The following is a 57671-nucleotide window of genomic DNA, read 5'->3' as shown; positions in this document are numbered from 1 at the left end:
TCCTAGTGCGGGTGCGATTGCTGTGATCAAGGTCCCAATTCCCATCAAGGTTCCCCGCTGCTGATCAGGGGTCCAATCTAAAATAATATTAAACATCAACGGTAAAGCAATCCCCGTCCCCAAACCTTGGACCAGCCGCCCAAGGACTAACATCGTAAAATTAGTGGCACTAGCATCAATCACTAACCCAGCTATAAACAGCAAGTTAGCCGTCACAAATAACGTCCGCGTTCGAAAGCGCCGTTTTAAAAAGGACGAAATCGGGACGATCATTGAGACCACCAGTAAGTAAGCCGTGGTCATCCACTGCACCGTGGCCGTATTAATGTTAAATTGCCGCATTAAGACCGGAAAGGTGATGTTCATCGCCGTTTCGACAATCACCCCACAAAATGAAAGTAGCCCAGTCGCGACTACTGCTAAAATTAATTTTAAGTCAACTTTTTTAGTCATCAATTCAACTCCTAACAGTTAATAGTTCTAACGCGAACTAGTTAACCAGTATAGCACACTCCCACAAAATTAAAAGGGCTATTTTGCGTTGACTTACCAGTCTAGTTTGCCTATAATGCACATTAGTTAAATAACGAACTATTAAGGAGATGTGGCTTATGCAGCATTCTATCGGTATCGCAATCAAAAAGGCCAATAATGCTTTGTCTCGTGATTCGGATCATTTTGCGAAGCAATTGGGATTGACTGGCATGCAGATCAGCACGATCAACTTCATTGCCAACCATGAAGCAACTCAAGATATCTTTCAACGTGATTTAGAACATGAATTCAATATCCGTAAAGCGACCGCTTCCAGCTTAGTCACAACCATGGTCGCCAAGGACCTCTTAATTCGCGTCCCGGCGACAAACGACGCCCGTTACAAACGGTTACTGCTGACACCTAGTGCTCGCCAATTAGCCACCAAGATTGAGGCCTTTTTTGAATCTAGTGAACAACGCATCCAGACTTTACTCGGTCCCACTTTTGACACCATTTACACGCAACTAACGCAGATCAGCACTGACTTTACTGCGAAAGCAACCGATCAATCAAAAAAAGACTAACCAACTTGGTTAGTCTTTTTTTGATTAAGCTAAGGTATTTTCACCAGTTGCAAATAACACCGCGTGACCACCCATCAAGACACGATCCCCACGCCATTCACAATCTAATAAACCGACCCGAGCGGAAGCCTGTTGCGCACTCAGCTGATTTTTACCTAAGCGTTGGGCCCAGTATGGAATCAAGTTCGAGTGGGCTGACCCTGTCACGGGATCTTCATCTACTTGCAGTTTCGGGTAAAATGCCCGTGAGACGAAATCAAACGTGGTATCGGGCGCAGTAACAATGACACCTAATCCCTGCGTCAACGCTTTGACTTTCGCCAAATCTGGTTGCATCTCCCGCACTGTCGCTGCCTCATCATAAACTAAGAACAAGTCCCGCGCTAAATAGGCTTTCGTTGGCGCACTGCCCATTGCCGCCGCAAAGGCCGGATCATTTTCAATTGGCTTGGGCATCAAACTCGGAAAGTCCAAATAGTAAGTATCACCTGAACGTGTCGCAAATAACGGGCCTTTTTGCGTTTGGAAGCTCAGCTTTTCGGCTTCCGGTTCATAATATGTAAATAAGACGTAAGCCGTGGCTAATGAAGCGTGCCCACACAAGTCAATCTCTTGTTCCGGGGTGAACCAGCGTAAATCATAGTGATCCCCATTCTTAACCGTAAAAGCGGTCTCTGATAAATGATGTTCCAACGCTAACTGCTGCATCACCGTATCAGCTGGCCATTGATCTAAGACATAGACCGCCGCTGGATTGCCTTTAAAGACTGTATCATTGAACGCATCGACTAAATAAAACTTCATCTTTGCCACTTCCTCTAACTAGACTTGCCAAAACTGACATGCAATTATTCTAATCTAATTCCAATCATTTGACAACCGTTTTATCATAAATTGTAACTTGGTTATGTGCCTATCTCGTCTACAAGACTGGCTAAAAAAGATAGGGGTTCAGTAATCATTTGATGATTGCTGAACCCCTATCTTAAGTTTTATCATAGACTTCACTTAAGTAACTAGCTTATTTGATAGCGTATTTCAAATACCATGTCAGTCAGCCACCTATAGCTTAGTCCAATGATCGGCCTGATCAGCAAAACGTAAGTGCTGGGTTGTCACCAATCCGTGCTTTTGCTGTCCCACTGCATCGGTCAACGTTAACGTTCGTTGACCAGATAATTGCCAATAACCATCAGTCCGATGTTCCCCCATCGTCAACCGATAACTGCCATCAGCTCGTAACTTCAAACGCTGATTGGCTAATTGCCACGTCCCGACTACCGTCGTTGGTTGCACCGCTTGCGCCGTCCCCGGATCTAACTTTTGAACGGTTAATGCTGATTTGGTTACCGTGGGTACGACTGGTGTTGCCAGTTGATTGGCACTGACCGTGGTGACCCCTAATAACCCGACCACAAGACAACCCCAAAGAAATTTTTGCATCCTGCCACTTCCTTTTTAGGCACAAAAGGCGCTGGACTAGCCAGCGCCTGAAGCTGTAACACTTTAGTTATGTTGCGCATCCGCCGCAATCTTTAGCGCGGTATTGGCTTGTTGACCTTTAACTTGGTAGACCTGATCAGACTTTTGCCATTTAACAGTATTCGCTTGACCAGATTGGGCTTGGTCATAGACTGTCACGGAACCATGCGTGACCTTGGTCGTCGTTAAGGCTTGCTTTTCAAGTTGGTTGTTCACTTGTTGGGCAAACTTAGCCGGATTCTTTTGCACATCGGCCGTATTGGCAATCGCCGTTACCGACCAATTATTAGTATTCCAATGGACGTACACGCGACCCATCGTTCCTTGCAACTTGGCGGTTGTTCCGTTGCTTAAGGTCACGGTATCACCCTTGACGTTGCTAATGTAATCAACCTTGTCAGTGGCGGTACTCTTGGTATTATAAGCCGTCTTTTGGTAAGTAGCGGTTTTACTGCTCGTCCCCGACTTCACATAGCTGACCCGATAATTCGACTTCGTCCCACTGGCATTAGTCGCTTTGACCGTTTGATCTGTAGCCTTAACTGTCGTTGGTGCGGCCGTTTGACTAACGGTCGTCACATTATTAGAAGCCGCATGCAACACATGATTGACCGATGGTGCGGCGACTAGCCCAAGCACTAAAGCGCCCGTAGCCGTTGCGATTCCTAATTGAATTTTTCGTTTAAATTGCATTAAAAATGACCTCCTAATTCGTCACGTAGCTCTTGTTAGCTGTTATATATTGGCCATTAGCCGTCACAAAGTAACGTGACCCCGTTGAACGTTTGCCAACTTTTTGAACGGTTAACTTCGTTCCAGCGGCCACCCCATTTTGTCGATAAGCCTTCTTCAATGATGACTTCGAATAGGCATAAACCTTCCTAGTCGTCGTAATCGTCTTACTGCTTGGCACCGACTCGAGGTAGGCGGGGGTAGAATACTTCACGTTAGCACTGACATAGCCTTGACTCGTCTTCAACCGGCGAACTTTACCGTTTTTGATCATCTTGGCTTTTAATTGGGTCCCCTTCTTATACTTGGCACCGACTTTATGTTTCAAAGCGGCATCCGAATACAAGTTTAAATTACTGGTCAAATTATATGAGCCATGTTGACCATACCAGTAGGCATCAACATCTTGTGATAAGACCCATTGATTCAAGCCGCTCAGGTACACCGCTTGGGCCGAATTACCGCTATTAACGGCTTTCACGGCTGTAATCTTATAGAATTTCTGTTTAGCACTACTTGGAATGGCAGTACTCGTCCCATAATAAGTTGATGCGGCCTTATGCACATAAGCATGTTGGCCCACTTTATATTTACTGTATGCCGTTGGTTTGGCTGGCGTCGTCGTGGTATTGCTACCAGTATTGTTGTTCGTATCGGTGGTGACATTATTCGTCACCCCACCAGCTGCGGTCCACCAGCTAATCGGATGCACACTGAGCGTTGCGCGACTATTATCAATATACTTGTTCAACGCTGACATGTAATAAGCGTCCGTATATTGCCACAATGCAAATGGAATCGTTGGCGTATAAGAATAGTTGGCAATCCATTGCGCATCAAAATTTTGCCGCGCCGTATTAGCATACGTCGTTGCAAATGATTGATAAGAATAGAAAATCAACTTTTTATTCGTCAAGGACCGCATCTCATCATACCAAGCCTTAACTGCGGCATTGGTCGTCCCAGATTTAACGGTGTTGACTTCAAAATCTAAGACGTAAAACGCCGCGTTTTTATTGGAACGATTATAGAAATCCTTCGCCTCTTGTTTGGCATCACTCGCACTCACGAATTGCGAGTAGGCATATTCGCCAAATGGCACGCCGTACTTAACGTACAAGTTCGTATTATTAGCCGCATATTTATCAATATAATCTGACCCATATTGACGTCGGTTGATGACAAACGACACATTCGGCTTCATATTTTGAACTTGAGTGGCCGTCAATTTCCCTTGCCATTCAGAAATATCTGGAATTGCGGCGGTCGTTGCCGCATTGGCCGTAACCGCTTGGGCGACACCCAGACTAACGACCGTAAATGCAGCAACGGCTAACCCCTTAGCCGCAGTTTTTAATTGTTGTCCATTCAATGTTTTACCTCTCTCTGTTGTTTAACAACGTTTACTCACTGACTCAAACCCTGATTAACCTATTGCCATCCCCTTTAAGTTTATGCCGGAAAATACCTAATTCGTTAAACCTTTTGCCATCCCTTAATCATTTATGTACAAAAAATTCAATATTTTCCAATTACTTTAATAATAATCTAGTTTTCTTTAGATTCGACAACATTAACGTTGCAATTAAGTTACACAACCTTACAAAAGTTTGAAGAAAATGTAATAATTGAAAAAATTCATACTGTATTTTATTTCAGTTGCGTTGGATTTTAGTGACTTACGACCTGCTGTTATGGGATTTGATATATGAGATTGGGATGACAGGCGCTTGCGGTTGGGGTGAAACAGTTTTGTTTGTTAGGTTAGTTACACTTGGTGCTAGTTGAAATTGCCGCCCGCCGATTGGTTCCTAAACCGCTGAAACGCCATGGGCCATTTTAGCAACCAGCGGCTCGGCTAAATGACCAAACTGAAAATAATCAATCGTTAATTTTTTAATAGCCGTTAGTTAACGGCGGGCGGACCAGAATTGGCTCAGTGGTGTCGTTTATCTTGGTCGGTGATTTTCCGACTTAGATAAAGCCCGGCTTTCGAGACCGCCCTTTGGCTCGAAAACGTGGCCACCACGTTCCAGCCGATTCTGGTCCAACCAGAGTGGCAATTCAAACCAACTAGCACCAAGCGTAGATTAGTTAGCTTTAAATTGCCGAAACGTGCTCGCTTGACCTGCCCATTCCGCTTGCTACGCCAAATGACCATCCGGAAAGCCCGCCGGATACCCACTTGGCTAGGCAATGCTCATGGGCAACCCGGTCGCACTCACACTCTTTTTGAAACGTGCTCGTTCAGGCTGAGGATTCCGCTTGCTACGCTAAATGACCATCCGGAAAGCCCGCCGGATACTCATTTGGCTAGGCAATGCTCACCCTCAAACCGCCTTCATTCACACTCTAAATAAAAAAAGCTCACGAAATTCGCGAACTCTCCTTTTACAAACACTTATTCATTTTACTGACAATAACTGAACCTCACCGGTAGTCTGCCGATGCTCCTCCAAAGATTTTCATCCAGTTAATTACGAAAAAAATACTGTGTTGGCACGCCAAAATCGTCATGCAACTGTTGGACTTCTGCCGTATTCCAATGCGACCGCCCATGGAGTTTATTCCACACCGTGTTCACACTACGACCGATTGAGTCTGCTAAGTCCTGCTGCGTAATCCGATTCTGCTTAAAGTAGGCCAATAACAATACATCATTATTAGGTTCCATTTGACCACCCCCTTCTCTTGTTCCCCATAAGGGAATCTTACACCAATTAAGCGTTATCATCAACATTTAATTATAGCTTTTAACAAAATTATGGGTAAAATAGGGAATGAGGTGGCAGTGGATGTTAGCAGATGAACTAAAGCGTACCCGGCGGTCAGAAAATTTAACCTTGGCTGCGGTTTCGCAACAAATTACAGCTCAATACCATGTTCGGATCTCACCTTCCATGTTATCACGTTACGAAAATGGCTACTCAATCTCGATTAATCATCTCTTTGCCTTAGCCGCTTTCTTTAACATTAATTTAGATCCGCTCGTGCAAGAATTTGCGCGGACTGGTAATCGTTATCAGACTCGATAACTAAAAAAATCCCGCTTAGTCAACTTGACCAAGTGGGATTTTTTTAATGATTTAAAGTTAGCACGATTGCCTGTTGCCCCATCTGCTTATAGGCCGCGGCAAAGTCAGTCCAGTTAACTGCTTGCTGTTTATGGCCATACGGATTATTGATGTATATCACCTTTTTAGCACGGTTGAATCCAACAATCACGACACTGTGCATATCGTACGTCACTTTGACGTTGCCAGTCGGCGTTTGCCAAGTCTGTAAGTTGCTGACCGGGGCAAACGTCAACGTCGTTATCGTCCAGACTGGGCGGCCCTTCTCCAACTGTTTAATCACGGCTGAAAAGTCCGACCCGGTCAAATCTTTGACCTGACTCGTTTGGGTCTTGGCTAACCGATAGATTGGGCCGTGATAGACCCCTAGCCCCGGTTGATCGCCGGTAATATCACCAACAAAGCCGGTATTTGGATTACCACGTTCCCCATTGTCATAAGTTAAAGGGACGCTTGGCAATTTAGCTGCTAACGCATTCTTTGATATATCAAGATGATTATAATTTAGCACCATCGCCAATGACGTCACTTCACAACCATTGTAAAGTCGCGGTGCCGCCATTTGATTAATCAATGGCACATCTAACTTAACCTGATTAGTGACCCTAGACTTAGACGCAGTGGTTTGTTTCGCAGTAAAGGCGGCATCGATCCAATCTGAGACTTGGGCCACGGTAACACCGGCCACTGCTAAAACAACCCCGACAATCATGATTAATGGCCACCGGCGCTGGCGTTGCTGCATATGTTTTGGCATTCTATCACACCTAATTTCGATTATAGTTAATTAAGTTTCCTAATAATATAATTCATACTATCCTTGATGATAATAACATTAAATATATTATAAAAACACCAAACTAACTTCAAGTTCCATTTAGGCAGCTAGCGGCCAACTGACACCAACGGTTAAATAGTCAAGTAAGCTCAAAGCCCGACGTGTCGGCATTGCGGTTAACCAATCCTGTTGCATGGCTTGCGTATAGATAGCCGTGGTCGCGGCCTCAGTCCCCTCAATCAACGTAAAATCAAGTCCGCTATGCCGTAATTGCTGTTCCATCACTCGAATAGCCGCCAATTGTTGTCGTTGCCGCCGCTGGTGATACCACTTCACTTGGTTTTGGGTTAACGATAAAATGCTATCTGGACTAGCCAGCATCAGGCGCGTGCTTGGTTGGGTATTCAAGACGGTAATTAAGGATTGTGTTTGGGCAACCAGCGCCTTAGAATCTAGTTGAACTAGGATAATATCTTGGTCAATCACTGCCGCAGTTAATCCGCCTAGATCATTTAAGTCACCAGTTAAGACGGTGACATCGGCGGGCCAGTCCGAACGATAGGCCGCTGGGGTGTAGACGGTTAAAGTGACTGCCAGCATTTGATCAATGGTCTGTAAAAGTTGTTGAATGCGTTGTTGCGGGATAACCCCCGCGATTAAGATATTTTGCATCCTAATTAGCCCCTTTCAGTTCTGCTTATTTTGATAATTTATAAGGTACTAGCTTCTAGTTAGTCGAAGGCAAGCAAAAAGTTTCCTTTTTTTGCAATTTTTACGTGGCAACGATTACCAATTGATTTATGATTAGTAATATCAACTTACAAACTGTTTCTAGACTAAATTTTTTAACAAATGAGGTGTTATATCTATGGAAGCGCTCCTGTATGCTCTCTCACTAACCTCGGGCGGTTATGAAATGATGATTTTTATGCTAGCCTTCCGAGAGTATTTAACTTGGAAATTAAGTGCAGTTTGGATCAGCCTAGTCATCTTCTTCGGGATTTTCGGCCAACTAGCCACAGTTTGGTTTCCTCAAGTCCCACTCGTCTTCTTCTGGGTCGTTCCAATCACAGTCGTCAACACGATTATGAGTGCCCGCCTGCTGTATACCAAGTGGATCTTAATGTTGCCGTTATCGATCTTTTTGAATGCCGTCAAACGATTAATCGGCGGCCTGGCTGGGGTATTTTTAAAATGGATAATGTCTTCCGATGCTCCCATGCGCTTACGTCAATCGATTCACATGCATGATTGGGCAGCCAATCTGAACTTATTTGGCGCCGTTGTCATCTGTTTACCAATTATTATCATCATCGGGCTGCTCGCCCATCGGTGGGTAGTTAACGTCTCAGCCGCCGACTTTTTCCAACACGCCAAGATCGACCATAGTGACTATTGGCTGGTCCTATTATTCTATGGTTTATATATCCTGGGATACGCTTACGTTCTAGAACTAAACGTTGTTTTACAAATGTACGTGGCCATTGCCGCTTGCATTATTTTCGGAATTATTGGCTTTTATTTGGTCAACAGTAAAAACAGCCGTCTTACCGATGCCCAATTGCTCCGGCAAATGTCCAGTTATAATGAGCTGCTCAGCCACCGAAATCAGGAGCTCCACTTATTCAAGCACGACTACCAAAATATCTTACTCAGTATGTCGCAATATATTCAGAACCAGGATGTCCATGGCTTGCAGCACTACTTCGAAAATGAAGTCCTCCCCGCTGGCAATAATTTAAAGTCTAGTGCGGGACCTGAACAACTACACAACTTACAGGCACCCGAAATCAGTGGCCTCATTTATTCTAAATATGAAGCGGCCGCCAGTCGCCAAGTTAAACTGCAACTGGCCATTTTACAACCCATCAAGTTACAGCCGAATGCCCATATTAAAATCGTTCGTATCTTGGGTAATCTGTTGGATAACGCGATTGATGCGGCCAGTCAAGTCGATCAGTTAGTCAACTTACTGATCACGTTGGATCAACAAACGAACGCCGTCCAATTTGTGATTCAAAATAAAATTCCAGCCAACGATACGATTAATTTAAATCGAATTAAAAAGAGTCGCTTTACGACTAAACCAGGTCATTTAGGGTACGGCTTAAGTAGTATTGAACAACTGGCTACTAAGGAAGTTAATGTGGCTTATCAGATTGCCGAACAAACCTTTACAGCCACGTTAACTATCGAAAATCCAGCACCTACTGAGCAGCTTTAGAAAATCTTAATTTGCTAAAATCGTGAACTTATTTACAATTAAGGTAACGACTTTGAGTGGAAACGGTTACATCTACCGATCAGGCCACTCTTTGGAAAGGACTTGAAACCATGTCACAATCCGAAGATCAGATGGACAAACATCTACAAACTGCCATCTTTGGTGCGCCGGTCTTGCATCCCGACGAACAACATCGCAACTTAGGCACATTTCACGAACGTTTAGACTTAGGGATCACCTTTACCCAAGCACTCTTACGCGACTACTCGCCTGAGTTACGAACTGAAATGCTCGCTCATCCAGACTATCAATTGTTACTGCATGGACTGCTGGACCAGGACATTATCGACCGTTACATTTGTTTAGCAACTAAGAATCAGATTCGCTTTGCGATTCGCAATGACTTGATGTACCAACATCAGCCCGATAGCTTAGCGATTGCTTTAGCTGCTCCAATGGCGATTCATCCACCGACAATCGATATCGATGAACGGTTTCCATTGACACCATTGACGCCCACTTCCCCAGTGCGCCGGCAATTACTGATTGACCGGATTCACCAGCATTTGGATAAGAATCGGGCTGCATTTCGACAACGACATCATTTGGAGTAGTGAGGACTAGCTTTGCCGCCTACCGTAAAAAACAATCATTCAGTTATAGATGGTTGCCACGCTTGTAGTTGGTTTAAATTGTCACTCTGGTTGGGCCAGAATCGGCTGGAACGTGGTGGCCGCGTTTGGAAGCCAAAGAGCGGTCTTCCAAGCCGGGCTTTATCTAAGTCGGAAAATCACCGACTAAGATAAACGACACCACTGAGCCAATTCTGGCCCGCCCGGCGTTAGTTAACGAGAATTAATGATTATTTATTGTCGACCACAAATTTAGCCGAGCCGTTGGTTCCTAAAATGTTCAGCCGTGTCGTTGGCCTAAGTGCAAGTGATCTGCTCGGACTTAGGCCAACGACAGTTTTGAAAATCGGGTCTCGGCTTCAAAATGGCCCATGGCGCTCCAGCATTTTAGGAACCAACTGATAAGCGGCAATAGCAACTAGCACCAAGCATAGTTGCTATTAATGCCGATTCTGACCCAACAAAATTTTAATTCGATAACTATCTGTCTAAAGCTTATATACAAGAAAGCCGTCCTGATGAATACCCCAGGACGGCTTTTCTACTAGAATAAATTTAAAATTGCAATCGCAATTGGCGGCACCAATAACGCTGGCAGTAAATTCAACGTATTGATCTTTTTAATATTTAGCAACCCTAAACCGGAAGCTAAGATTAAGATACCGCCAACAATCGTAATTTCATTAATCAATGTGGTGCTTAGTGCCGAGCGCAAGACTAACGCTAAGACGTAAATCGACCCTTGCCAGAGAAATAACACTCCCGCAGCAATCGCGATGCCAAAGCCAAACGTTGACGCTAGCACAATCGAGGTAATTCCATCTAACATCCCGTTAGTAAATAAGAACGTATAGTCATGCTTCAACGCCGCTTCAATCGGACCCAAAATCGATAACGAGCCGATGCAATACAATAAGATCGCTGTCGCCAGCCCCTCCGCTAAGTTGCCGCCAGAAAACCGGCCGACTAGCTTATCAAAGTGACCTTGCAGATCTAGCGCCTGTCCAATAATGCCGCCTAACGCCAAACTGACAATGAACAAGACCGGATATTTACTTTGCGGCATTCGCTGAACGACCGCGTTAATTCCAATGACGGTGGCCGCTAAGCCTAGTGCCTGCATTAGAATCTCATGGTAAGCCGGCTTAATGCCGTGCTTAAAAACACTCCCTAGCGTACAGCCAATTAAAATCATACTGACGTTAAAAATCGTGCCAATCATGCTGGCTCACTCCTATTTATTAGTTTCTTTATTATAAAGTCTCTAGTTACTAGAGCGTCAAGTCGTAATTGGCAACTGAATCCGCGTCACAGATTGACTGACATCATCGGTAATCCCATAATCAATTAGTGCCGTCTCCAAAGCGGCCGCACGGAGTCGCCAATGATGGTCACGACATACGGTTAATAATTGTTCATAATATGGGCCGGCCTGCTGATGCGTTCCCGCAAACGTGAGTTGCAGCGCCGATCCGCCTGGCAGTAGTTGCTGACCAGTTCTCGGCTGATCACCTGGTTCAAAGGCCAACAAGATCCCACTATACTGATCAAAGTGGCCAACCGTTAGCTCGGCTACGGACAACGACAACGTAATCTTGCCTAAGAAGACATCTTGTGCCAAATCATAGCGCTCCCGCAATTTAGCAATCACTAATTCAATATCATCCTGTGCAGTATAGGCTTGTCGTAAATACAAGACCGGTTGTGGCGCTAACGTCACCAGCTGGGGGACGCCTAACTGTGCTTGCTCCGCTTGTTCAATCTGCGTTAGCCGTGCCGTGACTCGTTGATCGATCACTTGGAGCGTTGCCAGTTGCTCGGCGACCGTCGCTTGTTGCTGATGTAAGAGTTGTTTAAGCTTCGGCAAATCGCGCGCAGCAAAGAAATCAGCGATTGCCGGTAAGCTCACGCCGAGTGCTCGAAAATACTTAATCGTACTCAAACGCTCAAATTGCGCCGTTGAATAATAGCGATAATGACTAGTTGCGTCGACTTTAGCTGGCGTCAATAGGCCAATCTCGTCATAGTAGCGCAACGTTGGAATCTTCACATCAAACAGCGCAGCCAACTGACCAATCGTAAAATAGGTTTGCATTCAGTTTCCCTCCTCATGGCAAACAAAAAGGGCTGCATCACAGTCCCTTCGTTCAGTACAATTTTATTTAGTTCCGGCTGCGGTCGTCTTGCCCGCGCGAATCTCAGCTAAGTAGTGCTCACTTTGATCAGCATCAAATTCATGTTCCGACTTTCCAATAATCACGGCGGCCAGTGAATTACCAACCACGTTAACCACGGTCCGGCCCATATCAACTAGCCGGTCAATTCCGGCAATAAAAGCTAGCCCTTGAACGGGCACCCCAATTGACGAAATCGTTGCTAGTAATACCACAAACGAGGCGCCAGGCACCCCAGCAATGCCTTTGGACGTAATCATCAAGACAATCAACAACGTAATCTGCTGACTCAATGACAAATGAATCCCATAGGCTTGCGCTAAAAATAACGCCGCTAATGATTGATAAATCGCCGATCCATCCAAGTTAAACGTATACCCAGTTGGAATCACAAACGACACGATACCTTGACTGACACCATACTTACCCATCTTATCAATAATCTTCGGCAAAGCCGCTTCCGAACTAGCCGTTGAAAAGCCGAGCACCATTTCATCACGAATCACCCGTAATAAATGCCAGATATTCAAACCGAACGCTCGCGCCACTAAGCCCATTACGACCACAATAAAGACGGCCATCGTCACATAGGCCAAGATAATAAAGTAACCTAGTGGCGCCAAGGCTTTCAGCCCCATCTGAGCAACGGTCACGCCAATTAAAGCACAGACCCCAATTGGGGCAGTGTGCATGACCCAATTCGTTACTTTAAACATCGCTTCAGCCACGGCGTTCATAAAGTCTAAGATGACTTTTCCTTGATCACCAATCGCCGCAGTCCCTAAACCGAAGAAGACGGCAAAAAAGATTACCGGAATCATATCACCATCTGACAATGATTTAAAAACATTGGTTGGAATGATTCCCATGACCGTCGACCAGATGCCATTATGTGAAACCGTCTTAGCGGTAGCCACATATTGACTAATATTACTACTGTGGAGCTGATGAATGTTGATGTAGTCGCCAGGGTGAAAGACGTTACCAACTAATAACCCTAGTGCAATCGCCACCGTCGTCATTAGTTCAAAATAAATAATCGTCTTGCCACCAATCCGGCCAAGTTTTTTCAGATCACCCATATTGGCAATCCCAGTAATTAAACAAGCCACCACAATCGGCAATACAATCATCTGAATCAGGCTGATAAACATCGTCCCGATATTTTGCATCGCTGTAATTGCGGTCTGATTCCCATAAAAGACCACGCCTAAGACAATCCCAACGACTAACCCAACCAAAATCTGCCAACCTAAGCTCAATCGAAAATGGTGATACCGTTTCATTTGTGTCCCCTGTTTCACATCGCTCGCTCCGTTCCCATTTCTAGGTATTTTGGCTAAAAAAGCCAAACAATATTAACAGTTTAGCACAAATTATTAAGAAATGAGAAACTAATGTGAAAGTAACCGTTTTACTTAGTGTTTTTTCGTTAAGCGATCATAAATCGCGGCACTGACCCAATCGGCCGTCCACATCCATAAGACGTGCCCGATTGCTTCTGAAACATGTTCTTCAGTCGGCTGCTTTTTGGCACTAGGAATCGTCCCAAGGGCTGGTAAGATACCATGATGAAACGCCGTCCAGATACCTAAACCAAAGAGCGCACTACTGCCGGCTTGGGCCTTAGGATGTTGGCGGGCCCATAAACTATAGGCCACTGCAAAGGTCGTCGAAAAACCGAAGTGCATCATATAGCTGACCGCAGGCAATTGTTGACCAGAATACGTATAGGTGGCATGGGTGACGCTAGCTGGTACCCCGACCTGTTGCAATAATTGCTGTGGTGGATTCGTTTGATCCCGATCAGCCGTCCGTGGTGGCAAGATATTCTCCCAGCCAAGCTTCACTAACCCTGAAATCACCCCACCAGTAATCCCCGCGATCATCGCGGCTTTTTGATTAAACTGCTTTTTAGTCATTTTCTGTTAACCTGCCTTTCACATCATTAACTTTATGATACCAGTCGTTTACTTACAATCGAAATATTTAATCTTTGCGCTTGGTGCTAATTGAAGTTGCCGCCTGCCAGTTGGTTCCTAAAACGCTGGAACGCCATGGGCCATTTTGAAGCCAAACCCGGTCTTCAAAACTGTCGTTGATTGTCCGACTTAGATAACCCCTGGCTGGGAAGACCATACTTTGACTTCCAAACATGACCAGCATTGACCGGCGTTGATTACCGACATGCTTTGAATTAACAATTATTTTAACTAATTGGCCTACCAGTTTCTAAAACGCATCGCTAGTCCTTAGTACACCGGCATTTCTCAGGCTTTGTTCAGTAAGCTTAATTAATACCAATTTGAACTTTACAGTTCATTTCTTGTCAACCTACTTGTCAAAGATAACAAATGCTGGTATGCTTTAGCTATTCATTTATTACCTGATAAACAAAAGGAGACTTAAAAATGTATTTAGGATTAAAGGAAATGCGCCATGAAAAACTGCGCTACACATTACTCAGCGGCGTCTTATTGCTGATTGCGCTCGTCGTCTTCATGTTGGCAGGCCTGGCAAACGGGCTTAGTAATGGGAATCGGCAAGCTGTCGATGCTTGGCAAGCGCGCACCGTTTACTTAAATAAAAATGCCAATCAAACCATGTCGGCGTCACAACTCAAGCTCGCTGATCAAAAAAAGCTGAGCGGTAAGCAGATCGCCCCACTCGCAAGTCTGTCAGGAACCTTGCGGACGACTAATAACCATTTAAAGACCACCGCCAGTGCTTTTGGCACGAGCCGGACTAGTTTCTTAATGCCCAAGCTGGTAAGCGGGCATCAGATTAATGGCAAAAATCAAGTTCTGATTTCCGCTGATTTAAAAGCGGCTGGCTACAAACTCGGGCAAAAAGTTCGCATTGGCACGACTAAACAAACGGTTAAAATCGTCGGCACTTATGGCAAGAGCACCTATATGATTGCGCCAACCCTATATACCGACATCGCCACCATGAATCGACTCAAAGGTGCGCCCATTACTAGTGGCGATCAACAGACCGTTAATGGCTTTGTCACTAAAGAATCCAGCTTCAAAAACGCTAAACACGGTGATTTAGAAAAATTAAGTATCGCTACTTTTATTAATAAGCTTCCCGGCTATAGCGCTGAACAATTGACGTTAAATACGATGATCTACTTCTTATTCGTCATTGCCTTAGCCATCATCGGGATTTTTATGTTCGTCTTGACCTTGCAAAAACAACCGTTATTCGGCGTCTTAAAAGTCCAAGGTATTGGCACCGGCCATATTCTAGCCGCGTTATTGACACAAAGTATTGCCATGGCAGTGATTGGGATTGTCCTCGGCTTAGGTATTACAGTTGGACTAGCACAAATCATGCCCGCTGGCTTGCCATTTGTCGTTAACTGGGCCCAGTTTGGAGGATATAGTCTCGCACTACTGGCCGCTTCAGTTGTTGGCGCATTACTCTCATGGCGGACCGTAGCTAAAATCGATCCCGCGGTCGCAATTGGATAAGGAGGATTCTCAAAATGACACAAGCAGTCTTAGCATTACAACATATCGACAAGCAATTCGGCCACGGCCATACCGCGGTCACCGCATTAACCGACGCCAACTTCGAAGTCAGTGCCGGGCAATTCGTGGCCATCATTGGCCCATCCGGTTCCGGAAAAAGTACCTTTCTGACCATTGCTGCTGGTTTACAAACACCTACCAAGGGGCAAGTCTTATTGAACGGCACGGAATTAGCCGCTCAATCCGAAAAAGCCCGGCTGGCCTATCGCTTTAATGAAATCGGCTTTATCTTGCAAAGTTCGAACCTCATTCCTTTTTTGAATGTGACTGAACAATTGAAACTCGTCGACAAAATGGCCAAACGCCCCTTCCAAAAAGATCGCGCCGCCCAACTGTTAAAAGAACTCGCCTTAAGCGATGTCGCAACCGCCTATCCAAGCGAACTGTCTGGTGGTGAACGGCAACGCGTCGCAATTGTGCGGGCACTCTATAATGATCCGAGCGTGATTCTCGCTGACGAACCCACAGCCAGCTTGGATACCCCACGATCAATCGATGTCGTCGAACGCCTAGCCAACGAAGCCCATCAACACCAAAAGGCCATCGTTATGGTCACCCATGATCAACGACTCATTGGCAATTGCGATGTGGTTTATCAGATTGAAGATGGCGTGATGACACGGCAAAAAGGCTAATTAAACTGCTGCTCTGGTTGGTCCAGCACCGGCTGTAACGTGCTGGTCACCGCTAATCACCATGTACTGGTAACTGAACGGTTATTTTTCACTGGTAGGTGCCAACTTTCACTAGCACCAAGGGCTTATGAGTAGCAAAAAATGACCGTCAGGCAAAATTTTGTCTGGCGGTCATTTTTATTTACCTTTGTGCGACTAAAAATTCAGAAACCTAATCCTGAGCATACCGATCAATAATGGCACATAAAACGGCGCTCGCGCCTTGTCCAGCACGCTCATTATAATAAGCTTGGAACCGCTCATCAGCTTGATACATTAACGCTAAGTTGCGATGCATGGCAGCCGTATATTTAGGCCAAGTGTAACTCAGCCATTTTTTGTGATTACGATATACGCGTTGAGCAGTGACTGTCGTAACATCCCCACTCGCTAAAACCACCTTTAAATCAGCAATCAATTGCTGTTCCGTGGCTTGCATTGCGGCATAATCTGCCGTACTCAACTTCGCAAATTGATCATTGGCTTGCGTTAAGGTCTGTTCCTCATACTTACCGCGTAACTCGTCACCATAATTAGCTTCATTTTCAGCTAACTTAGCCTGTTTAAAGGCCGTAAACTTGTCTTTATCCGTCATTGCGACGCCTCCTCGTTGAGTCTTAATCGTCGTTTGAACGAGTGCCAATAGGGTATCCAATTGCTGGCGTTGGGCCAATAACTTTTGATATTGCTGTTCCAACGCCATCACCACGGTCGCAGTTGGCTGATCCAATAAGGCTGGAATATCTGCTAACGGCACTTGCAAGCGACGATACAAGCAAATCTGCTGCAAACGGTCAACTTGCGCCGTTTCATAATACCGGTAACCATTGTCACCAAGATAAGCTGGCGGTAACAACCCAATTTCATCATAATAGCGCAAGGTGCGCACACTCACGCCAGCCAGCTGTGCCAACTGTTTAATTTGATAAGCCATTGTCTCTCATTCCTTTCAACACCCTTAGTCTAAGGGCTGACGTCACGTCAGGGTCAAGCCAAATTTAAAAAAAAGACGTACATTTTGACATGTACGTCCCCATTCATTAATTTGCTTGTGGTAATTTATAACGCAAGACCCGATAAACCAAGGCAACCACATAGACGGTTAAGAACCGATCAAGATAGTCGGTGCCGGCTTGGATCAGAAATACTGCCAACGCTTTATTCATCCCAGTACCTAGTAGGACTTGTACCAGCATACTTGACCCGGATGACGTAATTCCATGGAATAACAGCACCGTAATCAGCGTACTCAGTAGCGTGCCTGGTAATGAAATCACTAAGGCCAACCACCAATTTTGCCGAAAACTTGCGGGCTTAATCCGTCGATACATCAAACCAGCCACTAGCCCAATCACGAGCTGAATCGGCATGAAGAATAGCGAGTAGAGATCAGTCGTCGCCACTAGCAGACTAGTGGCACCCCCAACGAGTATCCCACTTAACGGGCCAAAAACGGCCGCTGCTAACACGGTCCCAATCGAATCCAAATAAATCGGTAGCTTTAACATTAAGGCAATATTACTGCCAACAAAGTTTAGCGCAATGCATAGCGCTAACAGGGTCAGTGTGCGCGTTTTGAATTTTTTCATGCGCCCACCAATAATTGGTTCAAGACAGTCGTCAAATCAGGATCCGTTGCCCCAGCGACTCGGGTCAAAAACAACCGCCAAAAAGCGATGACATCGACTTGCGTCATCACTTGACTATTCTTCGGCCGGTGCCAGAAGTCATGATCATCGACCATTGATTGCCCGCGCGCCACATCATCGGTTGCAACGACGGTCGTATACACATCGAATCCCGATAAAATCGCCGGATTAATCACTGCCGCTACGGCCAACGGATCATTGATCACACAACCGATAACGCGTTCATATTCCCAATGAAAATCAAAATAGAACCGCGTGATTTTTTCAATAAAGCCACCCATCTCAGGGTTAATCGCTTTAATATATTCAAGCAAACTCGGTGTTAAGACGATCTTGCGCGTCACATCTAAGCCGACCATCTTAATCGGGACCGGCATTAAGTCAAAAACAACTTTTGCCGCATCCGGATCACACCAAAAGTTATATTCGGCGACCGGTGAACAATTACCATGACTCTTATAATTGCCACCCATTAAGACAAATTGATCGACTTGATCAAATAACGCCGCATCGCGTTGTAACACTTGGGCGATGTTAGTCAACGGGCCAAGGGCAATCACCGTCACCGTTGGATCTTCACTTAGTGTGCGCTCAATAAACGCCACCGCATCTTTAGCGGCATGCACGTTGGTAACGGCTGGTAAATGACTATTACCAAGACCATCATTTCCGTGCGTGTCTTGTGCGCTAGTATAAGCAACTTCCAGTGGCCGATTAGCCCCGGTATAAACCGGAATATCCAATCGATCCGCCAACGCCAACACTTTTAACGCATTTTCAGCGCCAATATGGGTGGGCACATTCCCACAGACCGTGGTAATGCCAATCACATTTAACTCTGGGGACTTCAGCGCTAATAGCAGCGCCAAACTATCATCGATGCCGGGATCACAGTCGATAATCACATTACGACTTGCATTCATTTCTCCTACCTCCGATTAACATGAAGTTCTTGGTTTTTTATCCTGGGAAGTTTACGAACCAGGCAGTCAGTGGACCAATCCTACTGACTAATGTTATAAATGCAAGTTTAAGTATAACGTAAAACGGTGTACAAAACAGCGCTTATTTATTGACGAAATTATCTGCAAAAGTCACGCCGATTGTATCAGGATTTCTAGTCATGACGCAGGGCGCTAGTTAAGAAATGTCGCCTGCCGGTTGCTTCCTAAAATGCCGGAACGCTATGGGCCATTTTTGAAGCCAAGCCGTCAGCTAAATTTGTGAGTTAAATGATCACTATCCGGTAATCAAACGATTCCCCAAAAAACAGCCGTCTTGCCTCCCCAAGCACCATGTCGTAAATAATTAATTAACGCCCTTTTAATCGCCCCCACAAAACAACCGCCAGTACGCTAATTGGCGGTTGTTTTGCTGTTTGCAATCACCAAAATAAAGATAGTAATTTAACGTTAAAAAGACTATTCTATGTCTGTACCGAACAATGTCCAACTCATCAATAAAGTGAGTACTCACTGCTTAGCACAGTTTGAATCTAGGGGTGATTTAGGATGGATAAATCAAGACTAACAACTGACGCGTTGGCGCAACTACCAACGGATCAATTCTACCAACGACTGCAGACGAGCCAACATGGTCTCAGCAGTCAACAAGCGGCCGACTTACTAACAAAAGTCGGCCCGAACACGATCCAACAAACCAAGTCACGCTCACAATTGAAAGCGTTTCTCAAAAATTTCACGAGCTTGATGGCCCTGCTACTATGGGTCAGCGGCTTCATTGCAATGTTTACCGGCATGATCGAACTGGGGATTGCTATTTGGGCGGTTAACCTGATTAATGGCTGTTTCAGTTTCTGGCAAGAACACGCCGCCCAAAAAGCGACCGACTCTTTAAAGGAAATGCTACCGACTTACACCCACGTTATTCGTGACGGGACGACTAAGCAGATCAATGCGACCGACTTAGTGCCCGGCGATGTTTTCACGATTCAAGCTGGCAATAGCATTTCGGCTGACGCCCGGATCATGCAAGCCACCGCCTTACAAGTCGACGAATCCGCGCTTACTGGAGAATCACTGGCCGTTGATAAACGCGCAGCCTACGCTAAGGGTGACGGTAAATTTGCGGAAAGTAATGTCGTCTACGCCGGGACGGTAGCTGTCAATGGGACGGCCACCGCTGTTGCCTTACAGACTGGGATGCAAACCGAATTCGGTCAAATTGCAACCTTAACCCAACATCAAAAAAACACCGTCTCCCCATTAACAGCTGAACTCGATCGATTAACACGGCAAATCTCAATGATTGCCATTTTAATTGGGGTCATCTTCTTTGTTGCCGCCATTTTCTTCGTCCACTACCCAGTCGCCAAGTCCTTTGTCTTCGCACTAGGGATGATTGTGGCCTTTATTCCAGAAGGCTTACTACCAACCGTAACGCTATCTTTGGCGCAAGGCGTCACCCGGATGTCGAAGAAACACGCCTTAGTAAAGGAATTAAGTAGTGTCGAAACATTAGGCGAAACAACTGTGATCTGTTCTGATAAGACTGGGACGTTAACTCAGAACCAAATGACGATCAACCACGTCTGGTTGCCCGATCAGATCTATAAAGTCAGTGGCCAAGGCTATGTCAACAACGGTCAACTGCTCTATCAGCAACAGCCCATTGACTTAGACGCGGCACCTGACTTAGCGTTACTACTGCGCGTCGCTGCCCTTGACAATGATACCGAGATTCAACCTGGCAAAACGCCACAAGCTAAGCCTAAAATCATGGGCACCCCGACCGAAGCGGCGCACCTGATTTTGGCACAAAAGTCCGGCATGGATTTGAAACAACTAGCTGACCGTTATCCTCGCGTTCAAGAACTACCGTTTGACTCCGATCGTAAACGGATGACCACTATTCATACGCAACCAGACGGACAACCCGTTATTTATGTCAAAGGCGCTCTCGATGGTATCTTAGCCATTAGTGACACTATCTTAGATCATGGCCAACGTCGACCACTAACGGACGCTGACATCAAGCGCATCGACGCGGCTAACCAACACTACGCCGGTGAAGGTCTCCGTTCGATGGCGATTGCAACCCGGGCATTTGATGGACAAGCGGGCCTACCAACTGACCCGGCTGACTGTACGATTGACAATACCGAACAACACTTAACGTTTGTTGGCTTAACCGTCATGGCTGATCCGCCCCGGCCTGAGATTTATGATGCGGTTGCCAAGTGTCATCGGGCCAATATTCGCATTATTATGGTCACCGGTGACAGTCCGTTAACGGCCAAAAGTGTCGCGACTAAGATTGGCATTACTAGCGACCAAGTTCGCGTCATTACCGGTGACGAACTCGCCGCGATGAGCGATGCCGACTTGCAAGCCGCCGTTAAAGGGGAAGTTATCTTTGCCCGCGTGGCCCCTGAACAAAAGTATCGGATCGTCCAAGCCAACCAGCACAATGGTGAAATCGTCGCCTCGACTGGTGATGGCGTTAATGATGCGCCGGCCTTGAAGCAAGCCGATATTGGGATTGCCATGGGCGTCACTGGGACCGATGTGGCGAAAGACGCCGCTGATATGATTCTCACCGATGACAACTTCGCTTCAATCGTGGCCGCGATTGAAGAAGGCCGGACCGTTTATAGCAACTTACAAAAGTTCCTGCTCTATATCTTGAACAGTAACGTCCCCGAAGCCGTGCCATCCGTCCTCTTCTTATTCTCACGTGGACTGATTCCATTGCCATTAACCGTGATGCAAATTCTAACAGTTGATCTTGGGACAGATATGTTACCCGCATTAGGTTTAGGTGCCGAAAAAAGTGAACCCGGCGTAATGGACCAGCCACCACGGGCTCGCAATGCCCACCTGCTGAATAAGACGATTATTTGGAAGGCCTTTGGTTGGTACGGCTTGATTGCGTCAATTCTCTCAACCGTCGCCTACTTCTTCGTCAACTGGCTGCATGGTTGGCCAAACGTAGCATTAGCCGGTAGTGGTGACACCTACATCATGGCCACCACCATGACACTAGCGGCCATCGTCTTCTGCCAAATTGCAGCGGCTATCAACTGTCGGACAACCGTCAACTCAGTCTTTAGCGTTGGGCTCTTCAGTAACCATCATGTTTGGTGGGGAATTATTTTTGAAGTCGTCCTACTAGCAGCTTTGATGTATATTCCCGTCCTGCAAGGCTTGTTCAACACCGCAGCCATCATGGGACGCGATTGGTTGCTACTCTTGAGCATTCCGATTCCGTTAGTTCTGATTGAGGAAGGTCGTAAGGCAATCGTCCGTCAACTAAATCATTGATTAACAAAAAGATGCTGATCACAACGATCGGCATCTTTTTTGACAATCAATGACCACTCATTAAGAATGACACTATAAATCCACGCTTGGTACTAGTTGGATTTAGTGTGAGTGTTCTTCTCAGACTTAGTTCAATATCGATTCCGGCATTGCCAACATTTTAGAAGCCAACCGATAAGCGGCAATTTTAACCAACACTAAGCGCTATTGATCTATATTTTTGGAAGTATAGGTCCATTTTCTCTGAATTTCTCCATTTTTGGAAGTATACTTCAATTTTGGTGCCCAATTTCCCTCAGAATTTTCTCAGCGTCGGCCACGGCAAACATGTTACAATAAGATTACAAAATTTAAAGTAGGTGCCCAATTTATGCGCAAAGTTCAATTTTACGGTGCAATGTCGATCGATGGCTATTTGGCCACCAAAGATAATCGCCTTGATTGGTTGTTTCAAACTGGCGGTGCGGACCAAGCGCCCACCGCTGAGTTTATGCAACAAGTCGATACCGCCATTATGGGGCGGCACACATATGAATATACGATGGAACAAACGACGGATCAGCTCATTAACCCGTACAATCCACTCACTAAAAATATCGTAATGACCTCACAGCCTGAAGCCGGAACGGAACACACGACGTTTACTAACGTCGAAGTCTCCACCCTGGTGGCCCAATTAAAAAATGAACCTGGGCAAAACATTTGGATTGTCGGCGGTGCCGGCGTCTTAATGCCTCTATTGACCGCAGATTTAATCGATGATTTATATATCCAAATCGCCCCAGTTTTATTGGGCGATGGGATTTCCCTCTTCACAGCGGTCGACTATAGTCGCCGCTTCGAATTGGTCGCCAATAACCATTATGGCCAATTAGCGGAAGTTCATTATCAACGCTAAACCCCAAATAACCAGCTCACTAGTTGAACCCTAGCGAACTGGTTATTTTTAATGACCACTACTATCAGCCAATTTACTTTGATGTTGAATCGATTGTCGTAATAATAACGGTGCAATCAAGGTCGTTAAGATGATCGCCGTAATGACGGCGGAATATCGATCAGCGGATAGCAACTTCCCTTGATACCCAATTTGGGCAATAATCAAGGCCATTTCACCACGCGAGACCATCCCCGCGCCAATCTCGTAACCACTCGTCCAACTGAAGCCGGCTAGTTTCGCACCAATGCCGGCACCTAACAGCTTCGTTACAATCGCTGCCACCGTGATAACCACGATAAACCAGAAATCATTTAAGAAACCGTTAAATGACATATTCAAGCCAATACTAACGAAGAAGACCGGAATAAACACGGCATTACCAATCGGCTGAATATGCTCATCGATCACTTGATGATAATCGGTCTGACCAACCGCAATCCCAGCAAAGAATGCCCCAATAACAGCGCTCAAGCCGATAAAGTCAGCGAAATAAGCTAAGCCAAAACAAATCACTAACGACATTAACGTCACTGACGTTGGAATCAGCAACGCATCCCCAATCTTCATTAACCGTGGCACAATCCATTTCACCACCGGGAATAGGGCAACGAAGAATGCGACTTGAATTGCTAACGAAAGGCCCAGATTAGTCGATTGGCTGGGCCCGCCGACTTCACTACCGAACAAGCTCACCATCAAGCTAAGGATTAGCACGGCCAACACATCATCCACGACCGCGGCACCCAGAATCGTGGTCCCTTCCTTACCATCGATGGCATTTAATTCCTTCAACACCGCCACTGAGATTGAGACCGAAGTCGCCGCAAACGTGACTCCTAAAAACAAACTTTCAATGTTATTTAAGTGGAAAAGCTGGCTACACCAATCAATCACGCCAACTGGTAAAATCACTCCTAAGACCGCGACAAATAAGCTTGGCCGCCAATACTTCTTTAATAGTTTTAAATCACTTTCTAGCCCGGCCATGAACATCAAAATAATCACACCGAGTTCCGCAAAGTCCCCGATAAAATCGGTCGCATGTACCCAACCGAGTAAGGCCGGCCCAAGCACGATGCCGCTCAAGAGCTGCCCAATCACCGCTGGGAGTCCCATCCGCACACTTAAATGGCCGGCCACGGCCGTCACAATCAAAATTAAACTTAAAGTTCCGATATAGCCCAAAATTTCCTCCTAAAAAAGGACACCGCAAAAATTCGACTGCCCAACCCAAAAGCAGTCCGAATTCTTGAAGTGTCCTTCAACCGAATGTTCATAATCTGTGTAACTAGTATAGCATATTTTCATAGCCACCGGCAGCACTGACCCTTGCTTCGCTTGCCTAGCGACCGAACCGCGCTTAACTGAGCCTGAAAATATGGTCATTACTTTCACCAATAACCATAACCAAGGTTTATCCGGATTCAACTTAAGCCTATAATAGCCTTATTCACCTCAATACGCTTAGTACCAGTTGGTTTAAATTGTCACTCTAGTTGGTCCAGAATCGGCTGGAACGTGGTGGCCGCGTTTGGAAGCCGAAGTTCGGTCTTCCAAGCCGGGCTTTATCTAAGTCGGAAAGTCACCGACCAAGATAAACGACACCACTGAGCCAATTCTGGCCCGCCCGGCGTTAACTAACGGGAATTGAAAAATTAACGATTGATTATTTTCAGTTCAGTTATTTAGCCGAGAGGTTGGTTCCTAAAATGCTCAGCCGTGTCGTTGGCCTTAGTGCGAGTGATCTGCTCGGACTTAGGCCAAGGTCAGTTTTGAAGACCGAGCTTTGGCTTCAAAATGGCCCATGGCGTTCCAGCATTTTAGGAACCAACCAGCAGGCGGCAATTTTAACTAGCACCAAGCGTAACTCAATTTACGAAAGGACGATGACTGTGACACACCTAGTTGATTTTCGCCAACGTTTTTGGTTTTTAGTTTTCTCGATTTTACTTAACTCAGCCGGTAATGCCCTGACGATTGCAACTAATCTCGGCAGCGCCGTCTGGACCGGGTCCAGTGTCAATCTGGCTAACTGGATTCACATTCCACTGGGAACCACACTATTACTGTATGGCATCGTCGTGACCGTCCTTAATCAGCTAATGCTCGGTCACTTTGACCGGCGCCGGTTTATTTCTAACTTACTCTATATTCTACCGTTCAGTTACTTAGTCGAATTTATCGGCTACTTCTGGAGCTGGGTCGGTATCCCCAACTTACCGTTAGTGGTTCGGCTGATCATTAATTTATTGGGCTTACTATCCGTTGCTGCCGCCGTTTCTATCTATCAACGGTGTAACTTGATCCAACATCCAAATGATGATTTGTCCTATATTTTACGCTTCCGGTTTCTACACGGTTCGGCCATTATCGCTCAATGGACTAGTTACCTACCGCCAGTAATCATCACTATCTTGGCCTTCATCGCTACTGGGCAGCTGCATGCCATCGGGATTGGAACCCTATTTGCCTTACTAGCTCAGGGCGCCATTATGGGCTGGTCCGATACCCATGTCTTTCCGAGCTTGAAGCATCATGTTGACGTCCCTAAAGTCAGCAGCCATCATGCCAGTTAGCTTAATTTCGACTGTAAAGCGGTTACATTAAAAACAACCATTGACAGAGCGCTAACGCAGCTCTGATAATGAACATAATGCTAAACGATGGGATCGATGCTGATGAACCTTGCACAACTAACAAGTCAAATTATCTTGATGTTTATCCTGATGCTGGTCGGTTTAATGATTAACAAGCTCGGCTTTATGCACGGACAAACCTCAACTGATTTGACAAACATTTTACTATACGTCGTCTCACCTTGTCTGATTATCAAGGCATTCGAACAGACTTTCTCTGCCAATCGACTCCAAATGCTCGGCCGAGTAAGTTTAGGGATCGTCATTATTTATCTACTGATGATCGTCATTACCCAGTTGGCTTTTAAACGTGTCAAAGATGCCAATTTACGACGCATCATGCGTTACGGTTCCGTTTATTCCAACGCCGGCTTTATGGGGATTCCACTAACTAGTGCCTTATTTGGCGCCACTGGTGTCTTCTTTGCAGTTGCCTCACTGGCCGCGTTTAACATTTTCAGCTGGACGCACGGCATCACCCTCTTTACGGGTAGTCAAGGTAGTCGCCGTGAAAACATGCGACAGATCGCCCTAAATCCCAATATTATTGCCATTATTGCAGGCCTCATTATCTTTATGACGTCGCTACACTTACCAACGATTGCCAATAGTGCGATCACTTATGTCAGTTCGATTAACACGCCATTATCAATGATTGTGATTGGGAATAGCTTGGCTGATGTCAAATTCAACCGGGACACATTCGATCTGCGTCTTTGGTGGGTCTTATTATTGCGCAACGTCTTATTCCCTTATCTAGCCATTGTCGTCCTAGAATTCATAGGTATCACTGGGATTCCGTTATATACCACGGTATTAATGGCCGCTTGTCCGGTCGCCGGGATCGTCGTACTCTTCACCTTAAAAGTCCATGGTCAACCCGCGCCAGCCGTGGCGTTGATGAGTATTTCAACAATTCTGAGTGTGGTAACGATTCCGCTAGTCTTTGCACTGGTTAATCTACATTAAAAAATGATGGTCAGCTGTTCGCAGCGTTGACCATCATTTTTTGTTTGTATTCAATTAAATGATACCCTTTTAGTCACCCTTCAACCGCAATAACTCCAACGCGTCTCCATACTGATCAACCGCCGCTTGCACGGCCCGCATAAACTCTGGCGACACTGCATGATCTTGCAACGTCAGCGTGTTCGTCTCATCAAAGTCAACCTGCAGACTCTGCCCCGCCTGCAACCCATATTGCTTCACTAATGCTGATGGTAACTTAATCCCCAAACACCCATTCACCGTGGTAATCTCAACCGTACTCGCCATATGAACCCCTCCCATTAGTGGCTTTAGCATAGCATTCCCGTACTAAAAAAGCAGGTCATTCCACCTACGAATGACCTGCTGGTTCACTGAACACGTTAACGTTAGTTTAGGTCAACCGACAATCGCGGTTGCACTAGCCAAATCTGGCACCATCGCGGTTGGCTTGGCGGTGCCAGCCGCCGTCTCCTGCTGACGATTGATCCAGATCATTGGCCATTGTCGTTGTGCCGCTGGGACCACATCTGAACGGTAACCTTGTGCAAGATGCCAGTGATTAGTCGCCGTTAAGCCCAATTGCTGTTCAACGGCCTTGAAGAATGTCAGTTCAGGCTTGTAGGCTTGCACATCTTCTGCCGTAATCACCGCATCAAATGGCACTTGTAAGGCCGCCAAGTTCGCTGGCATCATATCCCATGACGAATTCGACATGATGACCAACTGATAGCCTTGTTGATGCCAAGCCTGTAACGTTGGGATGACATCCGCAAATGGTAACAACTGCCGATGCAAATTCAAGAAATCCACATAATGCCGCTCGAACCAATGGTGCTGGTCAAACATCCCATCTAAATGTTTCAAGTTTTCCCGAACTAGTGTAGCGTAATCCACGTACGGCGCCACGCTGACCGGATCATCTTCATAGCGTTCATAAGCCACCCTAACTGCCGCACTATCTAGCCCAATCGCGGCTGCTAAATCCACTAACCGCCGATACAATGGCTCAGTATTAATCAAAGTCCCATAACAATCAAACGTTAAAATTTTAGTCATCTCATCAACCCCCAATTACCTTCCAGTTTAACATAATCGACCGAGCCTACACCGCTACCTAATCGCTTGTTCAGTGGTATACTTATTAGTTGCGTGATTTATAAAAAATTTAATATCGAAAGGACTGTTTTATCAATGCCGACTAACAATTCGACTTTACCATTAGATGCCGATGGTAAGCCGTATCATCGGACTTGGCTAGTGCTAACCTTGCTGGTAGGGACTTTTTCGACCTTTATTACCCAGACCTTACTGACAACGGCCTTCCCAACTTTGATGAATTACTTCCACATTTCGGCAACCGCGGTCCAATGGTTGACCACTGGGTTCATGCTCATTATGGGGATTATGATTCCGATTAGCGCTTGGATGCTGACGCGAATCAACTCGAAGTATCTTTACCTTGCCGCGATGGTGATTTTTGGACTAGGTACAATTCTGGCCTACCTCTCCGTTAACTTTCCAATGTTACTGATTGCCCGGATGATTCAGGCCATGGGCGTCGGAATTTCAGCGCCAGTCTTCCAAACGATTATGTCTTCCGTCTATCCCCCAGAAAAACGGGGCTCCGCGATGGGGACAGCCGGAATCGTTATCGGATTAGCGCCTGCAATTGGCCCAACATTGTCCGGTTGGATTATCGATAATTATAACTGGCGAGCACTGTTCCTATTCATCATGCCATTTAATTTACTGGTGATTATCGTTTCCTTATTCACCCTTCGTAAAGTCTTGCCAACATCGAAACAACCGATTGATTGGTGGTCGGTCTTAATTTCCACAATTGGTTTCGGGAGCATGCTGTACGGCTTCTCCTCAGTTGGGGAATCCGGCTGGTGTGATCCAATCGTTTTAACAACGCTGGTTGTCGGGCTTATCTTCATTGGGCTCTTCGTTTATCGGCAATTGCACATGGATCAGCCATTATTGGAACTCCGAGTCTTCAAGATTCCGGCGTTCACGTTATCCAGTATCTTAACCGCCCTCGCTTATATGTCGATGATGGGGGTTGAAATGCTCTTACCACTATATATTCAAACCGTCTTAGGGCGTTCCGCGATGGATTCTGGACTAATTCTGTTGCCTGGGGCGATTATGATGGGGATTATGAGTCCAATTACCGGTCGGATTTTCGACCACATTGGCGCCCGACGCTTAGCGATGACTGGGATGCTCTTATTAACATTAGGAACGGCTTTCTTCTTGTCAATTAGTGCGACAACCCCCATTATTTGGATCGTCGTCGTTTACGCGATTCGGATGTTTGGTTTAACCATGGTCACAATGCCGGTTACCACGACGGGGATCAATGCCTTACCATTTAATCTCATTTCACACGGAACGGCCGCTAACAACACGTTACGTCAAGTTGCCGCTTCGATGGGTACGGCCGTCTTAATCAGTGTGTACTCGAGTGTGGCTAAGTGGCAGATGCCCGGTCATGCGTTGTTAGCTAAAGCGCCATTACAATATAAGGACGCCGCGGTTACCGCCACACTGACGGGTTATCATATGGCGTTCATTGTCTCTCTAATCTTTTGTGCCTTTGGTTTCGGTCTAACTTTTTTCTTAAAAGCGCACCACTCCATCAGCGTACCAAAGGAGGACGATAACTAATGATTTTAATCCTACTTATTATCTTCGTCTTCGTCTTTTCCTGGAGTATGATCTTCTTGCCGCATGGTGTGCAACGAACCAGCTGGAATAGCTTAAGTTTTGTCATTATTGCCGGTGCCTTGATTATGATTGTGTTAAATGACAATTATCATTGGGGCATGCACCAAGTCACCACTACTCAATCGACTGAACTTTTACCGTTAAAATCACCTAAAGCAGCACTCGGAGTTAAACAACTAGGAACTGGCTCAGAACAAGTCATCGTTTATCGAACGGCGACGGTTCCAAAGAAAGTTCAACACACTTCAGCAACAACGACGACCACCACGCAACTGAAGACTGGCATTCAGGCTAATGTAAAAATTGAATCCACGCGTTGGCGCTATAAAGATCAACTCGCTAAGACGTTCTTTAGCTTAGGTCAACCTGATGGGGCTTTGGTTAAACGCCATTATACGTTTACGAGGCCTCGTACTTGGCGAACAGTTTTAATCACTACTAAAGCTAAGTAATCACTCGTTTTAGATAAACTTAAACCGGCATCAAACACTACTCCATTAGGGATCGGTGTTTGATGCCGGTTTATTTGTGTCGTAAATATGACTGTCATCACTTACAAGACAATTTATTTTCATACTATTCAAACAAGTTTTTCAAAACTAATAACGAGTTTATTAATACTTACCCGGTATGATATTAATGAATTGGTTTCTCATAGGATCATTCATCAACAGCCATTGACAAAGAGCCATATTAATAGCGAATCATAATAGGTGCAACGTTAAAAAACGGTACAAAAAAAGCGCCGAACCGAAGTCCGACACTTTTTCAAAACCATTTAACTAAATACTAGTCAACGTAGTTAGTATTACCAGTGTTAGTGGTAGTTGATAAATCGCCTTCAACGAAAGTTGTAGTATAAGGTACGTTGTAAGTAGTACCAAATGCTACATCGCCAAAGTTAGCAGTAGTGTCAAGTTTGTATACATAGTAACCCTTAACAGGCTTGCCATTTACAGTCTTTACAACTTGCTTAGTACCCTTCAATTCTGAAAGATGAGCAGCAGCAAAGGTCTTAACAGTAGTACCAGTTAATTTATCAGTAGTACGACCAGTTAATACTGCATAGTCTTCATCCTTAAGAGTAGGGAAGTTGACGTTTTCAGCAGTTAACTTAGTATATGATACAGAAGTACCAGGAACTGATGAGCCAGCACCAATAGTGTTTGATGATGATTCAGGAGCAGCATATAAAGCTAACTTAGAAGATGCAGTAGCATAAACGTACGCAGTAACAGTGTCGCCAGTCTTAACTGAAGTCAAAACATTGTTATTGTCTTTTGAGCTGTATGCATAGTTATCTGGCTTACCGTTACCAATAGCGGTGTATAAAGCATCGTTGATAGCAACGTTAGTGCCAGTAGCAGTACTCTTATCGGCAACCTTGACAAAGCCAGACTTAACAATCTTGCTAGTAGCAGCATCGATGTAGTTAACCTTAACATCGGTCTTGTCGTTGTAAGTTACAGCCTTAGTAGTTGATAATGCCTTAGCATAAACCCAGCCACTCAATGAAGGTGTATCTTTGTCATTTACATAAACGTAACGTGAACCTTCACGGGTCTTAGTTACAGCTTTAGTAATTTGTAAGTTGTCACCACCAAAGTCGGCAGTTGATTTTACCATCTTTGAAGCCTTGTATTGAGTGTATTGTGGGTTATTCCACGTAACATTCTTTGAACCAGGATTTGCAAAGAAGTAAGTCTTAGTTTGTTCATCAGCAGTTAAGTTTGATGCAGTAGTTGTTGAAGCAGCCTTTAAGCCACCAGCAAATGCTGAAGTACTCTTACCACCATAGATGTAACCGCGAACGGCGCCATCAAATGAAACAACCTTGTAGTATACTGAACCTTTGCTGGTAGTCAATACACGGTAAGCACGGAAATAATCCTTTGAACTCTTTGAAGAAGCTAACTTAGCAACAGTTGCTTTTGAGGCAACAGTACGAGCAGACTTCTTAACAGTCTTTGGATATGAGTAAATGGCATTTGAGCCAGTTGGAACCACGTTACGAGTTGTTGCGTCTGTAGTTAACGTAACGTTTGATTTAGTAGTTGCTGACTTAGTAGCAGCGTTTGCGTTCAATTGAGCAACTGAAGCAAATGACAATGCGGCTAATCCAACAAAAACTGATTTAGCTAAAGTAGATTGCATAATCTAAACCCCTCCATAAAATATATGTGTGACACTAACGCCAGACTATTTCGTTTGACGATATAACCTCAACGTGCTTTCAGTATATAGCATATTTCCGAGAGTGTAAACCTTTAATGCTCAAAAAATTTAAGATTCCCTAATTATTGAAATGCCCGTCCCACTTGAATTTCATCCCTTTAAACGAAATGGAACCAGTCTTTCCCATGTATAATCCGGTGAAGTTTGAAAGCCAATTTTGAACCGTTTTCATATTATACCGACCCTTTTAGGAGGTTCGACTGTCGAGTAGCAATTTTTTAAAGATCACTCACAATAATTTTGCATTTATCCCATTTGCGAATGCAATCAACAGGCTCAATCAATTTGATTGATTGCTCACATTACTAACGGTTTAACAAAATACTTATTAAAATCAAGGCACTGGTCACTTGTAACGTTCCCACGCCTAGCCCGTACAAGGCGAGTTTTTTACCAGCCTTTAAGAAGTTTGCGAGATTCAAACGCAAGCCAATCGCGGCCAAGGCGATAATTTCAAACCAACTACTGGTTACATGGGCAACTGTCCCAATAATAGCGGGCAAGCTCACCAGACTATTGATCGCACAGAGAATCAAAAAGCCAGCGACATACCATGGCAACCAATGACCACTACCATTACCACTAATTTGTGCTTCTTCAGCGACTTCATTTTCTAAATGCCGTTGGTGTAAGCGACCAAAAATCAAAACGACCACGACCAACATCATAATCCGCATAATTTTAAAAATCGTGGCAAATTGGACCGTTGCTTGGCTGACCATGCTAGCCGCGGCCACTACTTGACCCACGGACTGCAAGGTACCACCAATTAGAGCCCCTTTAAGAATAGTATTCCCACCGAATAAACCAATCCCAAGCCATGGCAACGTCAGCATTAAGACCGTTCCCATCAGATTGACCAAGGTAATGATCATGCCTTTATCGTCGTCATCCGCCTCAATAACTGGCGCAATCGACGCAATCGCTGATGACCCACAGACCGCGTTCCCACCAGCCATTAATAACCGTTTGGATTCCCCAAAGCCTAACTTTTGGCCTAACCATAAGGCCCCCACGATGGTGATCGACATTTGCAGTAAGATAAAGCCCACACCCCAAACACCAATCTTACCAATCGTTTGAATCGTCATGGTGGCACCTAATAGCATGACGGAGTACTCCAATAATTTACTTTCTGAGAACTTAGTCCCAGCCCCTAAACTCGGTTGTTTTAAAACCGTATTGCCGGCCAAAATACCAATTAAAATGGCAATCGTGGCCGCTCCTAAAGTTGGTATGATTTTGGCAACGAATTGACTAATAATTGCAATCACTAGACTGACGATTAAGCCAGGTAAAATCTGTCGTACTTTTTGCATTCCTACGCCTCTTTCCTTCGATTAGCCATAGTATACCGAGATTATTTACATTTGAGAAATAAATCTTTATGATAGTAACTATTAATAAATCTAATAGAAAGCTAACTCAATCATGCTAAAACACTTACAGACCTTTAAGGCCGTTTATGAAACGCGCAATTTCTCGCATGCCGCTGAACAACTCTTTATTTCACAACCCACTGTTTCAACACAAATTAAACAGTTAGAAGCTGATTTGCAAACAACCTTGTTTACCCGCAATGGTCGCCAAGAAATCTTACCAACTGCGAATGGGACACTATTGTATCAACACGCTCAGAAGCTACTCGAACAGTGGGATGCCACCAAGTTCGCCATGCAAGCTGACAACCAATCAGCCCGCCCCCTTTGCCGGATTGGTGCCTCGCATACGACAGCCAGCGTCGTTCTACCCACATTACTGCGACACTTAGCACCGCTCAGTGGTCAATTCAACTTTCAAATTACGTGGGCTAATTCGGCGGTCATTTTAACCCAAATGACGCAGCACAAACTAGACTTCGGCCTAATCGAAAAGCCGCTCGTGACCGACCATTTAGACCGACTCGCCTTTGGTCAAGATGAACTTGTCCTCGCTGGTGACTTTCAAAGTCCTTTGTGGCTGATTCGAGAACCTAACTCCGGCGTCCGTCATTATACTGATGCTTATCTAAAAGCCAATAATATTACCCCGACAGAAACCATGATTATTCATAGTAACCAAATTATCGCCGACCTCTTGGCACAAGGTATTGGACAAAGCATTATCTCCGAACATGTCTTAGCGCCCACGGTTCCTACTAAAGCGTTACCGGATAACTATCATCGCCAATTTTATTTATTGACCAAAACTAGTCCAACGCCGCAATTGCAACCAGTTCAAGATTTGATTGTGGCACAACTCCAACATTGGCGTTAACTAAAAAAGCGGTCACCACTCGAATTTTTCCAAGTGATGACCGTTTTTTTAGTTAACGATGGCTTGCCACTGTTGCCAAACCGCCGCTTCTTGATATTGTTGACTGCTTCGATAAGCACCGTCAATGAGATGCTGATGGTGCTTGGGCTTCGCTAGCATTTTCGTCAGACTAGCTGCCAATTGATTAATCGCTCCATCGGTCACCAGATAACCATTCACGCCTGATTGAATCACATCACGTGGGCCATAATTAATATCATAGGCTACGGCCGGTACGCCATGACTTAACGCTTCAATCAACGACAACGGTTGCGCATCGCTCTCGCCAGTATACACATAGGCGCCCGCTTGATCATAGACCGTTGTTAAGTCCGGTTGATAACCAGCAAAGCGAACGGCATCACCGAGTTTTAACTGCTTAACTTGGGTCTTAAGTTCTTCTAACGCGGCCCCATACCCGTAGATCACCAAAGTAGCATCGGCAATCGTCTGCCGAACTTGTTGAAAGGCCGTTATTAGTTGATCGACGCGCCGGCCATGGTCAACCCGTCCCGTATAAATGATCTGGTGTGCCTGCCGTTGCGCTAGCCGAATTGACGGTCGCTGGGCTTGGGCAGTTAAGACGACCGCTTGCGAGATGGCATAGATAGGTCTTGGTGATTGACCACCTAACCACTGTGCTAAGTCTTGCCGCTGTTGGTCCGTACTTGTAATCAAGCCATCAAGCTGGTCTAAATGTTCATGAATGCCATAGACATAGGCATTATTTAAATTCGAATAGACCTGGTCTTGCGGATCAACCGCATGCGGTGTTGGTAACCATAAATACTTCCGCGCTGGCGTCTGCATATTGATCACTGGCCATTGGGTTGCGAGTGGTCGGTCTGCGATAAAGGTATTATTCAACCCATTTTGCCGATTGAGTTCATCTAGGAAGAACCGATACCACTCATTTTCTCCATTAAAGTAGTCGTCCTGACCCTGGTAATTAATCAGCTTACATAAGGAAACGTAATTCCCGCCATGATCATTATGCGCATAATATTGTTCCGCTAGCCGACTGCCATCTGGCCGATAAAAAATATCCGTTATGGGATCACCAGTCGGCGCAAAAAATTCATCCCGGGCCTTAAAACCGCGTTCATCATAATCCGTTCGCTGAACCAGATTACCAAACCTATCAAAGTTTTCAATAAAGTACACATGGCCCACCGTACTTGGCACAAAGTGAACTTTAGCAACTAAGCGGTCGCCGTCACTGATTTCGCTCACATTAGGATTCGGCTTAATGGTGTAATCCCGCGGTATATTCAGGTCCTCAATTTTAACGACTTGACTGGCAAACGTCTCAGTCCCACGAAAGAAGTCGAATAGATTGACTAGCTGCGTGTCCGCAATATTAAACCGGCGCATATTTTGATGCAGTAACGCATCAAAGTGGCGCGTCACCAGTTTGGCGGGAGCCTGTTGGTCGGTAAATAACTGGAGACGCTTAAATTCCGCGTGTTCAACGCCAGAATTTAATGCCATCACATATTGATTCACAAAATAATACATTAACGTTCCTCCCCAGCATAAAAACGATCCGCGGCCGCTATCAACGGTTGCCAGGCTTGCCAAACCGCGTCACTGCTATAACGCTTCGCATCGGCATAGGCATTCGTGCTATACGTTTGTAATTTATCCGCATCGCTAAGCAAGGCCACCATTGCCTGTGCTAAGGCGTCCACATCATTAACCGGCACTAACTCACCATCGCGACCTGCCTGAATAATCGCGCGTGGCCCGTACTTCACATCATAAGCAATCTGTGGCACCCCATGTGACTGACCTTCTAGTAGCGCCAGAGCAAAGCCTTCTGCCCGCGACGTCAGCATGGCCAGTTGGGCATCATCATAAACGGGCGCTAAGTCTTGCGTATAATCATTGAAAGTCACTGCCGCCGTTAGCTTTAAATCGGCCACTAACTGGCGGAGTTTTTTACCCGTATCGCCATTCGCATAACCCCAAAAGTCCAGACTCGTTTGGGGTAATTGCGCATGAACCTTTTGAAAGGCTTTAATGACTTGATCCTGTTGTTTTTCTTCCGATAATCGCGCCACAAAGATAATCTTCCCCGGCGTTCGTCGATCCCAAGGCTGGTGGGGCGCCGCCAAAGTCGCATCTGACACGACTCCCACTGGAATTGTATAAACTGGCGGTCGATTACCATACCGATCCTGAAAGTCTTGGACTTGCTGTGGTGTGGCCGCAGCGACCCCCTGCCAGTCTGACAAATTATTTAACGCGTAAGCGTAATTATAATTCAACGTGGCTGACTTAGGATGAGCGGGGTCATTAACATGATTGCTATGCAAATACATGACTTTAAATGCCTTGGTCCGCATCCGCAACGCAGAATAAGCCAACTCATAGGTTCGATCAACGATAAAGACCGATTTTGGTTGCTGGTAATTCAATTCATCTAAGAAGAACCGGGTCATCGCTTGTTCACCCACAAATGACCAGTTTTGACCGTGATAGTTAATGAAGCGATAGAGTGAATTTTGCGTCGTATTTTGGCGGTTGGGCATATGGAAAGTCTGATAGACCACCTCACCAATCGGGTTAAAGACTTGTTCACTGGCAACTTGTCCCTCGGCCGTATAGAACTGTTCTAAGCCTTTAAACCCGCGCGTATCGTACCAATCCGTTTTGACCAAGTGACCATTTGGATCATATAGTTGAACATTATTAAGTTGGTCATCATTTGGCCCAAACGTGTTGACCCGCATTAGTAGATGTTCATTTTGATAAACGGTGTAATTATGCCCATCAGCTTGAATCCGTAGCTCTGGGGCTAAATGCAAGTCAGCGATAGTCAGTTTAATGGGGGCAAAATTGGTCGATTGTTGGATAAAATCGAATAAATTAATTTGGTTGTGTTCGGCAATTCCAGCCGCTTTTAACGTCCGGTGCAAGGATAAAGAGAAAAAGCGGGTGACGATTTTGGCTGGCAGGTGGTGTTGGTTAAATAGTGCCAGTCGCTTCATTTCCGCATGCTCAATCCCTGACTTTTTGGGATTGATACTGGTATTGATAAAATAATACATGTTCCAATCGCTCCCTTTCAAATAAGGTCTAAATCCGGGCTAATACCCTGAATTATAGCAAAGTTTCTCGTTAAAAAGCGCAATTTCAGTGGTGTTTAAAGCTTTTATCAGTAATTTTTGTCATCTGGATTTTAAGCTAAGTCGGCTATTATCTTCTATATTATACGTCTTAATAACGTTAATAATATAAAGCGATAAACGGCCTCATATATTACAAGACGTTACAATAATCAGTCTTTATTACAAATCACCCTAAAAACCGTAACTTGCCATTGACGTCACTGCAACATTCACCCGTTATACTAGATTTTGTTGTTTGGTTGACGCGCACTAATCGGCGTTGATCAATTTATCGTTTTAATTTAGCCAAGACAAAATACAGGAGTGAAACTATCTATATGAAGATTAAAAGTTTACTATTATCGACCGTTGCTGCAGCTAGTTTGTTCGCAATCGGGTCAACTGCCGCTAACGCTGATACAGTAACCGTTAAATCTGGTGATACTGTTGCTAAGATTGCAGCCGCTAATAATACGACGGTTTCAGCCATCAAAACGGCCAATAACCTCAGCAACGTCAACTTAATTTATGTCGGCGATCAATTGGAAGTTAATGGGACGAGCACCACAAGTTCAACGTCTACCAGTAACGTTTCCACGACCGCTACGACGGCTAACAATGCTAATACTAGCGCAACAACTCAGACAACTAGTCAACCTAGCACTGCTAGCACCACGAATACAGCTAATACCGCAAGTACGAGTACCACTAGCACCACTTCTGGTTCAGATTCATCAGCCAAAGCTTGGATTGCTGGTAAAGAATCTGGTGGTTCATACTCAGCTTCGAATGGAAACTACTACGGTAAATATCAATTAAGTAAATCTTACTTGAACGGCGACTACTCAGCCGCTAACCAAGAAAAGGTCGCTAATAATTATGTCAGCTCACGCTATGGCTCATGGTCAGCTGCGAAAGCTCACTGGTTATCAAACGGCTGGTATTAAGATTTTTAAATAAACAACATTAAAACGCCGCACCCTTTTGACTGGGTACGGCGTTTTTTCTGTGCTGATTTAAGAATTATCTGCTTTAAAGATCTATTGTTTTTTTCGGGCTTGAAATTTAAATTTGCATCTTCAATATCTTTAAATTCACCTAATTGTAAAATCACATTATCAATATTTAGCCGTTCATCATCGAAGGAACCATCATGCTCCCCCTTCTATAGTTAATGCTTATTTTTTCCACATTAGTTAATGGCTTAATTATACCAGCTTCAACATAATTATCTAAAATTGAAAATTGTCTAGGGTAGCCATTCTTAGTCACCATACGAAGCTCATCACCAACATAAATCGACGTATTATCCCGTTGGAGCCAAGGATCATCCATTGTTAACATTATTTACACATCCCTTTTGCTAATCAGTATACTTTAACTTTTTCAAATAACTATCAAAATTAGGCAGCGTCCTAATCCGATCAAACACTGGCTGACTAAGTGCATTAAACCGCATCTGCTTATTTGGCATCTGACTTAAAAATACAATTGCTGCTTCTGTAAGTGTATCATCATTTCCACTTTTTAGTGCTCGCCAGATATCAAACTTCGTATTTTCAGTCTTGAAATCAGAATTTAAAAACAATTCAGCTTCAGGTTGCTTGGTTGCAGACTGAGTCCCCGAAAAATCAATGCTTAACTGCCGATTAATCATAAACGTGATACATTCCTCATACATTTGTAATTGCCAATTATAATCAGTCGAATCAGGGTTCATTGTTAAAAAATCTAGATTAGCTGTTTCGCTGAATAATTTTGTAACTAAGAATTCGTATACGCGCTTGGCAGATAGCGGCTGAGTTCTCAAATAATCTACAAAAAGGCCATTTAACCATTGTCGATATTGCCATTGATAATACTGCTTACCTTTTTCAAGATTTAATAAGAACAATTCAATTCCTAGGTCTAAAAGCTGATCTAGCCTAAATAAAAACTGCTTTTCATTCAAACTGACTTGTTCCCCAACCGTCGTCTTCCCATTCAGTTGTTGATACCTCTGTGTTACAATGCCGTCGTTATGAACAATAATATTCCGTAATTCAAATATTTCAGCAACTTGTTTCGCAATTGATTTTAGTTGTGTCTGACGCTCAATCGGTACCTTTTCTTTAGTGCAAATCTTCAAATAATCATTCAACCAAACCAGCACTGAAGCATACTGTAATTGTTGAATATATTCTTGAACTAATTCAGTATGCAATTTTTGAACACTACCTGCTGCTAAAACGCGTTCAAAACTAACTTTACGCTTAGCCACATAAGCCGATTGTTGATAAACATTGATTAATTCAAAATCCAATAGACTTCCAATCAAAATCTCAAACATACTGCAAGCTGTCACCAATAAAGATGAATACTGTTTTTGGAGCTCCAATTCCACTCGATTTTGTTCCGCGTAATAATGTCCAAATAAGCTTCTCACATATTCATTTTTGGACGAAAACAATTTCTTAGTTGTATCATATGTTAAATTTTTCATGATAAATTTAACTTCATCATCTGCCGGCAGCTCACTTAAACCATCAGATTGATAGTAATCTATGACTTTTTTTAGCGCATTCAAGTTCATACCCTTAAATTGAAAAATACTATTTTTAAGTCCTTGCTTTAACGCAAACAAATCCGTATCTTGAATAACTAAGACACGTAAAATAAATGTTTCAAAAATCTGAAAATGTTCCCCCAACAGCTTTTCGTCCATTTGACATCCCCCCAAACATGACCAATGCAACTGACATTGCCTAATGATAGCATGTCAATCGCAGTTAAAATGCCGCTCATGATAATTTTGGGGAACACTTGTTCAATTGCCATGTTTAACGAAATTGACGCGGCGTCTGGCCGAACACCTGCTTAAAACAAGTGCTAAAATACGCCGCACTTTGAAAACCACACGCCTGAGCGATTTCACTAATCGGCTGCGTCGTTGTCCGTAATAAGTGTTGGGCCTGCTGCAAGCGAACCTGCTTTAATGTCGCTAACGGCGTCTGCCCGGTCTGTTGTTGATACACATGGTGCAAATAATATGGGGCACCGTGGGCGAGTTGTGCCAACTCGGTTAATGTCAACGGCTCTGCGTAGTGGGTTGCAATAATGCGGTCGATCTCGGTCACCCATTCTGCGGCCGTCACTGCTTGTCCGGTCGGTCGACATCGTTTACACGGCCGAAAGCCAGCAGCTAGTGCCGCTTCAACCGTTAGAAAGATTTTTAGGTGCTCCGGTCGTGGCAGCCGGGAATGGCAACTTGGTCGACAAAATATGCCAGTACTCGTCACCCCGTAGTAAAAGCGGCCATCTTGGCGCGCATCGTTGCCCTGAATCGCTTGCCAGCGTTGCGCAGTTAAATTCGCCATCTTCCACACCTCCTGACGTTTTCTAAAGTATACGCCCAACGACTGATAAATACTGAATTTCGCCAATTAGAAAGCAAGATTTTAAAACTTTTGCTACCGTAATCCTGCTATACTTACCCTACCGAACGAAAACGGAGGATGATCAACATGCAACTTATTTTAACCAACATCACCATTCAGCAACGCCATTATTGGCTAGGCAGTACCACTCATGGCTTAGCCTTTGTCGGCAGTCCCAACGGTGCCGCTGACGAATGGCGTCAATTCTTCCCGCAAGCCAACGCCTCGATTGACGAACAAGCGAATCAAGTTGCTGGCCAAGCCTTAACCGCCTATCTAAACGGTCAGGCTAAGTCCTTCGACTTACCGCTCGACCAAACAACCGGGACTGCGTTGCAGCAACAAGTCTGGCAGGCGTTACAACAATTACCCTATGGTCAGACCTGTACTTATTCGGATTTAGCGGCCCAACTCAACCGACCCCAAGCAGTCCGCGCAATTGCCTCAGCAGTTGGCCGTAATCCATTATTAGTCGTTGTCCCCTGCCATCGCGTGCTTCGCAAAGATGGTCAACTCGGCGGCTATCGTGGCGGTCTTCCTATGAAACGCCGGCTATTAGCCCTTGAACAAACCAACTGAAAGGCGTTGCAGTCCCCTGCAAATTATGGCATGCTTAAGACATTCTAATTACAGGGGGCGACACCATGCTATCGGTAGCACATATTAGTAAGCATTTTGGCAGTCTGCATGCACTTAATGATGTCTCATTTGATGTTCATGATGGGGAAATCATGGGACTGATCGGCCAAAACGGCGCTGGTAAATCGACAACGTTTCACAGCATTCTTAATTTTCTAAAATTTGATGGTGCCATCACTTGGAACGGCCAACCACTGAGTGCCGATGACTACAATCAGATTGGCTACTTGCCGGAAGAACGCAGTCTCATGTCCAAGCTGACCATCACCCAACAAATCGTCTACTTAGCTCGCTTGAAAAATCAACCAGCTAACGTGATCAAGCCTAAAATCAATGACTGGATGCAACGCTTTGCCGTTAAAGGCCAGCCGACTGATAAAATTAATAAGTTATCCAAAGGGAACCAACAAAAAGTCCAATTAATCTGTACCTTGATTCATGAACCCCAACTGATTATTTTGGATGAACCGTTTAGCGGTTTAGATCCCGTTAATGCGGATCTGTTAAAGCAAGCAATTGTTGCGGCCAAACAACGGGGTGCGGCCATTATCTTCTCCAGTCACGATATGAGTAACGTGGAAGAAATCTGTGACACCCTCGTGATGTTGCGCAACGGTGAAGTTGTCTTAAACGGCACGGTCGACGGTGTCCGCAATCAATTTGGTCGGACACGATTGTTTTTGACAACTGATTGGTCCGCTGAACAATTGTCGACTCTAGACGGTGTTGACTCGGTAACTGCCATTGGACCAAATCATTACCGGCTCAAGCTCACGAACGCTGACGCTGGTCCGGCTATTTTTGACGCGGTCACCAAGGGCCACTATATTCAAGAATTCAGTCAACAACCGCCAACTTTAGACGAAATTTTCCGAACCGAAGCGGGAGGTGTTGACCATGAATAAAACGTGGATTGTCACCAGCGAAACTTATCTACGGCAGGCTAAATCATGGAGCTTCTTGATGCTGATTTTAATGCCGTTCCTATTCATCGGCTTAACCTTTGGGATTACCTACGTGGCGACGCCTAGCAAAGATAAGAGTGACATTGCCGTCATCAGTCAGGATGCCAGCTTACGTCAAAGCTTCTTGAAAACTAGCGGCGTCCAAACAACCAGTAAGTACCAAACGGTCAATGCCGCACAAGATGCCACTAAGAAAAGTGATATTAATGGCTATATTGTATTAAAGACTAAAAACAATCGCCAAGTTAGTGCGGTATTCCATGGTCCGAACGAAATTGCCAGTGGCGATCAAGCTAAAATTCAACGTTTTCTAAGTCATTTACAAACACAATTAAATGTCCAAACAGCGAAATTAACGACTAAGCAAACTCAGGCATTAGCGGTTCAACCAACCTTTAAACAGCAATTACAAAAAAAGACGGCCTCGGATAAAGCCGCCAAAACAATCTCATTTTATATCTTAGTCTTCTTCGTTTACTTGATTCTGACGACCTATTCGTCAATTACCGCGCAAGAGATTGCGGCCGAAAAAGGCACCAAGATTATGGAAGTCATCTTCTCCAGTACAACACCGCGCAAGTATTTTAACGGTAAAGTCTACGGAGTGTTGTTGATGATTGTGACTCAATTGCTAGTCTACCTGCTTGGTGGGGCGTTAATCGTTCAATTGGCCCAACACAGCCGTTTGACCGCTAACATGTGGTCACAGTACGCGCCGATTATCGGTAAAGTACTGCATAACTTATTATCAATCAACATGATCTTTGCCTTAGCTGCGGTCCTGCTCTATACCGTGGTTTCGGCATTTTGTGGGGCTTTGGTTACGCGCGTGGAAGATGCCAGCAAAGCATCACAACCAGTTATTTACCTGAACTTGCTAACCTTTGCGATGGCCATGGCCTTTCAAGGTAGTCCAACTAGTGGCATCGTTACGGTGTTCTCCTATATTCCATTCTTCTCGTCTTACTTGATGCCGTTACGGTTAATCAACGGTACCGCGACGATGGGAGCCGCTGTGCTTTCACTAATTATCTTATTAGCGACCGTCGTTGGTAGCATGTGGTACATCGGTAAGATTTACGGTGGCTTGATGTTGCAGACCGATGAACTTGGATTCTGGGGTAATTTGAAACGTGGCTTGAGCTTGAAATAACTAAAAGTCATGCTTAAAGTGCTAGTCAGGTATAAATTGCCACTCTGGTTGGCCCAGAATTGGCTGGAACGTGGTGGCCACGTTTTCGAGCCATAGAACGGTCTCGAAAGCCGCGCTTTATCTAAGTCGAAGCCCACGACTAAGATAAGCGACACCTCTGAGCCAATTCTGGACCGCCCGGCGTTAATGATTTGATTACTTGTAAATAACTGACTATTTAGCACTAACCTTAGTACCAAACATATATCTCACTAAAAATGGCAACGCCTTTGATAGGTCGTTGCCATTTTTGTACTACTCATAAGCTTCTACTTCTGTCCCATAAACACCGGTACCAAAATCTCATCCACCATCGCCGTCAAACTAGCGGTCGTCAACGTCCCATGCCCCAAGACTTCATTAATCAATAACACCACCGGTAAGTTCAACGTGCGAGCCGTCTGACTGGCAACAGTCAACTCACCACGCTGCTCCGCTTGCTGCAAGATTTTGGTGATTTTAGGCTCCAACATCGAATGACCATTTGCCAATGCGAACAACTTATCCACTGGAATCTGCTTCAGCCGATCTGCGACTAGCCCTTGCAACTTTTCTGCGCCCAACGCATTAAACGTGACCACTAGCTGACCAAATAAGCCTAACAGGTCCGCTCGTAAAGACCCGGTATCAGGGACCGGCAAATCGCGCTCAATTTTGGGACCAAACCTCAAAAAGGCACTCGTCACTAAGCTGGCTTTATCCGGCCACCGCCGATAAAGGACCGGCTTAGTCGCTTGTGCTTTGGCGGCGACTCCCGCCATCGTTAATTTCTCATAACCGACTGTATTAACTAAATCCCAAGCAGCTTTCAAAACCGCGTCTTCTAAGGCTTGACCGCGTCGCCGCGTCTGACCCTTATCCGTTGTTGCCAAAATAAATCCCCTCGTTTCTTGCAATTTTAACTTAAAGCGTGTATTGTATGGTTCATCGATAAGATACCATAGTATCTTATTTAAATAAAAATGTGAGGTGTTCCAAATGCAAACTACCACCGAAGCTAACCAAAGCAGCTTCATCAAAATCGCGCTCATCCTCGTCATCGGCGCCCTAGCCCCAATGCTCGATACGACCATGACTAATGTCGCTATCAATACTATTATGCACGATTTGAACAGTACCGTCGACCATGTCCAATGGGTGACGACTAGTTACATTTTAGCACTTGGCATCGTGGTGCCCATCACCGGCTGGGCCTCGGAGCACTTTAGCGGCAAAGCTCTTTATATTAGTGGCCTTATTGCCTTTGTGCTCGGGTCGATTGTCTCCGGCCTAGCCACTAGTATCAATTTGTTAATTATGGGCCGCATTATCCAAGGCGCGGCCGCGGGCATGATCGTCCCGTTAGTCACCACCTTAATCGTCAAAGCAGCCGGTGGTCACAACTTGGGTAGTTTAATGGCCATCGTCAGCTTACCGGCCGTCTTAGCACCAATCCTTGGTCCAACTATCGGTGGTTTTATTATCAAGGTACTCGACTGGCACTGGATTTTCTACATCAATATTCCGCTTGGCTTACTTTCTTTAGGCCTATTAATCTGGTTAATGCCACGCTTCACACCCGCACCGTCCAAGAAACCATTAGACATTCCTAGTGTGGTCCTAATTGGTGGGGCCTTCACCGCATTAATTTTAGGAATTACTAAGCTTAGCACTAGCGGCACTTTAACGGCCACAAACGTTTACGTTCCTTTGCTCATTGGCGTGGCTTTACTAGCTGGCTATTGCATCTATGCCTTATTGCGCCCCAATCATGCGCTCGTTAGTCTGAAACTTTTCACCTATCAAAGTTTCTCCGCCTCAAGTATCCTACTCGTTTTATCCGGCCTAATCGTTAATGGTGCCATGTTTCTACTGCCGCTTTTCTTGCAAAACATTCGCGGTTTAAGTGTGATCTGGTCCGGAATCTACTTGATTGCCCAAGGACTTGGCTTGTTAATCACCCGGAGCCAAATCGGGAAATTGACCGACCGTATCGGCGCGCGCTGGGTCGTGTTAGCTGCGATTGCGGTTGCACTAGCCGGAACATTACCATTTGCCTACTTTAACGCCAGCACACCCACTTGGCTAATTCTAATCGTCCTTTTCATTCGTGGCATTGCCCAAGGCGGATTAACGATTCCGATTATGTCGGATGCGTACACCGGCGTCCCTGCTAACCTAGTGTCGGAAGCCACGACGGCCTCACGCATGCTGCAAAATATCGGTGGCGCCTTTGGGACGGCATTGCTTGCGACGGCCATTCAAAGTCAGCTCAATAATACCACCATGACGCTCGCTCACCTTAACAGTGCCTATCAAGGAGCCTTCATGTTAACGGTGGTCGTTACCGTGATTGCCGCGATTCCAGCTTGGTTCTTGAGTCATCAAGCTAGTCATTAAAAAAATCGTCCTAGAAACTAATTCAGTTTCTGGGACGTTTTTGTCGTACCGCTATTAAGCTTGTTTCGTTGGATAAATCGTAAACTCATTCACATTGACGTCTTCTGGCTGGTCAATCGCAAAGTTAACCACGTTAGCAACCGCACTAGGACTAATCCCAACTTGCTTGTAGAAGGCATCCATCCCTTGCTTCGTCTTCGTATCGGTAATCGTATGCAATAATTCCGTGTTGATGGCTGCTGGATATAAGCTGGCCGTCTGGATATTGGTCCCTTCTTGGGCACTTTCCATCCGAATCACTTCCATTAAATTCCGAACCGCAAACTTGGTTGCACCATAGACCCCAGCGCCAGCAAAACTCTTAATTCCAGCAACTGAAGAAGTGGTAATGATTTGACCATGCTTTTGGGCGGTGAAGATTGGCATCACGGCTGCGACCCCATGTAAGACACCCTTTAAGTTAATATCAACCATGGCATCCCATTCGTCGGTATGCAGCGCACTAATTGGTGACGATGGCATAATCCCCGCATTATTGAAGATCACATCTAAGCCGCCAAATTTCGTTTGGGCTAACTTAACTAACGCGGTGACATCCGCCTGCTTCGTCACATCCGTCACTTGATACGCAGCCGTGCCACCCGTGGCTTCGATGTCGGTCACAATTTCAGCTAACCGGGCTTCACGCCGCGCACCTAACACTACTTTGGCGCCATGCTTTGCTAATAATTTCGCTGACGCCTCACCAATCCCAGATGAGGCCCCCGTAATCACGATAACTTTATTTTTAACTGTCATTTTAAGAGTCTCCTATTATTGTTCGTCGCCAAAGACTTCTTTAGCTAAGCCCATCGCGGACAAAGCTTTCGCCCAGCCAGCATAAAAGGCCAAGTGGGTAATTTCCTCGACAACTTCTGCTTTCGTTAAGCCATTTTGTTTTCCCATTTGTAAATGGGCCTTTAATTGTGGAAAGCTGCCACTAGTCATCAAGCTCGCAATCGTGATCATACTGCGATCATGTAGGCTTAACTTATCTTCGCGTGACCAAACTTCACCGAATAAAACATCATCATTTAAGGCTGCGAACTTAGGGGCAAACTCACCTAAGTTATCACGACCAGCTGTTTGTTTTTTAGCCATTTTTTTACACTCCTAACCTAATTTAGCGTAGGCTGCATCATCAACTGGTTCCAGCCATTCGCTAGTCCCTTTAGTAATTGCCACGTGTGAAAACCAGCTATCCTTAGTCGCGCCATGCCAGTGCTTAACACCTTCATGAATCGTGACACTGTCGCCCGCATGTAATAATCGTGCCGGCTTACCCGCTTCTTGGTACCAACCTTCACCACCAGTGACTAATAAGATTTGAAACCCATCATGATGGATGTGCCAGTTGTTTCGGCACCCGGGTTCAAACGTCACGTTAGCGACATTCACATCAATCTCATCACCAGGTTCAGATAAGCCTTGTAAGTAACTTTGACCGACAAAGTATTGTTGGTACGCCACGTTCTTTTCGCCTAAACCAAAAATGCCGCTTTTATTTTCATTTGTCATGTTAAAATGACCTCCTCATTTGTTTAACTCATTTAACGATGAATTCATCATATAACTTCAAGTATACTTTAAGTCAACCCTAAAGTTTAAACTTGTTAAAATCAATTTTCGTGATATGATCATTGTTAAAGTAACTTGAAGAAAGGAGCTTAAACATGCCAACAGCAACTGAACCCCACTATACCATCGGTGCCTTCGCCAAGGCCGTGGGATTAACCGCCCCAACGTTACGCTATTACGAAACTGAAGGGTTAATTGAACCCCATCGACTGACAAACGGCCGTCGCTACTATGAGGAAGCTGACATCAACTGGGTCAAATTTTTATTACATCTTAAGGGCACGGGAATGAGCATCAGCGAACTTAAACAATACGTGCAGTGGCGAGCTCAAGGTGATGCGACGATTCCCCAACGATTAGCGCTTCTACAACAAGTTAAAGCCGACTTCTTAGTCCAATTCAACGAAGTTCAACACCATCTTCAGATTTTGAACGACAAGATTAATTGGTACGAAGAAAAAGAAGCCGGCTTAACTGCCGATCAGGAAAACTTTCACGCCTATTTGCAACGTTTGGAGCATCACGAATAGGATCTTAATTGCCGCTACGGTTGGTCTGGATTGACGCTGGAACGTGGGGCCACGTTTATGAGCCAAAGTACGGTCTCATAAGCCTGGCTTTGACTAAGAGCGAGAAAATCACTCGTTCTAAGTCAAATGACACCACTGAGCGTCATCCAGCCCGCCCTGCGCTAATTAACACTCCTATTTTAAAACGGTCAAACTGAAACAATCTTTGGAGCATGATAACCCTAATCAAAAAACAAGTATCAGTATCAAGTTGGCTAACCCAACTAAATACTGATACTTGTTTTATTTGACTACCGATAAAAACAATAATCAAAATAACGCCGGGCGGGCCAGAATTGGCTCAGTGGTGTCGTTTATCTTAGTCATGGGCTTCGACTTAGATAAAGCCCGGCTTGCGAGACCGCACTATGGCTCGCAAACGCGGCCACCACGTTCCAGCCGATTCTGGGCCAACCAGAGTGGCAATTTAAGCCAACTAGCATCAGGTATGCCGATAAAAAAAGTATCAGTATCGAGTTGGCCGTTAAAACTAACTAAATACTGATACTTTTTAGTTTATTGCGAATAAAAATAACGAACCAATTAATGCTGGCCCAACCAGAGTGATAGCCTCCAGCCGACCACTAATCCTTTTTAAACACTAACCATTTCGATAAGAAGTAATTAGCCACTAACGCAATTCCGTGACCAATCACCTTAGTCATCGTCCCGTTAACACCCATCAACGAAATCCCCAACCATAAAATGATGGCTTCAATGACGTACGTCGCCACTCGTGTCCCATAAAAAGTCGTGACTTCTTTGACCAGACTAACGGTCTTATGCTGAAAGACAAACATTTTATTGACGATAAACGAGAACAAAACGCTAAAGAACCAATCAATCAAGTTAGCGACTTGATATTCAACGCCAAAAGTATGATACAACAAGTAAAACAACGCGACGTTGAACACAACCGTAATCACGCCCCACAACGCATATAACTGTAATTCATTGTTGGCTTTTTTCTCAACGGCTTCAAGCTCTGCTTCTAGTTCAACTTCATTTTTGGGAATTGGGTCTAATCCATGCTTCTCCATCTGCTCATTCTGCCTCTATTTCAATAATTTCGTAAATAACTGTTCATACAACTTGATAAAACGCTGGTACATATCCAAATCCACGTATTCATTAACCTGATGAGCCGTGATATTTCCTGGTCCAAAGACAATGATTTCCATATCAGGATTCTTAACAATATACGAAGAAGCATCGGTCCCACCAGGCGCGCCAAAGTATGGCAAGGCTTGCGTTAAGACTTGTTCCCCAACTTGTTTAGCTAGTTGAACCAAGTTGGCTGATTCCGGCGTATGCACTGGATAGAAACTATCCTGCACCGATAAAGTCAATTCGGCACCTTGGGCATTGCAGTCAGCGATAATCTTTTCCAGTGCGGCGATAATCTTGTCGTTCCGCAATTCTGGAATCGTCCGAATCTTAACGGACATCTCCGCATTAGCTGGCACAGTATTGATTTGTTCGCCACCCTTAATCAGGGTCACGACAGGTACCGTTGCGCCAAGTACCGGGTTCTTCACGTCTTTAAAACTATTGAAATAAGCGGTTTGTTGTTGATAGAACGTCATCAAGGCATCAATCGCATTCTTCCCAATAGTTGGCATCGAACTATGCGCCGCAACGCCTTTCGACCGTACCGTATAGGTCAACGATCCTTTATGCGCTAATTCAATAAAATGCTGTTCGGTCGTTGGATTAGCGGCCATCATCTTGCGAGCCGTCGCATCGTCTGCGCCCAGCATCGCTTGAATCGAAGGCTGTGTCAATAATTGCTTATCCGCGCCGCTGGGTTCACCAACGATCAAGGCGTCAATATCATCCGCGTAGCCTAGGTCAACTAGCTGTTCGGCACCCAGATGACCGTCTTCTTCACCGACTGTAGCCATATAACGCAACGTTCCATGTAACGGCACCTTTTGTTCTTTTAAGTTAATCAATGCGAACAAACCAGCTAATAAGCCAGACTTCATATCCGTCGCACCACAGCCGAATAACCGATTATCCTTCACAGCACCCGATAACGGGTCAACGGCCCATTTTGCGGCATCGCCAAAGGTTACCGTATCGGCATGCCCATCAAAACCGACGACTGGCCCATTACCGTCACCAATCTCAGCCACCAGACTCGTGCGTCCAGGGGCATACTCAATCAACTTCGACTCGATACCATGTTGTTTTAATAAGGCTGCCAAATAATCAGCAACGACCGCTTCATGGTCGTTGACCGTGTTCATTTTTACAAGTTCACTTAATGCTTGGACTGTTTCATCCATGCTGCTCCACCTCGTCATTATTGCCAGTGGTTAACCACCATTGACTAATTAACTTAATTACAGCACTTTTTCACTGGAAATACAATCCATCAGTCAACTGATTTTAGCGCATCTAGCATATTGACGTGTTTCAGCTTGCGATGCATCATCACCATCACGATCAAGCTGAACGCTAAGGTTAACAGTGCTGAGTAAACATAACTCAGCGGATGAATCCCGGGTGAGAACATCAGCGCATTGGTTTCAGCGGTTTGTAAGATATACGTGTGTAGCCAATTGCCCAAGAAACACCCTAAAATAATGCCCAAGCCCGTTAAGATAAAGTTTTCACGAAAAATGTACATCGTCACTTCACCATCGTAGAAACCGAGCACTTTAATTGTCGACAACTCGCGAATCCGTTCCGAAACGTTGATATTTGTCAGATTATACAAGACGACTAAGGCCAACGCCCCCGCTGAAATCACGAAAATCAAGACAACGAGGTTCATGCTGTCAAATGTCTTAAAATTAGTATGCTTCTCCGTACTCATCAGTGTCACATTTAAAATACCGGCTTGCTTCAATAATGTATTCGCATAAGCATTTTCTTGGTTTTCATTCGCATGCGTGAATTGCACAAGATTACTATTATAAACCGGCGCTTTGCCAAAGACTTGCCGATAATAACCGGGACTCAGGTACACAAAGTGATTGACGTAATTTTCCGCAATCGCTGCGATTTTAATCGTTTTGGCAGATTGGCCAGCCAACTTGATTGGTAAGCGGTCCCCGACCTTCACTTGGTAGAGCTTCGCTAACTTTTCATCAATAATAGCGCCGTGCTGCCGCAAGTGATACGCCTGACCACTCTGACGATGACGCAAGGTTACGAAAGTCGCTAACCGCTCCGGATGTTCAGGCACACTCAACGTCGCGGTCTGTTGCGCCACGCCAGCCCGATTAACCGTGACTTGAGCTGACTTCAACGTCAAACTGCTTTTAAATAAATGTGGCCGCTCTATCGTGCGCTGTTCAGCGGTCGTTTGCGCGCCACTACGCGTGACGATGGCATCATAATGCCAAAGTTCATTAAATTGTTTACTACTGATATCCCCAATGGAATCTTTCAAACCAAAACCGGCAATCATCATCGCCATACAACCGGCGATGCCCAATACGGTCATTAGCAGTCGCTGCTTATACCGAAAAAGGTTCCGCAGCGTAATCTTATGATTAAAGCTCAGGCGCCGCCAAAAACCGGTCCAGTGTTCTAACCATAACGTCTGGCCGGCTTTCGGAGCTTTGGGTTGTAAAAGTTGCGCCGGTAAGCTGCGTAAATCAACCCGTAAGACGACCAGTGCCGTGCCTAACGTGCAGACTAAGGCAATCCCTAACGCGACGACAATATCGATCCACAGATACTGCACGTTAATCGCGGGCAGATTGTACATACTGCCATACGCTTGCGCAATAAACTTGGGGAAGAAATTCACACCAAATAACACGCCGAGTCCCGTCCCAATCAACGCTGCTAAGCCACCATAGATCATAAATTCACTGCCAACTGCCGCATTCGAATAGCCCAATCCTTTTAACGTGCCCATTTGTAGCCGTAACTCTTCGACCATCCGCGTCATCGTTGTCAAACAGATCAAGGCGGCAATCGCAATAAAGAATAGCGGAAAGACCGTCGATAAGGCAACCACGCGCTGGGTATTCTCATGATATTCGGTATAACCCGGGTTATCAGCACGCGTACTATAGAGATACGTCGGCTGTTTAATGGCATTCACTTTTGTTTGGGCTGCCTTTAACTGCGCAGTTAGTTTCATGAGAGCTGGCGTACTTGCCGGCACCCGTTGCTTTAAAGCCGCGACTTGTTGCGCTAACGGTGCTAACTTTTGACGAGCGGTTGCTTGCAAGGTCCGTTGTCGTTTAGCGGCTTGGGGGCTTAACCACCGTTTTAAATCAGCCGTATTCGTGCGATTCAAGCGTTTATACGTCGCGGTATATGGCCGAACTTTAGCGAGATTTTTGAACTGCACATCAATCCGCGTCGCCACGTTTAGTTTCAACGTCTGTGGCCGTACGTAAGCGAGATAATCCAACGTTCCCTTACCGACGTTCGTCACCCCACGACTCACTTGCTCAACATAACGCGGGGAATTCACGAAGCCAACGACTTTAAAGGTTCGGCGGGTGAACTGCCGATTCAAGGCTTTGGTACTAACAATTCGATACGTCGACCCTAGTTTTAAACGCGGCTGTAATGCTTTCGCTTGGGAATCTAGCACAATTTCATTAGCGCGCTGCGGTAAGCGGCCACTGACAACCCGTAGTCGGTTTAGCGTCTGGTGTTGCGGTAACTCAGCAACCCGAACCACCCGATTATTATTAAGCTGATTCACATCTAAATAGGTCACGGTTTGAAAAGTGAGGCGATCAGCATGCTGCTTTAAGACTTCCGTATCCGCCTTAGTTAAGCCCATCGTCGACTGCACACTATTCGTCGCTAACTTCTGCTTAATAAAATAATCATCAGCTGCCTGTAGCATATCGGGCCCGGTCGCTCGAATGCCAGTATAAAAAGCGACGCCTAAAAAAATAATCAATAGAATGGAAAAGAAACGCGCCTTGGACCGCCAGATTTCACGCATAATTGCTTTAAAATATGCTTTTGTCATTAGTCGCACCTACCACTCAATCTCAGCTAGTGGCGTTGGATGCTCATTATGCGTCACTGACTGGACCTGCGCATCATTAATCCGAATGACTTGATCACCCATCTTCGCAATCGCACTATTATGAGTCACGATAATTACGGTCGTTTGGGTCTGCTTGGCCGCATCCTGAATCACTTGTAGGACTTGCTTGCCAGTTTTGTAATCCAGCGCCCCCGTTGGTTCATCACATAATAATAACTTGGGATTTTTAGCCACAGCGCGGGCAATGGCGACTCGTTGTTGTTCGCCACCAGATAATTGGGCCGGAAAATTCTTAGCCCGATCGGTTAACCCAACCAAAGCCAATGTCTGATCAACATCCCGGGCGTCTTTCGTAATTTGTGACGCCAATTCGACATTTTCTCGCGCCGTTAGATTCGGCACTAAATTATAAAACTGGAACACAAACCCGACCGCTTGCCGGCGATAAGTCGTCAGTTGTTTCGGTGAAAACTGGGCGATATCAACCCCATCGACCAAGACTTGCCCACTAGTCGGACTATCCATCCCACCTAAAATGTTGAGCAACGTCGACTTGCCCGCGCCACTAGGTCCTAGAATCGTCACAACTGACCCTTGGGCGACTTCAAACGACAAAGCGCGGTTAGCCACTGTTTCCTGATTACCAGTCTTAAATGTCCGTGTTTCGTTAATCACTTCAATATAAGCCATCTTTACCCCTCCCCTAAAAAAGTCTTCTCTCTTAGTGTATCAGTTAAACTAGCGTTATGAAACCGGTTCATCCAGACAGCAAAAGCGCGGTGATGTGCTTGTAAAAAAACAAGTCATCACCGCGCCAATTTTATTAGCTTCAATTATGCTTCATCTTGATCGGCAAAGTAAGCTGCTTTTTGCCGTTGCCAAATAATTTGGTCTTCCTCCGTAATTGGTCGTAAAACATGGCATGGATTACCCACAGCGACCACGTTGTCAGGAATATCTTTGGTCACAATTGAGCCGGAACCAATCACAACATTATTGCCGATTGTCACGCCCGGATTGACAACTACATTGCCACCCAGCCAGACATCGTTACCAATCGTAATTGGCTTGGCATATTCTAATTGGTCACGCCGAACCAGTGCATCAATCGGGTGCCCCGCCGTATAGAGCCCAACGCGCGGTCCCATAAAGACATTATCACCAATTGTAATCTCAGCACAATCCACAAAAATAGCATCATAATTCGCATAGAAGTTCTTGCCAATCGTGGTGTTCGTCCCATAGTCCGTGTGGAATGGGGGTTCAATATAATGATTAGGACCAACTTGCTTAAATAATTGGTTCAACACTTCGGCGCGAAAGTCGCCATCTACTTCAGTTGTTTGGTTAAAGATCCGCGTTAAACGCCGACCGTGACGCATTTCCTTAGCGAGTTGCCGATCATCAGCAATGTAGAGCTCGCCTGCTAACATGCGCTCCTTTTCAGTTTTCATATCTAATTGGTTCCTCCGTTAAGGTAAAAATCTTCACTGATACAGTTAACCATACTGTGTTAGCGATTTCAAGCCAATTTAAGCTTAATTTAAAAATTGGACCGTTCCAGTTAACATACTGGTTAATGATTAAGTATCCATCTAAACCCCGAACTTTTATGCAATTTAACACCGCTTTTGCGGTCGCTTCGGTTATAATAAGACTTATACACACAAGATTAAGGGAGCTATGACAGTGAAAACATTTAAAAATATTATGAGCTGGGTCTTGCCGATTGTGATTGGCCTAGGCTTGGCCATGCTAATCAAGCAATTCTGGTTCACGATGGTTCGCGTTGATGGGACCTCGATGCAACCTAACTTGGAAAACAACGAACGGGTCATGGCCTTGAAAGCCAGCAAGCCGAAAGCCGGTTCCGTCGTCGTCTTCGATGCCTATCATGTGGACCCCGACCAGACTGATCCCAAATCTGTTTACGTCAAGCGGGTCATTGGGATGCCTGGGGATACCGTGAAATACACAAATGCTGGTCAACTTTATGTTAACGGCAAACAAGTTAAACAGACCTATTTGAAGAACACCGCTCAACAGACGACCGGGTCGTATATGGCGAACAGCCATAGCAAAGTGACCGGCTGGACCTTGACTAGCTTGGCCCATGACCAAGGTTGGAAAGTCAAACCAGTTAATAACAAAGTGCCAAAGGGCTACTACTTCGTACTTGGTGATCACCGGAGCGTCTCCAATGATGGCCGCTACTGGGGCTTTGTGCCAAAGTCGAAGATGATTGGGGTCGTCAAAGCTTGGTCTTGGCAAAACCGTCATCAATATATTAATAGCTTCGAACCTTAAATTGGAAAAACATTAAGTACACCTCATTACTATACGTTTTGAGGTGTACTTTTTTACCTAAAAATATAAATATTCTTAGTGCTAGTTAGATTAAACTGCCACTCTGGTTGGCCCAGAATCGGCTGGAACGTGGTGGCCACGTTTTCGAGCCACAGATCGGTCTCGAAAGCCGGGCTTTATCTAAGTCGAAAACCACGACTAAGATAAACGACACCACTGAGCCAATTCTGGTCCGCCCGCCGCTAATGATTGGGTAGCTATGACTAAAAAATGGCTTTTCAACAATTGCTTCAGCTGTGAGGCTTGTCTCTATAACAATCAATTTTGAAGATTAGCCTTCAAATGACCAGCATTTTTAGCCACCAAACGACAATTTAACTAGCAAGCCTATATAAAATAACCGCTAAGCCTAATTTGGCCTAACGGTTATTTACTTTATCCACAGTGGATAACTTTTATTTATGTTTTAACCAGTGGACAACTAAATGATTCAAGTAACGTCCTGGCCGAACTTGGTCAACCAATAATAACGCCACTACTAAACTCACAAATTGCCAACCTTGATGACCACGACACCAGGCCATCACGAGTACCGCAACCACCATGACGATTGGTACCAAGACCACACTAACCTGCCGTTGCTGTTTAATGTTGACCACCAGCACGTCGATCTCTGATCCAAAAGTAACCACAGATTAACGGACTAAAAGGTACAAAAACCAACGAAATGAAAATATTTTTAAAGAAGTTAATCACATCATCCATAAAGTTACTCTTTTGCTCAACTTGCGGTGTTAACACGGTTGGCACTGGCTTAGGCTTGGTCCGTTTCACATTAATTGACCACGGCCGACCTGAATCTTGAATAATTTGATCATCGTCTGGACGGGGATCACTGGGCGTTTCTTTGGGCTTCGTATGCCAGATTTGAAAGGCTCTCGCCCAACGATAATGAATAATTGGCAACAGAATTAGCGCACAGATAATACTATAAATGACTAACGGATTGAATTCCAACACAATCCGATTTACTTCCTGCCGCGCACTGCCGAACATAATAATAAAGACAGCAATGGCGCCGTAAAACCAACTCGTAATTAAATTTTTAGCTTGCCACACACGCGGCCACCCTTTCATTTATCCACAGCTAATCGTAGCCGTAGCATACTTTTGCACTGAATACCATTCTCATAGATTGGTTCTGAATAGTTATCCACAAACCAGTTGACCCAAACAGCTGTGATTTCAAAACCAGCTCGCTGATAAAGCTGTAATTGGCGAATTGAGGAATTTCCAGTCCCAATTTCTAAGTTATGCACCGTTTGATCCTGTTGACAACTGGTAATCAACTGCGTCAATAACGCTTTAGCGACCCCCTGATGTTGATAACTTGGAGAAACCGCAAGATTCATCACTTCGTTAGTCCCTGGTTTCGTCTTAGATAAGACGCCAATCCCCACCACTTGTCCACTAATCACCGCACCATAAATTATGGCAGTCGGCAAATAAGTTTGCACTTGCTGCCAATCAGGATCAGCCAGCAACAACAACTCCCGAGGAACCGCAGTTACTGCGAGTTGCTCAATCATCGTGCACGCCGTTTCACTGCCCGTCGTTGAAACCCATTGCCCCAGCAGACATACGGCACAATCACCGCAATAATCGCCAACGTATAATCAGTCACATTCAGGCTAGCGGCATTAACAACAACCTCATAACCAAGAAAAATCGTCCATAAAACGGGCGCGATGCCACCAATCCAGAAATAGCGACTAGCCGAAAAAACAAATTCTTCTAAAACAAATAACACGATGGCAATAAGTCCTAATGTTAATAAGTTCATAACTGCCCCCCTGTTGATAACTATTTCTGTGGATTCAATTGCTTCAACATATCCACAAACCGACCAATCTGTAAGTTATCCACATCTTCATCTGAATAAAAGATAATCATTTTGGCCTTTTGTGCCGCTGTTAAGTTCGCTTGTGACCCAAAATAGACCAGATAAACATCACTATTACCTTGAGTTAAGCTTTCACCATAATCGGTATCTAAGCTGAAGGTATAGTCCTCACCCAATTGTTCGCTTAACGCATCAATAAACGCTTGCACTGCTTTCGTTGCAACAGTCTCTTGACCGGCAACGACACTCGTTACGACTTTTACTTGCATCTCAAAAAACTCCTAATGTATTAAATTTATGCTACTCTTTGGTCTTAATTAGACTTATCGCCTGCCGGTTAGTTCATAAAACGCTGGAACGCCATGGACCATTTTGAAGCCAAAGATGAGGCGTACCCCAAAAGTTGGAACTTATAATTTAACAGTTTGTTGTTCGAACACTACTGGTGATAAGTCGTTCAGT

59 protein-coding genes and 1 riboswitch (1 of these 60 running past the window's edge) are annotated in these 57671 nt (G+C 45.1%); of the genes, 20 read left to right on the top strand and 39 right to left on the bottom strand.

Annotation, left to right across the window (positions count from 1 at the left end; genetic code table 11):
• On the bottom strand, positions 1-453 hold the 5' portion of the coding sequence (locus tag FFM77_RS10855) for an MFS transporter (protein WP_137635788.1). Its footprint begins 933 nt before the window's first position; only the first 453 of its 1386 coding nucleotides appear in the window; its start codon is at positions 451-453; its stop codon lies off the left edge, out of view.
• A 158-nt stretch (positions 454-611) separates the two neighbouring features.
• Between FFM77_RS10855 and FFM77_RS10850 the strand changes: the two genes are divergently transcribed.
• Positions 612-1061 carry a MarR family winged helix-turn-helix transcriptional regulator gene (locus tag FFM77_RS10850; RefSeq protein ID WP_137635787.1) on the top strand — a complete coding sequence of 150 codons (450 nt, stop codon included), beginning with the start codon at positions 612-614 and terminating at the stop codon, positions 1059-1061.
• A gap of 24 nt (positions 1062-1085) precedes the next feature.
• On the opposite strand, the gene FFM77_RS10845 is transcribed toward FFM77_RS10850, so the two are convergent.
• The 5 genes from FFM77_RS10845 to FFM77_RS10825 form a co-directional block, all read right to left on the bottom strand.
• Positions 1086-1865 carry a PhzF family phenazine biosynthesis protein gene (locus FFM77_RS10845; protein ID WP_137635786.1) on the bottom strand — a complete coding sequence of 260 codons (780 nt, stop codon included), beginning with the start codon at positions 1863-1865 and terminating at the stop codon, positions 1086-1088.
• Positions 1866-2123: 258 nt separating this feature from the next.
• Entirely contained in the window at positions 2124-2504 is a 381-nt protein-coding gene (locus FFM77_RS10840) for a hypothetical protein (RefSeq protein ID WP_137635785.1), read from the bottom strand.
• Positions 2505-2567: 63 nt separating this feature from the next.
• The gene (locus FFM77_RS10835; RefSeq protein ID WP_137635784.1) at positions 2568-3236 is read right to left on the bottom strand and encodes a hypothetical protein; all 669 of its coding nucleotides are present in this window, start codon (positions 3234-3236) and stop codon (positions 2568-2570) included.
• 13 nt (positions 3237-3249) lie between these two features.
• Positions 3250-4581, bottom strand: coding sequence for a DUF5776 domain-containing protein (locus FFM77_RS10830; protein WP_414672084.1), 1332 nt, complete (start codon positions 4579-4581; stop codon positions 3250-3252).
• Positions 4582-5748: 1167 nt separating this feature from the next.
• Positions 5749-5949, bottom strand: coding sequence for a helix-turn-helix domain-containing protein (locus FFM77_RS10825; RefSeq protein WP_137635782.1), 201 nt, complete (start codon positions 5947-5949; stop codon positions 5749-5751).
• Between the two features lie 121 nt (positions 5950-6070).
• Here FFM77_RS10825 and FFM77_RS10820 point away from each other — a divergent pair, with 121 nt between their 5' ends.
• Positions 6071-6310, top strand: coding sequence for a helix-turn-helix domain-containing protein (locus FFM77_RS10820; RefSeq protein WP_171001610.1), 240 nt, complete (start codon positions 6071-6073; stop codon positions 6308-6310).
• A gap of 43 nt (positions 6311-6353) precedes the next feature.
• Here FFM77_RS10820 and FFM77_RS10815 read toward each other — a convergent pair whose 3' ends face one another.
• Together FFM77_RS10815 and FFM77_RS10810 are read right to left on the bottom strand one after the other, a co-directional pair.
• A complete protein-coding gene (locus FFM77_RS10815) occupies positions 6354-7106 on the bottom strand; it encodes a C39 family peptidase (protein ID WP_137635780.1) in 753 nt (250 codons plus the stop codon).
• A 120-nt stretch (positions 7107-7226) separates the two neighbouring features.
• On the bottom strand, positions 7227-7799 hold the full coding sequence (locus tag FFM77_RS10810; RefSeq protein WP_137635779.1) for an NAD(P)H-binding protein: 573 nt from the start codon (positions 7797-7799) through the stop codon (positions 7227-7229).
• Between the two features lie 244 nt (positions 7800-8043).
• Between FFM77_RS10810 and FFM77_RS10805 the strand changes: the two genes are divergently transcribed.
• Both FFM77_RS10805 and FFM77_RS10800 read left to right on the top strand, forming a co-directional pair.
• Positions 8044-9351, top strand: a complete 1308-nt coding sequence (locus FFM77_RS10805; protein WP_223876825.1) for a sensor histidine kinase — start codon at positions 8044-8046, stop codon at positions 9349-9351.
• Between the two features lie 110 nt (positions 9352-9461).
• Entirely contained in the window at positions 9462-9965 is a 504-nt protein-coding gene (locus tag FFM77_RS10800) for a YueI family protein (protein WP_137635778.1), read from the top strand.
• Between the two features lie 562 nt (positions 9966-10527).
• On the opposite strand, the gene FFM77_RS10795 is transcribed toward FFM77_RS10800, so the two are convergent.
• The 4 genes from FFM77_RS10795 to FFM77_RS10780 all read right to left on the bottom strand — a co-directional run bounded on the left by FFM77_RS10795 (position 10528) and on the right by FFM77_RS10780 (position 14079).
• Positions 10528-11205 carry a DUF554 domain-containing protein gene (locus FFM77_RS10795; protein ID WP_137635777.1) on the bottom strand — a complete coding sequence of 226 codons (678 nt, stop codon included), beginning with the start codon at positions 11203-11205 and terminating at the stop codon, positions 10528-10530.
• A gap of 57 nt (positions 11206-11262) precedes the next feature.
• Positions 11263-12078, bottom strand: coding sequence for a MerR family transcriptional regulator (locus FFM77_RS10790; RefSeq protein WP_137635776.1), 816 nt, complete (start codon positions 12076-12078; stop codon positions 11263-11265).
• A gap of 63 nt (positions 12079-12141) precedes the next feature.
• Complete coding sequence (locus FFM77_RS10785; RefSeq protein WP_137635775.1) at positions 12142-13443, bottom strand: cation:dicarboxylate symporter family transporter; 1302 nt, start codon at positions 13441-13443, stop codon at positions 12142-12144.
• A gap of 132 nt (positions 13444-13575) precedes the next feature.
• On the bottom strand, positions 13576-14079 hold the full coding sequence (locus FFM77_RS10780) for a YagU family protein (protein WP_137635774.1): 504 nt from the start codon (positions 14077-14079) through the stop codon (positions 13576-13578).
• A gap of 489 nt (positions 14080-14568) precedes the next feature.
• Between FFM77_RS10780 and FFM77_RS10775 the strand changes: the two genes are divergently transcribed.
• Both FFM77_RS10775 and FFM77_RS10770 read left to right on the top strand, forming a co-directional pair.
• The gene (locus FFM77_RS10775) at positions 14569-15636 is read left to right on the top strand and encodes an ABC transporter permease (RefSeq protein ID WP_137635773.1); all 1068 of its coding nucleotides are present in this window, start codon (positions 14569-14571) and stop codon (positions 15634-15636) included.
• A gap of 14 nt (positions 15637-15650) precedes the next feature.
• A complete protein-coding gene (locus FFM77_RS10770) occupies positions 15651-16331 on the top strand; it encodes an ABC transporter ATP-binding protein (protein WP_137635772.1) in 681 nt (226 codons plus the stop codon).
• A gap of 211 nt (positions 16332-16542) precedes the next feature.
• Here FFM77_RS10770 and FFM77_RS10765 read toward each other — a convergent pair whose 3' ends face one another.
• The 3 genes from FFM77_RS10765 to FFM77_RS10755 all read right to left on the bottom strand — a co-directional run bounded on the left by FFM77_RS10765 (position 16543) and on the right by FFM77_RS10755 (position 18942).
• The gene (locus FFM77_RS10765) at positions 16543-17304 is read right to left on the bottom strand and encodes a MerR family transcriptional regulator (protein WP_137635771.1); all 762 of its coding nucleotides are present in this window, start codon (positions 17302-17304) and stop codon (positions 16543-16545) included.
• A 106-nt stretch (positions 17305-17410) separates the two neighbouring features.
• A complete protein-coding gene (locus FFM77_RS10760; RefSeq protein ID WP_137635770.1) occupies positions 17411-17959 on the bottom strand; it encodes an ECF transporter S component in 549 nt (182 codons plus the stop codon).
• On the bottom strand, positions 17956-18942 hold the full coding sequence (locus FFM77_RS10755; RefSeq protein WP_137635769.1) for a nucleoside hydrolase: 987 nt from the start codon (positions 18940-18942) through the stop codon (positions 17956-17958). The genes FFM77_RS10760 and FFM77_RS10755 overlap by 4 nt, the downstream gene beginning before the upstream one ends.
• Positions 18943-18965: 23 nt before the next feature.
• A riboswitch (PreQ1 riboswitch) is annotated at positions 18966-19010 on the bottom strand.
• A 520-nt stretch (positions 19011-19530) separates the two neighbouring features.
• Between FFM77_RS10755 and FFM77_RS10750 the strand changes: the two genes are divergently transcribed.
• Both FFM77_RS10750 and FFM77_RS10745 read left to right on the top strand, forming a co-directional pair.
• The gene (locus FFM77_RS10750) at positions 19531-22302 is read left to right on the top strand and encodes a cation-translocating P-type ATPase (protein ID WP_137635768.1); all 2772 of its coding nucleotides are present in this window, start codon (positions 19531-19533) and stop codon (positions 22300-22302) included.
• Between the two features lie 370 nt (positions 22303-22672).
• The gene (locus tag FFM77_RS10745) at positions 22673-23200 is read left to right on the top strand and encodes a dihydrofolate reductase family protein (RefSeq protein WP_137635767.1); all 528 of its coding nucleotides are present in this window, start codon (positions 22673-22675) and stop codon (positions 23198-23200) included.
• 48 nt (positions 23201-23248) lie between these two features.
• Here the strand turns inward: FFM77_RS10745 and FFM77_RS10740 are convergent, their stop codons facing one another.
• Positions 23249-24427 carry a cation:proton antiporter gene (locus FFM77_RS10740; RefSeq protein WP_137635766.1) on the bottom strand — a complete coding sequence of 393 codons (1179 nt, stop codon included), beginning with the start codon at positions 24425-24427 and terminating at the stop codon, positions 23249-23251.
• Between the two features lie 707 nt (positions 24428-25134).
• On the opposite strand from FFM77_RS10740, the gene FFM77_RS10735 reads away from it, so the two are divergent.
• Both FFM77_RS10735 and FFM77_RS10730 read left to right on the top strand, forming a co-directional pair.
• A complete protein-coding gene (locus FFM77_RS10735; protein ID WP_137635765.1) occupies positions 25135-25818 on the top strand; it encodes a YczE/YyaS/YitT family protein in 684 nt (227 codons plus the stop codon).
• A 102-nt stretch (positions 25819-25920) separates the two neighbouring features.
• Complete coding sequence (locus FFM77_RS10730) at positions 25921-26847, top strand: AEC family transporter (RefSeq protein ID WP_137635764.1); 927 nt, start codon at positions 25921-25923, stop codon at positions 26845-26847.
• Positions 26848-26916: 69 nt separating this feature from the next.
• Here FFM77_RS10730 and FFM77_RS10725 read toward each other — a convergent pair whose 3' ends face one another.
• Together FFM77_RS10725 and FFM77_RS10720 are read right to left on the bottom strand one after the other, a co-directional pair.
• Positions 26917-27153, bottom strand: coding sequence for a hypothetical protein (locus FFM77_RS10725; RefSeq protein ID WP_137635763.1), 237 nt, complete (start codon positions 27151-27153; stop codon positions 26917-26919).
• 111 nt (positions 27154-27264) lie between these two features.
• Positions 27265-27924 (bottom strand): HAD family hydrolase, encoded by a 660-nt coding sequence (locus FFM77_RS10720; protein ID WP_137635762.1) that lies wholly within the window; start codon positions 27922-27924, stop codon positions 27265-27267.
• 135 nt (positions 27925-28059) lie between these two features.
• Here FFM77_RS10720 and FFM77_RS10715 point away from each other — a divergent pair, with 135 nt between their 5' ends.
• Both FFM77_RS10715 and FFM77_RS10710 read left to right on the top strand, forming a co-directional pair.
• Complete coding sequence (locus tag FFM77_RS10715; RefSeq protein ID WP_137635761.1) at positions 28060-29541, top strand: MDR family MFS transporter; 1482 nt, start codon at positions 28060-28062, stop codon at positions 29539-29541.
• On the top strand, positions 29541-30053 hold the full coding sequence (locus FFM77_RS10710) for a DUF4811 domain-containing protein (RefSeq protein WP_137635760.1): 513 nt from the start codon (positions 29541-29543) through the stop codon (positions 30051-30053). Before FFM77_RS10715 ends, FFM77_RS10710 begins: the two co-directional genes overlap by 1 nt.
• 337 nt (positions 30054-30390) lie before the next feature.
• Here FFM77_RS10710 and FFM77_RS10705 read toward each other — a convergent pair whose 3' ends face one another.
• Both FFM77_RS10705 and FFM77_RS10700 read right to left on the bottom strand, forming a co-directional pair.
• Positions 30391-31755: a hypothetical protein gene (locus FFM77_RS10705; protein ID WP_137635759.1), complete on the bottom strand. Its 1365-nt coding sequence runs from the start codon at positions 31753-31755 to the stop codon at positions 30391-30393.
• A gap of 386 nt (positions 31756-32141) precedes the next feature.
• Positions 32142-33155, bottom strand: coding sequence for a YeiH family protein (locus FFM77_RS10700; protein ID WP_137635758.1), 1014 nt, complete (start codon positions 33153-33155; stop codon positions 32142-32144).
• Between the two features lie 112 nt (positions 33156-33267).
• On the opposite strand from FFM77_RS10700, the gene FFM77_RS10695 reads away from it, so the two are divergent.
• Positions 33268-34092: a LysR family transcriptional regulator gene (locus tag FFM77_RS10695; RefSeq protein WP_137635757.1), complete on the top strand. Its 825-nt coding sequence runs from the start codon at positions 33268-33270 to the stop codon at positions 34090-34092.
• Between the two features lie 48 nt (positions 34093-34140).
• Here FFM77_RS10695 and asp1 read toward each other — a convergent pair whose 3' ends face one another.
• Together asp1 and FFM77_RS10685 are read right to left on the bottom strand one after the other, a co-directional pair.
• Positions 34141-35649, bottom strand: coding sequence for an accessory Sec system glycosyltransferase Asp1 (gene asp1 / locus FFM77_RS10690; RefSeq protein ID WP_137635756.1), 1509 nt, complete (start codon positions 35647-35649; stop codon positions 34141-34143).
• Positions 35649-37184, bottom strand: a complete 1536-nt coding sequence (locus FFM77_RS10685) for a glycosyltransferase (RefSeq protein WP_137635755.1) — start codon at positions 37182-37184, stop codon at positions 35649-35651. Before FFM77_RS10685 ends, asp1 begins: the two co-directional genes overlap by 1 nt.
• A 398-nt stretch (positions 37185-37582) precedes the next feature.
• On the opposite strand from FFM77_RS10685, the gene apf reads away from it, so the two are divergent.
• Positions 37583-38191: an aggregation-promoting factor gene (gene apf, locus FFM77_RS10680; protein ID WP_137635754.1), complete on the top strand. Its 609-nt coding sequence runs from the start codon at positions 37583-37585 to the stop codon at positions 38189-38191.
• Between the two features lie 178 nt (positions 38192-38369).
• Here the strand turns inward: apf and FFM77_RS10675 are convergent, their stop codons facing one another.
• The 3 genes from FFM77_RS10675 to FFM77_RS10665 form a co-directional block, all read right to left on the bottom strand.
• Complete coding sequence (locus tag FFM77_RS10675) at positions 38370-38588, bottom strand: hypothetical protein (protein WP_137635753.1); 219 nt, start codon at positions 38586-38588, stop codon at positions 38370-38372.
• Between the two features lie 19 nt (positions 38589-38607).
• Positions 38608-39948, bottom strand: a complete 1341-nt coding sequence (locus FFM77_RS10670; RefSeq protein ID WP_137635752.1) for a hypothetical protein — start codon at positions 39946-39948, stop codon at positions 38608-38610.
• A gap of 115 nt (positions 39949-40063) precedes the next feature.
• Complete coding sequence (locus FFM77_RS10665) at positions 40064-40600, bottom strand: bifunctional transcriptional activator/DNA repair enzyme AdaA (protein ID WP_137635751.1); 537 nt, start codon at positions 40598-40600, stop codon at positions 40064-40066.
• A gap of 147 nt (positions 40601-40747) precedes the next feature.
• Between FFM77_RS10665 and FFM77_RS10660 the strand changes: the two genes are divergently transcribed.
• The 3 genes from FFM77_RS10660 to FFM77_RS10650 all read left to right on the top strand — a co-directional run bounded on the left by FFM77_RS10660 (position 40748) and on the right by FFM77_RS10650 (position 43417).
• Positions 40748-41239: a methylated-DNA--[protein]-cysteine S-methyltransferase gene (locus tag FFM77_RS10660; RefSeq protein ID WP_137635750.1), complete on the top strand. Its 492-nt coding sequence runs from the start codon at positions 40748-40750 to the stop codon at positions 41237-41239.
• A gap of 65 nt (positions 41240-41304) precedes the next feature.
• A complete protein-coding gene (locus FFM77_RS10655; RefSeq protein ID WP_137635749.1) occupies positions 41305-42204 on the top strand; it encodes an ABC transporter ATP-binding protein in 900 nt (299 codons plus the stop codon).
• Entirely contained in the window at positions 42197-43417 is a 1221-nt protein-coding gene (locus FFM77_RS10650) for an ABC transporter permease (RefSeq protein WP_137635748.1), read from the top strand. Before FFM77_RS10655 ends, FFM77_RS10650 begins: the two co-directional genes overlap by 8 nt.
• 308 nt (positions 43418-43725) lie before the next feature.
• Here the strand turns inward: FFM77_RS10650 and FFM77_RS10645 are convergent, their stop codons facing one another.
• Entirely contained in the window at positions 43726-44328 is a 603-nt protein-coding gene (locus FFM77_RS10645; RefSeq protein WP_171001608.1) for a TetR/AcrR family transcriptional regulator, read from the bottom strand.
• A 106-nt stretch (positions 44329-44434) separates the two neighbouring features.
• On the opposite strand from FFM77_RS10645, the gene FFM77_RS10640 reads away from it, so the two are divergent.
• Complete coding sequence (locus tag FFM77_RS10640) at positions 44435-45835, top strand: MDR family MFS transporter (RefSeq protein ID WP_137635746.1); 1401 nt, start codon at positions 44435-44437, stop codon at positions 45833-45835.
• A 54-nt stretch (positions 45836-45889) separates the two neighbouring features.
• On the opposite strand, the gene FFM77_RS10635 is transcribed toward FFM77_RS10640, so the two are convergent.
• Genes FFM77_RS10635 through FFM77_RS10625 form a run of 3 tightly spaced genes read right to left on the bottom strand, consistent with a single transcriptional unit; the run spans position 45890 to position 47392 of the window.
• Positions 45890-46633, bottom strand: coding sequence for an SDR family oxidoreductase (locus tag FFM77_RS10635; protein ID WP_137635745.1), 744 nt, complete (start codon positions 46631-46633; stop codon positions 45890-45892).
• Positions 46634-46648: 15 nt separating this feature from the next.
• Positions 46649-46975: a carboxymuconolactone decarboxylase family protein gene (locus FFM77_RS10630; RefSeq protein WP_137635744.1), complete on the bottom strand. Its 327-nt coding sequence runs from the start codon at positions 46973-46975 to the stop codon at positions 46649-46651.
• Positions 46976-46987: 12 nt separating this feature from the next.
• Positions 46988-47392 (bottom strand): cupin domain-containing protein, encoded by a 405-nt coding sequence (locus FFM77_RS10625; RefSeq protein WP_137635743.1) that lies wholly within the window; start codon positions 47390-47392, stop codon positions 46988-46990.
• Between the two features lie 155 nt (positions 47393-47547).
• On the opposite strand from FFM77_RS10625, the gene FFM77_RS10620 reads away from it, so the two are divergent.
• Entirely contained in the window at positions 47548-47982 is a 435-nt protein-coding gene (locus tag FFM77_RS10620) for a MerR family transcriptional regulator (protein ID WP_137635742.1), read from the top strand.
• A 623-nt stretch (positions 47983-48605) separates the two neighbouring features.
• On the opposite strand, the gene FFM77_RS10615 is transcribed toward FFM77_RS10620, so the two are convergent.
• The 5 genes from FFM77_RS10615 to FFM77_RS10595 form a co-directional block, all read right to left on the bottom strand.
• A complete protein-coding gene (locus FFM77_RS10615) occupies positions 48606-49061 on the bottom strand; it encodes a GtrA family protein (protein WP_137635741.1) in 456 nt (151 codons plus the stop codon).
• Between the two features lie 15 nt (positions 49062-49076).
• Positions 49077-50330, bottom strand: coding sequence for an ArgE/DapE family deacylase (locus FFM77_RS10610; RefSeq protein WP_379893467.1), 1254 nt, complete (start codon positions 50328-50330; stop codon positions 49077-49079).
• A gap of 71 nt (positions 50331-50401) precedes the next feature.
• On the bottom strand, positions 50402-52978 hold the full coding sequence (locus FFM77_RS10605; RefSeq protein WP_137635739.1) for an ABC transporter permease: 2577 nt from the start codon (positions 52976-52978) through the stop codon (positions 50402-50404).
• A gap of 9 nt (positions 52979-52987) precedes the next feature.
• Positions 52988-53689: an ABC transporter ATP-binding protein gene (locus FFM77_RS10600; RefSeq protein WP_137635738.1), complete on the bottom strand. Its 702-nt coding sequence runs from the start codon at positions 53687-53689 to the stop codon at positions 52988-52990.
• 143 nt (positions 53690-53832) lie between these two features.
• On the bottom strand, positions 53833-54453 hold the full coding sequence (locus tag FFM77_RS10595) for a sugar O-acetyltransferase (protein ID WP_137635737.1): 621 nt from the start codon (positions 54451-54453) through the stop codon (positions 53833-53835).
• A gap of 235 nt (positions 54454-54688) precedes the next feature.
• Between FFM77_RS10595 and lepB the strand changes: the two genes are divergently transcribed.
• Positions 54689-55306: a signal peptidase I gene (lepB, locus tag FFM77_RS10590; protein WP_137635736.1), complete on the top strand. Its 618-nt coding sequence runs from the start codon at positions 54689-54691 to the stop codon at positions 55304-55306.
• A 455-nt stretch (positions 55307-55761) separates the two neighbouring features.
• Here the strand turns inward: lepB and FFM77_RS10585 are convergent, their stop codons facing one another.
• From FFM77_RS10585 to FFM77_RS10565, 5 genes are read right to left on the bottom strand one after another with little or no spacing between them, the layout of a single operon-like run.
• The gene (locus FFM77_RS10585; RefSeq protein WP_137635735.1) at positions 55762-55965 is read right to left on the bottom strand and encodes a hypothetical protein; all 204 of its coding nucleotides are present in this window, start codon (positions 55963-55965) and stop codon (positions 55762-55764) included.
• A complete protein-coding gene (locus FFM77_RS10580) occupies positions 55952-56425 on the bottom strand; it encodes a hypothetical protein (protein ID WP_137635734.1) in 474 nt (157 codons plus the stop codon). The genes FFM77_RS10585 and FFM77_RS10580 overlap by 14 nt, the downstream gene beginning before the upstream one ends.
• A gap of 14 nt (positions 56426-56439) precedes the next feature.
• Positions 56440-56895, bottom strand: coding sequence for a GNAT family N-acetyltransferase (locus FFM77_RS10575; protein ID WP_137635733.1), 456 nt, complete (start codon positions 56893-56895; stop codon positions 56440-56442).
• Positions 56892-57149, bottom strand: coding sequence for a hypothetical protein (locus FFM77_RS10570; protein WP_137635732.1), 258 nt, complete (start codon positions 57147-57149; stop codon positions 56892-56894). The genes FFM77_RS10575 and FFM77_RS10570 overlap by 4 nt, the downstream gene beginning before the upstream one ends.
• A 20-nt stretch (positions 57150-57169) precedes the next feature.
• On the bottom strand, positions 57170-57478 hold the full coding sequence (locus FFM77_RS10565) for a hypothetical protein (RefSeq protein ID WP_137635731.1): 309 nt from the start codon (positions 57476-57478) through the stop codon (positions 57170-57172).
• Positions 57479-57671: the final 193 nt, after the last annotated feature.

This window comes from Lactiplantibacillus songbeiensis, assembly GCF_005405125.1.
GTDB classification, from domain to species: domain Bacteria; phylum Bacillota; class Bacilli; order Lactobacillales; family Lactobacillaceae; genus Lactiplantibacillus; species Lactiplantibacillus songbeiensis.
This window is presented reverse-complemented; position numbering and strand designations above follow the sequence as displayed.

Excerpts from the sequence above, each read along its gene's own strand:
- FFM77_RS10650 (WP_137635748.1), top strand. The coding sequence starts at position 42,197 with ATGAATAAAACGTGGATTGTCACCAGCGAAACTTATCTACGGCAGGCT.
- apf (WP_137635754.1), top strand. The coding sequence starts at position 37,583 with ATGAAGATTAAAAGTTTACTATTATCGACCGTTGCTGCAGCTAGTTTG.
- FFM77_RS10665 (WP_137635751.1), bottom strand. The coding sequence starts at position 40,600 with ATGGCGAATTTAACTGCGCAACGCTGGCAAGCGATTCAGGGCAACGAT.
- FFM77_RS10620 (WP_137635742.1), top strand. The coding sequence starts at position 47,548 with ATGCCAACAGCAACTGAACCCCACTATACCATCGGTGCCTTCGCCAAG.
- FFM77_RS10655 (WP_137635749.1), top strand. The coding sequence starts at position 41,305 with ATGCTATCGGTAGCACATATTAGTAAGCATTTTGGCAGTCTGCATGCA.
- FFM77_RS10635 (WP_137635745.1), bottom strand. The coding sequence starts at position 46,633 with ATGACAGTTAAAAATAAAGTTATCGTGATTACGGGGGCCTCATCTGGG.
- FFM77_RS10815 (WP_137635780.1), bottom strand. The coding sequence starts at position 7,106 with ATGCCAAAACATATGCAGCAACGCCAGCGCCGGTGGCCATTAATCATG.
- FFM77_RS10805 (WP_223876825.1), top strand. The coding sequence starts at position 8,044 with ATGATGATTTTTATGCTAGCCTTCCGAGAGTATTTAACTTGGAAATTA.
- FFM77_RS10810 (WP_137635779.1), bottom strand. The coding sequence starts at position 7,799 with ATGCAAAATATCTTAATCGCGGGGGTTATCCCGCAACAACGCATTCAA.
- FFM77_RS10765 (WP_137635771.1), bottom strand. The coding sequence starts at position 17,304 with ATGGCTTATCAAATTAAACAGTTGGCACAGCTGGCTGGCGTGAGTGTG.
- FFM77_RS10770 (WP_137635772.1), top strand. The coding sequence starts at position 15,651 with ATGACACAAGCAGTCTTAGCATTACAACATATCGACAAGCAATTCGGC.
- FFM77_RS10640 (WP_137635746.1), top strand. The coding sequence starts at position 44,435 with ATGCAAACTACCACCGAAGCTAACCAAAGCAGCTTCATCAAAATCGCG.
- FFM77_RS10700 (WP_137635758.1), bottom strand. The coding sequence starts at position 33,155 with ATGCAAAAAGTACGACAGATTTTACCTGGCTTAATCGTCAGTCTAGTG.
- FFM77_RS10600 (WP_137635738.1), bottom strand. The coding sequence starts at position 53,689 with ATGGCTTATATTGAAGTGATTAACGAAACACGGACATTTAAGACTGGT.
- FFM77_RS10750 (WP_137635768.1), top strand. The coding sequence starts at position 19,531 with ATGGATAAATCAAGACTAACAACTGACGCGTTGGCGCAACTACCAACG.
- FFM77_RS10800 (WP_137635778.1), top strand. The coding sequence starts at position 9,462 with ATGTCACAATCCGAAGATCAGATGGACAAACATCTACAAACTGCCATC.
- FFM77_RS10795 (WP_137635777.1), bottom strand. The coding sequence starts at position 11,205 with ATGATTGGCACGATTTTTAACGTCAGTATGATTTTAATTGGCTGTACG.
- FFM77_RS10605 (WP_137635739.1), bottom strand. The coding sequence starts at position 52,978 with ATGACAAAAGCATATTTTAAAGCAATTATGCGTGAAATCTGGCGGTCC.
- FFM77_RS10775 (WP_137635773.1), top strand. The coding sequence starts at position 14,569 with ATGTATTTAGGATTAAAGGAAATGCGCCATGAAAAACTGCGCTACACA.
- FFM77_RS10845 (WP_137635786.1), bottom strand. The coding sequence starts at position 1,865 with ATGAAGTTTTATTTAGTCGATGCGTTCAATGATACAGTCTTTAAAGGC.
- FFM77_RS10595 (WP_137635737.1), bottom strand. The coding sequence starts at position 54,453 with ATGAAAACTGAAAAGGAGCGCATGTTAGCAGGCGAGCTCTACATTGCT.
- FFM77_RS10785 (WP_137635775.1), bottom strand. The coding sequence starts at position 13,443 with ATGAAACGGTATCACCATTTTCGATTGAGCTTAGGTTGGCAGATTTTG.
- FFM77_RS10610 (WP_379893467.1), bottom strand. The coding sequence starts at position 50,330 with ATGACGAGGTGGAGCAGCATGGATGAAACAGTCCAAGCATTAAGTGAA.
- FFM77_RS10565 (WP_137635731.1), bottom strand. The coding sequence starts at position 57,478 with ATGCAAGTAAAAGTCGTAACGAGTGTCGTTGCCGGTCAAGAGACTGTT.
- FFM77_RS10725 (WP_137635763.1), bottom strand. The coding sequence starts at position 27,153 with ATGGCGAGTACGGTTGAGATTACCACGGTGAATGGGTGTTTGGGGATT.
- FFM77_RS10710 (WP_137635760.1), top strand. The coding sequence starts at position 29,541 with ATGATTTTAATCCTACTTATTATCTTCGTCTTCGTCTTTTCCTGGAGT.
- FFM77_RS10850 (WP_137635787.1), top strand. The coding sequence starts at position 612 with ATGCAGCATTCTATCGGTATCGCAATCAAAAAGGCCAATAATGCTTTG.
- FFM77_RS10820 (WP_171001610.1), top strand. The coding sequence starts at position 6,071 with ATGTTAGCAGATGAACTAAAGCGTACCCGGCGGTCAGAAAATTTAACC.
- FFM77_RS10695 (WP_137635757.1), top strand. The coding sequence starts at position 33,268 with ATGCTAAAACACTTACAGACCTTTAAGGCCGTTTATGAAACGCGCAAT.
- FFM77_RS10630 (WP_137635744.1), bottom strand. The coding sequence starts at position 46,975 with ATGGCTAAAAAACAAACAGCTGGTCGTGATAACTTAGGTGAGTTTGCC.
- FFM77_RS10685 (WP_137635755.1), bottom strand. The coding sequence starts at position 37,184 with ATGTATTATTTTATCAATACCAGTATCAATCCCAAAAAGTCAGGGATT.
- FFM77_RS10660 (WP_137635750.1), top strand. The coding sequence starts at position 40,748 with ATGCAACTTATTTTAACCAACATCACCATTCAGCAACGCCATTATTGG.
- FFM77_RS10575 (WP_137635733.1), bottom strand. The coding sequence starts at position 56,895 with ATGATTGAGCAACTCGCAGTAACTGCGGTTCCTCGGGAGTTGTTGTTG.
- FFM77_RS10625 (WP_137635743.1), bottom strand. The coding sequence starts at position 47,392 with ATGACAAATGAAAATAAAAGCGGCATTTTTGGTTTAGGCGAAAAGAAC.
- FFM77_RS10835 (WP_137635784.1), bottom strand. The coding sequence starts at position 3,236 with ATGCAATTTAAACGAAAAATTCAATTAGGAATCGCAACGGCTACGGGC.
- FFM77_RS10715 (WP_137635761.1), top strand. The coding sequence starts at position 28,060 with ATGCCGACTAACAATTCGACTTTACCATTAGATGCCGATGGTAAGCCG.
- FFM77_RS10840 (WP_137635785.1), bottom strand. The coding sequence starts at position 2,504 with ATGCAAAAATTTCTTTGGGGTTGTCTTGTGGTCGGGTTATTAGGGGTC.
- FFM77_RS10720 (WP_137635762.1), bottom strand. The coding sequence starts at position 27,924 with ATGACTAAAATTTTAACGTTTGATTGTTATGGGACTTTGATTAATACT.
- FFM77_RS10825 (WP_137635782.1), bottom strand. The coding sequence starts at position 5,949 with ATGGAACCTAATAATGATGTATTGTTATTGGCCTACTTTAAGCAGAAT.
- FFM77_RS10730 (WP_137635764.1), top strand. The coding sequence starts at position 25,921 with ATGAACCTTGCACAACTAACAAGTCAAATTATCTTGATGTTTATCCTG.
- FFM77_RS10675 (WP_137635753.1), bottom strand. The coding sequence starts at position 38,588 with ATGTTAACAATGGATGATCCTTGGCTCCAACGGGATAATACGTCGATT.
- FFM77_RS10760 (WP_137635770.1), bottom strand. The coding sequence starts at position 17,959 with ATGAAAAAATTCAAAACGCGCACACTGACCCTGTTAGCGCTATGCATT.
- FFM77_RS10670 (WP_137635752.1), bottom strand. The coding sequence starts at position 39,948 with ATGGACGAAAAGCTGTTGGGGGAACATTTTCAGATTTTTGAAACATTT.
- FFM77_RS10570 (WP_137635732.1), bottom strand. The coding sequence starts at position 57,149 with ATGAACTTATTAACATTAGGACTTATTGCCATCGTGTTATTTGTTTTA.
- asp1 (WP_137635756.1), bottom strand. The coding sequence starts at position 35,649 with ATGTATTATTTTGTGAATCAATATGTGATGGCATTAAATTCTGGCGTT.
- FFM77_RS10790 (WP_137635776.1), bottom strand. The coding sequence starts at position 12,078 with ATGCAAACCTATTTTACGATTGGTCAGTTGGCTGCGCTGTTTGATGTG.
- FFM77_RS10705 (WP_137635759.1), bottom strand. The coding sequence starts at position 31,755 with ATGCAATCTACTTTAGCTAAATCAGTTTTTGTTGGATTAGCCGCATTG.
- FFM77_RS10780 (WP_137635774.1), bottom strand. The coding sequence starts at position 14,079 with ATGACTAAAAAGCAGTTTAATCAAAAAGCCGCGATGATCGCGGGGATT.
- FFM77_RS10755 (WP_137635769.1), bottom strand. The coding sequence starts at position 18,942 with ATGAATGCAAGTCGTAATGTGATTATCGACTGTGATCCCGGCATCGAT.
- FFM77_RS10745 (WP_137635767.1), top strand. The coding sequence starts at position 22,673 with ATGCGCAAAGTTCAATTTTACGGTGCAATGTCGATCGATGGCTATTTG.
- FFM77_RS10615 (WP_137635741.1), bottom strand. The coding sequence starts at position 49,061 with ATGGAGAAGCATGGATTAGACCCAATTCCCAAAAATGAAGTTGAACTA.